Raw genomic sequence first — 56091 nt, 5'->3', positions numbered from 1 at the left:
TGCCGCGCGAGCCAGGATTGCGCCTGCTGGCCGAGGAGCTGGCCACCCGATTCCAGGGCCTGCTGCCCGGCGTGCACCGCCTCGCCTTCGAGCAGGGGCGCGTGCTGCTGACGCTGTACATCGGCGATGCCCAGGCCATGCTGCGGCGCCAGCAGCTCACGGCCGACAGCATCTACCTGGACGGCTTCACGCCGGAACTCAACCCCGATCTGTGGAGCGCCGATACCCTGCGCGCGCTGGCGCGCCATTGCCGGCGCGGTACGCAGCTGTCCACCTGGTGCGTGGCGCGCACGGTGCGCGATGGCCTGGCACAGCACGGCTTTCAGGTGCGCAAGGTCGATGGCGTCCCACCCAAGCGCCACAACCTGCATGCCGTCTTCGACCCGGCCTGGCAACCGCGCGGGCCGCGTGCACAGCCGCAGGAAGCCGTCACCCCACGGCGCTGCATGGTGCTGGGTGCAGGCATTGCCGGTGCGGCCGCCGCCGCCAGCCTGTCGCGCCGTGGCTGGCAGGTCACCGTGCTGGATGCTGCCGACGCGCCTGCAGCGGGCGCCTCGGCCCTGCCCGCGGGCCTGTTCTGCCCCCATGTCTCGCCCGATGACAGCCTGCTGTCCCGCCTGAGCCGCGACGGCGCACGCCTGACCCTGGCGCAGCTGCAAATGCTCTCCGGCCAGGGCCTGCTGCAACCGGGCACGGACTGGTGCGATACCGGCGTGCTGGAGCACGGCGTGGAAGCCGCCCCGCGGCTGCCGCGCGACTGGCAATCCCCCGGCCCGGGCGACCACTGGAGCCGGCCCGCAAGCGCCGATCAACTCTCGGCGGCCGGCCTGCCCGCCGACGCCCCGGCCTGCTGGCATGTGCAGGCCGGCTGGGTGCGCCCGGCGCGGCTGGTGCAGGCGCAGCTGGCGCTGCCCGGCGTGCGCTGGCAGGGCCGCGCCTGCGTGGCGCGTCTTGCACGCACCGACACAGCCGGTGGCGCACCCGTCTGGCAGGCCCTGGATGCACAGGGCAATCTGCTGGCCGAGGCTGAACTGGTCGTTCTCGCCCTGGGCCCCGCCACGAATACGCTGCTGGAGCACAGCCTGGGCGCCCAGGCCGCCTGGCCGCTGCAGCCCATTCGCGGCCAGGTCAGCTGGGATGTTCACACCCCGGCCAGCGCGCAGACCATGCCCCCCTTTCCCGTCAACGGCCACGGCAACCTGGTGCCTGCCATGCCGCTGCCTGGCGATGCAGCCGGGCCAGGCTGGGTCATGGGATCGACCTTCGAGCGCGACCAGACCGCGCTGCCGCCCAGCCCAGAAGACCAGGCCGCCGCCCATGCAGCCAATGGCGCCAAGCTGGCGCAGCTGCTGCCACGTGCCTACCAGGGCCTGCAAGGCTTCTTCGACGCGCCACCGCGCGCCACCTGGGGCGCCGTGCGCGTGGCCTCGCCAGACCGGCTGCCCGTGGTCGGACCGGTGTCCGATCAGGCCCCTGGCCTGTGGGCGCTGACGGCCATGGGCTCGCGCGGGCTCACGCTGTCGCTGCTGTGCGGCGAGCTGCTGGCAGCACGCCTGCACGACGAACCGCTGCCCCTGGATGCCAGGCTGGCGGCTGCCCTGGCCAGCGAGCGCCTGGGCCGCAGGCGCTGAGCCGGCGAACCGCCCGGCCGCTGAACGGCCGGGCATTCACACAACGGCCTGAAAGAAAACCCGAGTCTTCCCGCAGACGGTTTTTTGTCACTCGTTATGTTTGTTAGTGCATATCGATAGAATCCGGAACCTGTTTTCAAAAGGAAACAACCAGCCGCTCCGCGTCCACCCACACAAGAACCTGAAACCGTGACCCGCCAGCCCCGCTCCTGCGCTCCCGCATCCTCACCCGCCCTCTGCATACTCTCGTTCGGCCTTCGCTCAGCACTGAAACACGCCCTGCTGCTCGCAGGCCTGGCCGCCAGCACGCAGGTGCAAGCCCAGGTCAAGGCCCAATCGGGTGCGCCTGCAGCACAGGCTTCACAGACCTTCCAGCTGGGCACGGTCGATGTGCACGGTGCGCGTGATGAGGCACAGGCCATATCCGGCGATGAACAGCGACTGACCGCCGCCGAGATGCGCCAGCGCAATGCCGACACCGTGGCCGACGCCGTGCGCCTGCTGCCGGGCGCCACGCTGTCGCGCAACAATCGCAACGAGGAAATGATCTACCTGCGCGGCTTCGATCCGCGCCAGGTGCCGGTCTTCGTGGACGGCGTGCCGCTGTACGTGCCCTATGACGGCTATGTGGACTTCGGCCGCTTCACCACCTTCGACCTGTCCGAGATCCGCGTGGCCAAGGCCGGCGCCTCGCTGATGTATGGCCCCAATACGCTGGGCGGCGCCATCAACCTGGTCACGCGCAAGCCCGTCAAATCCTTCGAGGGCGATGCACGCATCGGCGCAGGCGCAGGCGGCGAACGCAAGGCCGCCGTGAACCTGGGCGGCAACCTGGGCTCCTGGTACTACCAGCTTGGCGCCTCCTACCTGGACGCGGACAGTTTTCCGCTGCCCAAGGGCTTCAGGGACTTCAAGAAGCAGCCCACCGACACGGGCAACTACCGCGACAACGCCTACCGCACGGACAAGCGGCTGTCGTTCAAGCTGGGCCTCACGCCCAATGCCACGGACGAATACGCGCTGGGCTATGTGCGCCAGGAAGGCGAGAAGGGCAACCCCGTGTATACCGGCAGCGCCACGGGCAAGAACGTCATCCGCTACTGGCGCTGGCCCTATTGGGACAAGGACAGCGTGTACTTTCTGAGCACCACGCGCATCAATGCCGACAACCTGCTCAAGACACGCATCTACCACGACACCTACCAAAACGGCCTGGACATGTACACGGACGCGAGCTACACGCGCCATGACCCCACCAGCAGCTACAAGGACGTGAGCCAGGGCGCCAGCATCGAGTGGGCCAACTACAGTTTCAAGGGCCATGCGCTGCGCCTGGGCGCGCACTACAAGATCGACGAGCACACCGATGCCGCCTCGGCCAAGGACCCCAGCAAGCACTACCGCGACGTGACGCGTTCGCTGGTCGTCGAGGACACGATCTCCCTGGCCGGGCGCTGGAGCCTGAACCTGGCGCTCAGCCACGACCAGCGCGATGCGCGCGAGGTCTACCAGTGGCCCACGGGCTCCGCCAGCGCCACCAATGGCGTGGCCAAGCTCGGCTATGCGCTGGGCGGTGGCAGCGAGGCGTATTTCATCGCCTCGCACAAGACGCGCTTTCCCACCATCAAGGACCGCTACTCGGCACGCATGGGCACGGCCCTGGCCAACCCCGACCTGCAGCCCGAGACGGCCAACCACCTGGAGCTGGGCGTCAGCGGCTCACCCTGGCAGGGCGGCCAGGGCCAGGCCGCGCTGTTCTACAGCCGCGTGCGCAACCAGATCCAGACCGTGGTCGTGGCCTCGGCCGAATGCGGCAGCACCACCTGCAACCAGGCGCAGAACGTGGGGCGCACGCGCAACATCGGCATGGAGCTGTCCCTGGCCCAGCAACTGTCCGCTCAATGGGGCGTGAACGCCGGCTACACCTACCTGAACCGCCGCAACACCAGCGACTCCAGCATCACGCTGACCAACACGCCACGCCACCGCCTGCTGGCCGGTGTCCAGTGGCGGCCGCTGGCGCAGTGGGAATTCAATGCCGAGGTCGAGACCGAGAAGGGCCGCTACGTGCCGCTGTCGGGCAGCGGCCAGTTGCAGACGCTCAAGCTGTCGGGCTACGGCATTGCCAACCTGCGTGCACGCTACAAGCCGCGCAGCGACATCACCGTGGACTTCGGCGTGGCCAATATCGGCGACAAGTGGTACCAGTTCGATGACGGCCTGCCCATGCCTGGCCGCAGCTGGTATGTCAACCTGGGCTATCGCTTCTGAAGCACGGACTGGCCCTGAATCCATGGAACCGCTCTGCCCCGATCGCCGCCGCCTGCTGGGCGCCCTGCCCGCGCTGGCAGCCCTGAGCGGCTGCGCCGCCCAGCCGGCCGAACCTGCCAGCGTGAACGTGGCCGTGGTCGGCGGCCTGTCGCTGTGCGGTGTGTGGCCGCACCTGGCCGACGCGGCGGGCCGCAGCCTGGGCCTGTCCGTGCGCACCGCCGTTGCCGCGCCCAAGGAGGGCGTGATCCCCGCCATGGCCCAGGGCCGCGCCCAGCTGCTGCTCATCCACGCCAGCGATGAAGCCATGTCGCTGGAGGCTGCCGGCCTGGCATCGGCCGCGCGGGTCTGGGGCTGGAACGAGCATGTGTTCGCCGGCCCAGCGCATGATCCGGCCGGGGTGCGCGGCGCGGCCGATGGCGTGGAGGCCATGCGCCGCATCGTTGCCAGCGGCTCGCCCTTCATCGCGCTGCGCGACCCCGGCAGCTATACCGTGGTCCAGCGGCTGTGGCGCCGCGCCGGCATACGGCCGGACGCCCGCTGGCTGCGCGCCGACACCGGGCCGCGCCCCCAGGCCGTGCTGCAGTTGGCGGCCGAGCTCCAGGCCTATGCCGTGGTGGGCCATATCCCGCTGCATTTCGGCAAGATGGGCGCGCCCGGCATCGAGCTGCTGCTGCACGGCGACCCGCTGATGCGCCGGCCCTATGTGCTGCTCACGCCCGGGCCGCGCCATCCGGCCGACGCTGGCCAGCGCCGCAGCGCGCAACGGCTGGCCGAGCATCTGCTGTCCGCACCGGGCCAGCAGGAACTGGCGCTGACCAATGTGGCAGCCGGAGGTCCCTGGATCTTCGGGCGCGACAGCATGCCCCTGGTCAACGACACCGGCGGCGGCCAGGAGTAAAAACCTGCCTGGATTCCACAAGCACCGCATGCCATGAACTCACCTGCCACCCTGCCCCTGGCCGCCCTGGTCCATCCCGACGACGAGCATGCAATGGAGCTGCTGCTCGAACGCGTGGCACGCCGCCTGCAAGGCGCGGGCTGGCGCGTAGGCGGCCTGGTGCATCGCCAGGACCGCTATGCCAACGGCAACAAGCGCATGCAGTTGTTCGACCTGCGCAGTGACCGCCAATTCGAGCTATCCCAGGACCTGGGCTGCGCCTCGCGCGCCTGCAGTCTCAACCCCCAGGCCCTGGCCCAGGCCAGCGCCGTGCTGCGCCAGGCGCTGGACGATGGCGTGGATCTGGTGGTGATCAACCGCTTCGGCATCGTCGAGGCCTCGGGGCAAGGCTTTGCCGCAGAATTCGCGGCCTTTGTCGAGGCCGGCACGCCTGTGCTCACGGCCGTCGCGGCCCGCCATCTTGAAGACTGGCGCAGGTACACCGGCAGCCTGCATGCCGAGCTGGCAGCCGATGAGGTGCAGATCGAGCAATGGTGCCAGGCACAGCTTGAACGCCGTGGCTGCGCCAGCCCCATCCCCTGACTTTCATGACCGATCTTCTGTTCACCCGCCGCCGCTGGCTGGGCCAGGCCATGGCGGCACTGGCCTCATCGGCTCTTGTTCCCGGCCATGCTCAGGCAACCACGATTGCCGCCCGCATGGGACAGATGCCGGACCCTGCCAGGCTGCGGCGCGTATTCGCGGCCGGACCGCCCGCAGGAGTGCTGGTGGCCACGCTGGCACCGCAGAAGCTGCTGGGCTGGCCCCAGCAGCTGGACGATGTCTCGCGCGCCTATCTGGGGCCCACACTGCAGGCACTGCCGCACCTGGGCCGCCTGTCCGGGCGCGGCAGCACCATGCCGCTGGAATCGCTGCTGAAACTGCAGCCCGACCTGGTGCTGGACGCCGGCACGGCCGATGCCACCTATATCTCGGCCACCGAGCGGCTGGCGCGCCAGACCGGTCTGCCCTGCGTGCTGATCCAGGGGTCACTGACCGACCACGCACGCCAGTTGCGCGAGGTCGGCGCCCTGCTGGGCGAGGCTGCGCGTGGCGAAACCCTGGCCCGCCATGCCGATGCCGTGGCAGCACTGGCGCAGCGTGCCACCCAGGGCATGGCACCGGCCGAGCGCCCGCGCGTCTATTTCGCGCGCAGCGCCAATGGGCTGGAAACAGGGCTGGCGGGCTCCATCAATGTGGAAGCCGTCGAGTACGCGGGCGGGCGCAATGTGGCCGCCGATGCAGGGCGCGGCGGACTGACACGCGTGTCCATGGAGCAGATCCTGGCCTGGGACCCGCAGGTCATCGTCACGCAGGAACCCGGCCTTGCCGAGCGCATGCGCCAGGACCCGCTGTGGCGCGGCGTGGCCGCCGTGCGCTCGGGCCGCGTGCACTGCGCGCCGGTCTGGCCCTTCGGCTGGCTGGATGGTCCGCCCGGCGTCAACCGGCTGATCGGTGTGCGCTGGCTGCTGGAAAAGCTCCACCCGCAGGCGCCGGCCCTGCAGGGACTGCCGCCGTTGGAACGCGAGGTGCGCGACTTCTACCGCCTGTTCTACGGCGCCGACCTGTCGCCCGCAGCGCTGGGCAGGCTGATGGAGACTGCGCGTTGATGCCTGCCACAGGCCGCCGCCTGGGGTGGGTGCTCGCGCTGGCCTTGCTGGCCGCCGTGCTGCTGTGGGCACTGGCGGCGGGTCAGTTCTCCATCTCGCTGCAGCAGCTGTGGCAGTCGCTGCTGGCGCGCGCAATGGGCACTGCCTCGCCCTTGTCCGCCAGCGCCGAGACCGTGCTCTGGAACATCCGCCTGCCGCGCATCGCCGCAGGCCTGGCCGTGGGCGCCACGCTGGCGGCGGCGGGTGCGGCCTACCAGGGCATGTTCCGCAACCCGCTGGTCTCGCCCGACATCCTGGGCGTCTCGGCCGGTGCCGGCCTGGGCGCGGTGCTGGGCATCTTCCTGGGCTGGTCCATGGCGGCCGTGCAGGCCCTGGCCTTTGGCGGCGGGCTGGCCGCCGTGGCCGTGGTGGTGGCCATCAGCACCAGCGTGCGCCGCCATGACCCGGTGCTGGTTCTGGTGCTGGCCGGCATTGCGCTGGGCGCGCTGCTGGGCGCGGGCATCGCCCTGGTCAAGACGCTGGCCGACCCCAATACGCAGCTGCCATCCATCACCTTCTGGCTCATGGGCGGCCTGAGCGCCGTGACCCTGCCCGAGCTGGGTGCCACGGCGCCCGTGATGCTGTGCGCCCTGCTGCCCCTGATGCTGCTGCGCTGGCGCATCAACCTGCTGGGCCTGCCCGACGAGGAGGCGCTGGCCCTGGGCGTGCCCGTGGCACGCCTGCGCCTGCTGCTGGTGGCCTGTGCCACGCTGGGCACGGCGGCGGCCGTATCGCTGGCCGGCATCGTCGGCTGGGTGGGGCTGGTGGTGCCGCATGTGGCGCGCCTGCTGGTCGGCCCCAATTTCGTGCGCCTGCTGCCGGCCTCGGCGCTGCTGGGCGCGGGCTTCGTGGTGGCGGCCGACACGCTGGCGCGCAGTGCGGCACGCATCGAGCTGCCACTGGGCATTCTCACAGCCCTGGTCGGCGCGCCCTTCTTTCTCTACCTGCTGTCGCGCACGGGCCGCAATGACTGAGGTGCAGGCCCCACCCGTGCTGCAGACGCTGGCCCTGGCCACAGGCCATGGGCGGCGGCGCGTCAGCCAGGGGCTGGACCTGGCCATTGCCGCAGGCGAGGTGCTGTGCCTGCTGGGCCCCAACGGCTGCGGCAAGACCACGCTGTTCCGCACCGTGCTGGGCCTGCTGGCGCCGCTGGCCGGAGAGGTGCGCGTGCAGGGCCAGCCCGTGCACAGCTGGCCACGCGCCGAGTTTGCGCGGCGCGTGGGCTATGTGCCCCAGGCGCAGGCCGGCGTCTTCGGCTTCGAAGCGCTGGACATGGTGCTCATGGGCCGTGCCGCGCGCCTGCCTGCGCTGGCCCGGCCTTCAAGTGCCGACCGTGCCCTGGCGCTGGGCTGCCTGGAGCAGTTGGGCATCGCCCATCTGGCGCTGCGCCCCTATACCGAGCTGAGCGGCGGCGAGCGCCAGCTGGTGCTGATCGCACGCGCCCTGGCCCAGGAGCCCGCGCTGCTGGTCATGGACGAGCCCACGGCCAGCCTGGACTTCGGCAACCAGATCCGCGTGCTGGACCAGATTGCCGCGCTGCGTGCACGCGGCATGGCCGTGCTGCTGTCCACCCACCAGCCTGAGCATGCGCTGCAGGTGGCCGACCGCATCGCCCTGCTGGGCCGCGGCGGCCTGCAGGCCTGCGGTGCGGCGGCGCAAGTGGCGACACCGGCCGCGCTGGCTGCGCTCTATGGGGTGAGCGAGGCGGCGGTGGCGGCGCGGCTGCCCGCAGACCTGGACAGGCGCAGCGTTGGCATCTAGTGCTTGGGAACGGGCAGCTTCCAGCCAGGCGGGGGCTGCAGCGGGCGACCTGCGTCCTTGAGCATGCGCTCCAGCAGTTGCTGTTCGCTGTGGATGGAGGAATCGGACAACAGCCGGACAAACGGATCGCCACCCGCCTGCATGCTCAGTGGGTTGGACTTGTGCATCAGCCAGTCCAGCTGGCGCCGCCGGGATTGCACTGCAGCGCGCTCGGCCGGGGTTCTGGCAAGCCAGCGCCGTATCGCCAGTCCAAAGGCCTCATCCAGCACGGTGGATGAGCGTTCCGTCATCAGGTGCGCCACATGCAGGCAGTCGGCATCTCGCACCGGGGCATCGCCCCGCTTTTCGGGTTTGCAGGCATCGATCAAGGTCCGGTAGCCGGGCAGTTCAAAGGCCGCCCAGATGCCCATGGCCGTGATGGCAGCGCCTTCCTCGGGGCGGTAGGGCTGCCCACCTCCAAACGCCTGCAACTCCTCGGCCGTGGGCGGGTGTTTCAGCAGCACCGACTGCATCCAGCGCACGCCCTCATACATGTGCAGGTCCGCATAGCGGCTGTCGCGCGCGGCAGTCAGCAACTCCTGCGGCCCCAGCGCCTGCCACATCAGCGCAGTGAGATTGCTGGGTTCCAGCGCCAGCCAGCGACGCGCAGCCTGCAACCGCAACTCGCCTTCACGTTCAGGCGCCCTGGCAGCCAGCAGTTGGTAGGCCAGCACGTCCTGCCCGGCCCGCTCCAAGGCGGCCTGGCGCCATTGCGGGGCTCGGCTGTCGGCATCCTCTTGTAGGAAGGGTGGGACCGACAGATTGATCAGGATGGCCGCAAAGGCCAGATCGCGCCCGCTGCCGGAACCAGCCAACTGCGCCGCCACGCGATGCAGATACGCATCCCAGGCTGATTCCTGTGCGGATTCGTCGGGTTCAGGCGTGTCAGCTGTGTGCGCTGCTGACAACGGAGACGGCGGCTGTGCCGGCTTCTGGGCCTGCGCCTGAGCAGCAGTTGCCAATGCCAAGGCCAGCCCGATGGCGGCACAACGGTTTCGCATTCTGAAATCCTCCCTCTGGCCGGAAAGCATATCGGCCGCTCATGCGTTTGACATGCCCAGCCCCACAAAGCCTGCTGCCATTCACTTATATCCATATCCACATACTTGCAGGACAAAACAATCGTTTGCTTCTATAAGGCCATTGCTTACATTTCCGTCCATGCAGGGTTCTGCGCGCGTTTCCCGCAAGTGCCTCGGTGCCACGCAATGAACCCCTGCACCGCCGCCACTGGCGGCAGTCGAAGACCCCACATCCGAAGCGCCATGTACCAATACACCGAATTCGACAAACAGTTCATCCGCCTGCGCGCCGAGCAGTTCCGTGACCAGCTCGAACGCTGGCAGGCCGGCAAGCTCTCGGAGGATGAGTTCAAGCCCCTGCGCCTGCAAAACGGCTGGTATGTGCAGCGCTACGCGCCCATGCTGCGCGTGGCCGTGCCCTACGGCGAACTGTCCAGCGCCCAGTTGCGCGTGCTGGCCCGCGTGGCCCGCGAGTACGACCAGCCCGACGCCGCCCTGCTGGCCGAGGCCCGCGCCACCCAGGACCGGCTGGGCGACATCCCGCTGCACGACGGCCGCCGCATCGGCTCCGACCTGAAGTTCGGCTACGGCCACTTCACCACGCGCACCAACGTCCAATACAACTGGATTCCGCTGTCCAAGGCCGCCGACGTGATGGACCTGCTGGCCAGCGTGAACCTGCACGGCATCCAGACCAGCGGCAACTGCATCCGCAACATCAACAGCGACGCGCTGGCGGGCATTGCCATCGACGAGATCGCCGACCCCCGCCCCTTCACCGAAATCCTGCGCCAGTGGAGCACGCTGCACCCCGAGTTCAGCTTCCTGCCGCGCAAGTTCAAGGTCTCCATCAGCGGCGCCGAGGAAGACCGCGCCGCGCTGGGCTGGTACGACGTGGGCCTGCAGTTGCTCAAGAACGAGGCTGGCGAGCTGGGCTTCAAGGTGCGCGTGGGCGGCGGCATGGGCCGCACGCCCACCATCAGCCCGGTGCTGCGCGAGTTCCTGCCCTGGAACCAGCTGATGAACTACCTGGAAGCCGTGATCCGCGTCTACAACCGCTACGGCCGCCGCGACAACGCCTGGAAGGCGCGCATCAAGATCCTCGTGAAGTCCGAAGGACAGAATTTCATCGACCAGGTCGATGAGGAATTCCGCCAGATCGTCGAGGTCGAGGGTGGTCCCCACACCATCACGCAAGCCGAGTACGACCGCGTGGCCGCCAATTTCCGCGAGCCCGAACTGGACCTGTCGCCCGCCAATGCCGAGGCCGAGACCCTGGCCCTGCTGCGCACGGCCGCCGAGGAAGACAAGGACTTCGGCCGCTGGCTGATCAGCAACGTGCGCCCGCACCGCCACCCGCAACTGCGCGCCGTGCTGCTGTCGTTCAAGCGCCTGGGCTACGCGCCCGGCGACGCCACGGCCGACCAGATGGATGCCGCCGCCGCGCTGGCCGACCAGTTCTCGGCCGGCGAGATGCGCGTCACCCACGAGCAGAACCTGCTGCTGCCCTGGGTGCGCCGCGACCAGTTGCCCCAGCTGTACAAGGCGGCCAAGGCCCTGGGCCTGGCCAAGCCCAACATCGGCCTGCTGACCGACATGATCGCCTGCCCCGGCGGCGACTTCTGCTCGCTGGCCAATGCGCGCTCCCTGCCCATTGCCGAGGCCATCACCGAGCGCTACCAGGACCTGGACGAGCTGTGGGACCTGGGCGAGATCGACCTGCACATCAGCGGCTGCATCAACAGCTGCGGCCACCACCACAGCGGCCACATCGGCATCCTGGGCGTGGACAAGGACGGCAAGGAGTGGTACCAGATCACGCTGGGCGGCGCCGACGGCTCCCACCTGTCCGGCCCGGCCACGCCCGGCAAGATCATCGGCCCCTCGTTCAGCGCCGCCGAAGTGCCCGGCGTGATCGAAGCCCTGCTGGCCACCTACCGCGAGCAGCGCCAAAGCGAAGGCGGCCGTTTCGAGACCTTCATCGCCACCGTGCGCCGCGTGGGCATCGACCCGTTCAAGGCCGCCGGCAATGCCGCCCGCCACCCCGCCAAGCACACCGAGGAGGCGGCCGCCTGACCCCAGGTGAGAGCCGCAGGAGATCCCCATGAAAATCATCGCCGCCCAAGAGCACCAAAGCCCGGCCGAAGGCCAGCAGACCATCATCGCCCCGGCCAATGACGCCGATCCCTTCACGCTGGACCTGACCGGCGTGCAACGCATCGACCTCAACTTTCCCAAGTTCACCGATGGCCGCGCCTTCAGCCAGGCCCGCCTGCTGCGCAAGCGCCTGGGCTTCCAGGGCGAGATCCGCGCCACCGGCGACGTGCTGATCGACCAGCTGGTGCAGATGCAGCGCTGCGGCTTCGACGTGGCCGTGCTGCGCGAAGGCGTGGACATCGCCGACGCCCAGCGCCAGCTCGACCGCTTCCACGGCTTCTACCAGGGTGATGCCGTCCATCCCGAGCCCCACTTCGTCAAGGCGGCCTGACATGGGTGCGCAAAGCTTTCTGTCGCGACAGGCATCGGCCAAGGCCACCGAGGTCAACGGCCGTGCCAGCAGCGGCTTTGCCGACAAGCTGGCCGCCACCGAGGCCCTGCTGCGCGAGGCTGCGGCGCTGGGCGCCGAGGCCGTGACGCAGGCCTCCAGCCTGGGCGCCGAGGATGTGGTGATCACCGACATCATCCACCGCCTGGGCCTGGACATCCCCGTCTTCGTGCTGGACACCGGCGCGCTGCACACCGAGACCCTGGCCCTGCTGGAGCGCACCCAGTCGCTGCCCGGCCTGAGCGTCAAGGTCTACCGGCCGCAGCTCGAATCGGTGATCCACTTCATCCGCGACAACGGCCAGGACGCCATGTACCGCAGCATCGAGCTGCGCAAGGCCTGCTGCGGCGTGCGCAAGATGGAGCCGCTGGCGCGTGCGCTGGCCGGCAAGAGCGCCTGGATCACGGGCCTGCGCCGCGAGCAGTCCAATGCCCGCGCCGACGTGCCCGCCGTGGACCGCAGCGAGGTCGAGACCAAGGGCCTGACCAAGTTCAACCCGCTGACCGACTGGACCCAGGGCGATGTCTGGCACTACATCGCCAGCCATGGCGTGGACTACAACCCGCTGCACGACCAGTTCTATCCCAGCATCGGCTGCGCACCCTGCACGCGCGCCGTCAGCCTTGGCGAGGACTTCCGCGCCGGCCGCTGGTGGTGGGAGGATGAAGCGGCCAAGGAATGCGGCCTGCATGCCAAGAAGTGAAGCCTGCAGGGTTTGACACCGATTTGATTGGAAACCAAGAAATGAATGCCCGTGTGGACACCTCCGTGCTGAGCCATCTCAGCAACCGCCACCTCGACGCCCTTGAAGAGGAAACCATCTTCGTGCTGCGCGAAGTGGCCGCCGCCTTCGAGCGCCCCACCCTGCTGTTTTCGGGCGGCAAGGATTCGCTGGTCATGCTGCGCTGCGCCGAAAAAGCCTTCGGCAAGGGCCGCATCCCCTACCCGCTGCTGATGATCGACACCGGCCACAACTTCCCGGAAGTGACCGATTTCCGCGACCTGCGCGCCAAGGAGCTCGGCGCCGAACTCATCGTGCGCAGCGTCGAGGACTCCATGGCACGCGGCACCGTGCGCCTGGCCCATCCGGGCGAAAGCCGCAACGTCCACCAGTCGGTAACGCTGCTGGAGGCCATCGATGAATTCCGCTTCGACGCCCTGATCGGCGGCGCGCGCCGCGACGAGGAAAAGGCCCGCGCCAAGGAACGCATCTTCAGCCACCGCGACAGCTTCGGCCAATGGCAGCCCAAGGCCCAGCGCCCCGAGCTGTGGACGTTGTTCAACACGCGTCTGGCCCCCGGCGAGCACTTCCGCGTGTTCCCCATCAGCAACTGGACTGAACTCGATGTCTGGCAATACATCGAGCGCGAGCAGATCGCCCTGCCCAGCATCTACTACACGCACAAGCGCGAAGTGGTGGAGCGCCGCGGCCTGCTGGTGCCAGTGACCGAACTCACACCCCCGCGCGACGGCGAGGAAGTCGTGGTACGCGACGTGCGCTTTCGCACCGTGGGCGACATCACCTGCACCTGCCCCGTGGAAAGCGAAGCCGCCACGGCAGCCGACATCGTGCTCGAAACCCTGGCCGCCGAAGTCAGCGAACGCGGAGCCACGCGCATGGACGACAAGACCAGCGACGCCTCCATGGAAAAGCGCAAGAAGGACGGATATTTCTGATGACCACCGCAAGCATTGCCGCCGACGCAGCCGTCGCGGATTCCACGGCCACGCAGGCCAGCCAGGCCACACAGCAGACCGCCGCCAACGCCTCGGCCTTGCGCTTCATCACCTGCGGCTCCGTCGATGACGGCAAGAGCACGCTGATCGGCCGCCTTCTGGTGGACACGCGCGCCGTGCTGCAGGATCAGCTGGCCGGCGTCACCAAGAGCGGCGAGACCGACCTGGCGCTGCTGACCGACGGCCTGTCGGCCGAGCGCGAGCAGGGCATCACCATCGACGTGGCCTACCGCTACTTCGCCACCGAAAGCCGCAAGTTCATCATCGGCGACGCGCCGGGCCATGAGCAGTACACGCGCAACATGGTCACCGCCGCCAGCAGCGCCGACGCCGCCGTGGTGCTGGTCGATGCCACCAAGCTCGATTGGAAGAACCCGCAGCTCACCCTGCTGCCGCAGACGCGCCGCCACAGCCTGCTGGCCCACCTGCTGCGCGTGCATTCGCTGGTGTTTGCCGTCAACAAGCTCGACGCCGTCGAAGACCCGCAACAGGCCTTCGTCCACATCCGCGGCGCGCTGGAGCGCTTCACGGCCGAGGCCGGCATTGCCTCCGCGGCCACCGTGCCCGTCTCGGCCCTCAAGGGCTTCAACGTGGTCAACGCCGAGCCCGGCTGGGCCGGCTACGACGGCCCCAGCCTGCTGCAGCTGCTGGAGCAGTTGCCCAACACGCCGACCGACACCGGCCTGGCGCTGGCCTTCCCCGTGCAATGGGTGGAGAAATTCTCGTCCTCGGCCGATACCAGCCAGGGCCGCCGCGTGTTCTGGGGCCGCGTGGCCGCAGGCCGCGCACGCGTGGGCGACGCCGTGCAGATTCTGCCCAGCGGCCAGCAGGCCGTGATTGCCCAGGTGCTGGACCATGCCCGCGTTCCCGGCTCCATCGACGCAGGCCTGTCGGCCGGCATCACGCTGGACCGCGAGGTCGATGTCTCGCGCGGCGACTGGCTCGTCGCAGCCCCTGCGGCTGCAGCGGCCGCTGCCGATGACGACTTCGACGCCCCGCAAGCGCAGCCCGCATGGCCCAGCAAGCGCGAGCTGACCGCTACCGTGGCCTGGATGGACGAGCAGCCGCTGGTCCCCGGCCGCACCTACCTGGCGCTGCATGGCCACCGCTGGATCAAGGCCAAGGCCCGCCGCGTGGTGCACCGCCTGAACATCCACACGCTGGCCCAGGAAGAGGCCACCCAGCTGGAGCCCAACGCCATCGGCCGCGTGGAGCTGCTGCTGCAGGAAAGCATTCCCGCAGCGCCCTTCGCCCAGGCCCGCCAGCTGGGTGCGCTGATCCTTGTGGACACTGCCAGCCACGCTACCGCAGGCGCTGCACTGCTGGATTGAGCAACTGGACAGTCCCGCTTCGCGAGCCGGCACATGCCGGCTCGTGGGCTTTCGGAAAACCGCAGCAGTCCGCGCCAGAATCCTTGCCATGTGCGGGACTGGCTCCTGAAAAATTTTAGAATCCCGGGTTGATACCGACATTCACACTGCCATAAAAGACTCCCATGACTCACGTCGTCACCGAAAACTGCATCAAGTGCAAATACACAGATTGTGTGGATGTCTGCCCCGTGGACTGCTTCCGCGAAGGCCCCAACTTCCTCGTGATCGACCCTGACGAGTGCATCGATTGCGCCGTGTGCATTCCCGAATGCCCGGCCAATGCCATCTTTGCCGAGGAAGACGTCCCCGCCGACCAACTGGCCTTCATCAAGCTCAATGCCGAGCTGTCGCTGGAAAAGGGCTGGAAGAGCATCACCAAGCGCAAGGCCTCGCTGCCCGACGCCGACGACTGGAACGGCAAGCCCGGCAAGATCGACCAGCTCGAACGCTGAAGCCGCGCAGCCCATGCAAGACACCTCCGGCACGCAACCGATCCAGACCGATGCCCTCGTCATAGGCGCAGGCCCGGCGGGCCTGTTCCAGGTGTTCCAGCTGGGCCTGCAAGGCATTCGCTGCCATGTCGTCGATGCCCTGCCCCATGTGGGCGGGCAGTGCGCGCAGCTGTACGGCGACAAGCCCATCTACGACATTCCCGGCATTCCGGTATGCACGGGCCATGAACTGGTCCAGCTGCTGCAGCGGCAGGTCGCACCCATGGACGCGCAACTGCACCTTTCCCAGCAGGTCTCCCAGCTGCAGCGCATGGACGATGGCCGCTGGCTGGCGCAGACCTCGCAAGGCCTTGAACTGCACGCGCGCAGCGTCTTCATTGCGGCTGGCGTGGGCGCCTTTGTGCCCAAGGCGCTGAAGGTGCCCGGCGTGGAGCTGCTGGCTGCAGGCCAGCTTCACTACCATCCTGCCGATCTGGAAATGGTGCGAGGCCAGACCGCCATCGTCCACGGCGGAGACGAAGAGGCCGTGGCCGCGGCCATTGCCTGCGCCGACAGGGCCCAGGCCACCTATCTGCTATACCGCCGCGACGCCTTCCAGGCTTCGGCCGCACTGCTGGACCGCCTGCAGGAGCTGCGCGACAGCGGCGCCATCCGCGTGGTGATCGGCCAGATCACGCAACTGCATGCCGATGCAGGCCAACTGCGCGCCGTTCAATGGATGGATGGCGAAGGCCAGGAGCACGAACTGGCGGCGCAGCAACTGGTCGTCTGCCTGGGCGTCTCCCCCCGCCTGGGCCCGGTCGCCGAATGGGGCCTGGCCATGGAACGCAAGCAGCTGCGGGTGAACCCTGCAACCCAGGCCACCGATGCGCCAGGCATCTATGCGATTGGCGACATCGTCAGCTACCCGGGCAAGCACAAGCTGATCCTGTGCGGCTTCCATGAAGCCACCATGGCGGCCTTTGCCGCCGCCGAGTATCTGCAGGGCGAAAAACCGCTGCTGCAGTACACGACGACCAGCGCACGTCTGCACGCCATCCTCGGCGTTTCCCACCCGCAGGCATGATTCCTCGTGGCCGCACCCCGGCGGCCCTACAGTTTGGCGCGGCAGTGTCGATAGAGTTGGCAGCGTCCACTCATGCACATCAAGCCTATGGTTGCCACACTCGAAGCCCCTCCCAGCACCGCCATCGCGCCACCGGCCGATCCGCGCAGCTTCACCTTCCAGATGCCGCTGTTTCGCCCCGGCACGCATGTCACCCAAAACGGCAAGGCCGAGAAGGTCAGCCACGTGATACTGCGCCGCCGCGAACTGATGGTCTACCTGGTCGGCCATGAAGACCCCGTCAGGCCTGAACGGCTGAGCATCACGCCTTCGATGTTCACCACACAGCGGCGCCCTGAAGCCCTGAGCTGGATCCTTTGAAAGAAACCGGGCCTGGGCCCGGTTTCATCGATCATCCATCCAGGCTCAGGCCTCGTTGCGCCCGGCCATCTTCTGGCCCAGGCGCACGGGCGCAGCATGCGTCCACTGCCCGTTGAAGCGAAGCCCTGCCGATGCGGGAAACAGCATGACGACGGTGGAGCCCAGCTGGAAGCGCCCCATTTCCTCGCCCTGGCCCAGGACGATGGACTGGTCGTCATAGCGCCAATCCTGGATGCGTCCGGGACGGGGCGGATTGACGATGCCGTGCCACACCGTTCCCATGCTGCCCACGATGGTGGCGCCCACCAGCACCAGCACCATGGGGCCATGGTCGGTATCGAAAACGCAGACCACGCGCTCGTTGCGCGCAAACAGGCCCGGCACGCCGCGCGCCGTGACCGGGTTGACCGAGAACAGTTCGCCCGGCACATAGATCATGCGCCGCAGCCGGCCTGCACAGGGCATGTGGATGCGGTGGTAGTCGCGCGGGCTCAGGTAAATGGTGGCGAAATGCCCGTTGTCGAACTGCCGCGCCAACTGCGCATCGCCGCCGACCAGTGCCGTGGCGCTGTAGCTGTGCCCCTTGGCCTGGAAGATCTGCTCGCCCTCGATGGCGCCGATCTGGCTGATGGCCCCATCCACCGGACAGACCCAGTCGGCCGAAGCCAGCGGCCGCACACCGGGCTTGAGCGCCCGCGTGAAGAACTCGTTGAAGCTGGCATAGGCCGCAGGATCGGAATCGGCCGCCTCCGACATGTCCACGCCATAGCGTGCAATGAAGCGCCGGATGACTGCCGTGGTCAGGTCGCCAGCACGCGCCTGGGCCAGGCGCCCCATGACGGCAGTCAGCGCCTGCTTGGGCAAAAGATACTGGGAGAGAACGGCAAGTCGATCAGACATCGAGGTTTTGCTATGAAAGTAATAGAAGTTGTGGGCGGATTCTAGCCAACCCACACCCCTCGCCCTCAACTCCTCCCGCCGCTTTCAGCACTTGTCACGCCCGCCTTGAAGCCAAGCGCACGCTTTCCGGAGGCCGCGAATGAAACGCAGATGACAAAGACAGCACCGTTCCAGCAAAAATCCAACCTGTGTTTTGCGTGCGACGGCCGCATTGGGCCGCCCACGCGCGGGAATGCAACGCTGTAGAATTGGGAGGTTTAGCTGTTGCCGGGCTTTGCCTTTGCGACACCATTGTGACCTGGCCTTCCGTTCGGTCTGCGCCTCTTGCGCAGAACATCCACTGCTTTTTCAGCCTCGGCCCACGTACCCCATGTTCTGTGGGCCAGGCAAGGCCTTCGTGGTTCCGACAAGTGAGTGCCGCAACCGACCCAGACCTGAGAGATTGAACACATGGCCAAAGAAGAACTGATTGAAATGCAGGGTTCCGTCACGGAAGTCCTGCCTGACTCTCGCTTTCGTGTGACGCTGGAAAACGGACACCAGCTGATCGCCTACACCGGCGGCAAGATGCGCAAGCACCACATCCGCATTCTGGCTGGCGACAAAGTGTCGCTGGAGATGTCGCCCTACGACCTGACCAAGGGCCGCATCACCTTCCGCCACCTAGCCAACCGCGGCCCTGGACCTGGCTCGCGTTGAGCAAAAAATTCGCCCATGGCGAAAATACCCATTTTTTTGACGCTACAATAGCGTTTTAGTCGGAGCGTAGCGCAGCCTGGTAGCGCATCTGCTTTGGGAGCAGAGGGTCGCGAGTTCGAATCCCGCCGCTCCGACCAAATGATTCAAGCCCCTGGTTCGAAAGAGCCAGGGGCTTTTGTCTGTGCAGATCGCAAGTGTTCAACCGAGCGTCGCCAGCGCAGCGCCCGCAGCACGGGCACAAACCTTTCAAAACCTTGCCGCCAAGACTGGCAACCAGCCAGCAGATCGGCCCATGCGACTTTGGGAAATGGCAGCAGCTTGCGTTGAGCCTGCTCCTACAGCCCCGCAAGCCGCGCCAGGCCAGACTGGGACTCCCAAATCAAGAAGGAGCTCCAATGAATTCCAACAGCCTTCAGCGCCGCACAGCCTTGGCCCTCGTGATGTCCGCAGCACTGCTGGGTGCATGCGCCCAGACCCAGCCGGCGCCCAATGCGCCCGTCACTGCGGTCATGGGAACGGTTGACCTGAGGGAGCCCGCTCCGCTTGCGCCCGATGCCGTGCTGGTTGTCGAATTGCAGGACACCTCGCGCGCCGATGCTCCCGCCCCGGTGATATCCCAGCAGTCCATGCGGCTCGAAGGCCTCAAGCCGCCCTACAGCTTCAAGCTGCCCGTCGAGCCCAGCCGCCTGAATCCTGCCGCGCAATACACGGTCACCTCACGCATTACCCAGGGCAACCAACTCATCTTCATCAATGACACCGTCCACCCGGTCCTGACCCGTGGTGCAGGCTCGAAGGCCGACATGATGCTGGTGCGCGTCGCCCCCTGACCCCACTCCTTGAACAACCAAAGCCCGCAGGAAACCTGGCGGGCTTTGTCACGCAGGGCGCCAGACCGCCATCAAGGCATGCCGTTGGCGCCGTGCAGGCGAAAGCCCGGTCGCTCGCAAAGCCGTTCGTAGTAAGCGCGGACTGCGGGCAATTCAGGGCGCTCCATGGGCGCCGACATCCAGCGGTGCGTGGACAGGCCCAGCACGATATCGGCCAGGCTCAATTGCGCGCCAGCAGCAAAGGCGCCGGTGCGCGACAACTGGTCTTCCAGAATGCGCATGTGGCGATGCCAGTTCGCCATGCTGCCAGCCAGTTGCGCGGGGTCCTGGTGCTCAGGGCTGTTTCTCACCAACCCCATGAAGGCATAGCGCCAGGCATTGTTCAGCTCGGTTGCCTGCCAGTCCATCCACTGCTCGACAAGCGCGCGCTCGGCGGGTGCTGCCGGCAGCAGGTCCTGCCGGTCATGGCGGGACGCCAGGTAGCGGCAGATGGTATTGGACTCCCACAGCACCAGCGGCCCATCAAGCAGCACCGGAACCATCGCATTCGGATTGACCGCCAGAAATCCCGGCTCATGCGTCGATCGATGGCCTGAACCCCATTCCTCCTGATCGAAAGAAATTCCCAACTCCACGCAAAGCCACAGCACCTTGCGCACATTGATGGACGATGACTTGCCCAGAATCCTGATCATTCGCTGCCTTCTTCGGTTTCGGTGATTTGCAGACCTGCATTGTCCCGTGCCATCCGACAAGAAATGCGACCGAACCCCCACCGCTGCCGCATGATGCAGGCATGCCCCTGGAAAAGCCCCCATCACGCCCAAGCGCCTGCGGCCCCGCGCCCTCAGACGCCGACCTCTGGACTGCCTACATCGATGCAAGCGCCGTACCCAACCCCGGACGCATGGCCATGGGCGCCGTCATCACCGCACCCGACGGACGCCGCCACCTTCTGTCCGAGCCCTGCCCCGAGCGAGGCTGCAACAACGAAGCCGAACTGCGCGCCCTGATGGCCGCGCTGCAGGCCCTGCAAGTCCTGCAGGCGCGCCGCCTGAGCATCTTCACGGACAGCAGCATCCTGGTGGAGCAGTTGACTCCATCGCTACGCCCCATCAAGCCCATCGCGCGCCTGGCAGACCTCTTTGATGAGGCCCGCACCATGCTGACCGGGTTCGAGCACGTGCAACTGCGCTGGATACCCCGCCACCGCAACACCGAGGCCGACGCCCTGGCCAGGGAAGCTCTTTTGCAGGCGTGAATCCCGCTCCGCACCCGCACCCGCACCCACACACACCCTTTCGCAGGGTCTCGACTCAGGCCGCCTGCTGCCTGTCCAGGCGCTTGAGGAACACCCCAATCTCCTTTACGACCTGGGCATCCCCCTTCTGCTGCGCGCAGGCCAATCCCGTATTCCACGCCCGCCGCGCTCCAGCAGCGTCGCCCAGCGCCAGCAATGCCCGGCCCAGCAGCTTCCACGCCACCGAATAGCCGGGATCGAGTTCAGTGGCCCGCTCCAGGTGTGAATGAGCCACCTCAGGCGCCTCGTTTTCAAGATAGGTCTTGCCCAAGGTACAGCGCAGCAGGGCCGAGTCCTTGCCGGATGCGAGCAGGCCCTCAAGCCTTTGCGTCATTTCATTCATCTTCAAACCCCTTCAGTGGCAACACAGGCCCGTGGCCCCAGCGGCAAATTCTGCCTCTGCTATAATCCCGTGGTTGTCTGCGCAGGCAATGCTGTATCTCACGCCGGCGCGTCGTGCACTACGACGAAAAAAACAACGGTGACAGCCGCAGAGACGTTCTGCCGTAAAACGATGGTCGCGTAAGAGCCATCGTCCACATTCCCAGAAAAAAGCCCGCTCCACAGCGGGCTTTTTGCATTGCACGGCGCATTTGGCTTGAGGGGGTTGCATCGGAGTACAAAAAAAACAGCTTTACGGCTCAGATGCATGCAACTTCGGCTGCTTTGACCCCATCAAGCACCTTGTTTCAATTTACACTTGACAACCAGGAAGGACCGGAGACGCAGACGCAAGCGCTCTCATTCAAAACCCCTAGCATGTGTCCTTCCTGGATTGATCGCATGGAACGCTCCATTCAGCGCCCCGGCCGCCTCCGCAGCCGGGGCGTTTTTCTTGAGCGGCACCACGTCAGATACCAGTTCAGCAGGCGAAAACCGCAAAACACAAGCTTTTTCTAATTCCAGAGAAAGTTCTGGGTTTATTTGAGAATGATTCTTGTTTGCGTATATCATTCAACCCATGCTGCAGCATTCATGGTGTTGCAGCAGTTCAGTTTCATCGTGGGGCGACTCGTCAGGCCAGTTCAGCCTGCAGTCGTTTTTGCCAGCCAGCGGTATGCCGGTTAGCCAGGCTCTTTTTCAAGCACGATCGTTTCTGGATATCTCTCTCATTCCTTGCACCGAGAAGGCGCCAGCAGCAGCAGACGCGCCACTTTCGCCCCAACCCGGCCATCATCAAGCATCGGCCTGCGGTTGCACACCAAGATCCTCTCCCACCTATCCCTCTTGCACGCAGCCAGGCAAATGCCTGTCCGCAGTTTCCCCTGCCCCAATGCAAAAAGCCCGGCCTGCACGTGGTGCAGACCGGGCTTTTTCACGGCAGCATCAAGGGTTGCGGCGGCGCAGACGGATGGCCAGTCCACCCATCATCAGGCTCAGCAGCGCGACCGCCCACTCGCTCAGTGACGGAATCGCCGCCGGCGTACCGCCACCGACCGCGGCAGGCAGCACCAGGGCCGAAGGGTCTTCCACACGGCCATTGGCCAGCAGATCGTCATCGCCCAGGCCGCCATCGCGCAACACGAAGGAGACGACGCGCCCCTGCAGCGTTGCAGGTATGCGGTACCAGTGCTGCGTGGTGTTATCTGCCGTGCGGCCCCACTTCCAGTATTCAGCACCACTGGGCAAATCGTTCGGATAGGTCAGCCTGACCGTCACGAGCGCGCCCGCATCACAGCCATCGGTATTGAGCTTCAGCAGCCCGTGTGGCACCACCGCCCCAAGACGCGGAGTACCCGGTGCCGCCACGACCTGCGGCGGCTCGGCCAGGCGGCAGTTGGCGCCACCGCCCACGACCTCGCCCGCAACCGCAATCTGGCTTGCTCCGGTGATGTTGAATCGATTGGCCGGGTCCACCGCGCCCGCGGCGGTCGCCATCAGCGGATAGCTGGCCGTCACAGCCGCATGGACGCCATCGCTCACGCTCAGTTGCAGGCTGGCCGGGCCGGCCACCGAAGCCATGTACATGGCGGCGCGCAATTGCTGCGACACCTGTTCGGGGCTGCCGCGCAGTTGTATGCCGGGCTGTGCAGCATCGGCATCCTCCAGGCCCAGCACCTGTCCGCCGCTGGCGACGATGGACAGTGTGACGACGGGGCTGTCGGCATCGGCCACCACCACGTCCGCCAGATCGGCCGCCTGCCCCACCACCACCGCCTGCGCATTGGCAGGCACGCCACTGAACGATGGCGCCTGGCCACCGAAATTCAGGCCCAGGAGAATGGGGTTGTGGTCACTGGAACGATAGGCGGTGGGCGCATAGAAGCTGGCCTGCTGATCCAGCGACTTGAACTCGACGTTGTAGTCGAGCACCTCGGGCTCCTCGGCATTGATGGCCCACTTGACCGCACGCCCCACGCTGGGCTGCAGGCTGGCGCTCACCAGCACATGGTCCAGCGAACCCCACATTCCGTCGAATGCATAGGACAGCCCCTGGGAGACCTTGACATAGCCGCCGGTCTCCAACGTGGTGATGGGGTCTTCCTTCGCATAGGCGTTGAAATCGCCCACCAGCACCACGTGGGGGCTGGTCGCGCCTGTGGGCCGGGTTGCCAGCCAGTTGCTCAGTTGCTGGGCCGTCTTCACGCGCGCCGCGTTGTTGGCGCCCTGGCCGTCGAGCACGTCCGCATTGCCCGCGCCCCCGAGCACGCTGCCCTTGGATTTGAAATGGTTCACCACCAGCGTGAACTGCTCCGTGCTGCCGCCCACGGCAAAGGTCTGCGCAATCGGCACCCGGGCTCCGCCGATGCTTGCGTTGAAGGCATCGTAGGTAGAGACATTGGGTGCCGCTGCGCTGCCCACCGGCGTGACACGGTCGCTGCGATAGACGATGGCCACGGTAATGGCATCCGTGCCCGCACCTGGCACCGTGCCTGCAGCCTCACCGAAGGGAGCCTTGACCACCGAATACACGGCGCCGGCAGGCTTGTCCGCACTCGCGTTCAAGGCGTCGGCCAGATCCTGGATGGCACTGCCCGGGCCAAAGCCATTGTTCTGCACCTCCATCAGGCCGTACACATCGGCGCCCAGCCCCAGCAGATTGGCCACGATCTTGGCGCGCTGCCTGTCCAGCTCGGCAATGCTGTTGGCGCCGCGAATGCCCTGCTGGTTGCCCAGCGGCGTGTTGAACATCACCTGGGAAGAGCCGCTTGTGGCTCCGGTCAGGTTGAAGAAATTGAGAACGTTGGCCGATGCGATCTTGAGCGTGGCCGCTCCCACGGCCTGCTGCAATTCAGCAGTTGAAGGTCGCGCGGCCCCCGTGAACTGCGGCGTCTGCGTGGGCTGCACGCGGTAGCTGGTCAGATAGGGCTCGCTGGCGGCAGCATCAAAGAACTGGTCGAGCACGCCGATGACGCGGTCCACGCCATCGCCAGCCCGCAGCGTGTTGGACGCCGACAGCGGCAAGCCGCCACGACCCGGCACGAACTCGGGATTCTGGGCCCCGGAGCGATCATCGAGAATGATCTGGCTGCGCTGCAGCGTCTGCACGTAGGCTGCATAGCCCGCCACGCTGGGAGCGTTGACTTCGGTGTACTGCGCCAACGGCGCATCGGCAGACAGCGTGACATTGCCGTAGCGGCCCAGCGTGCGGTTGTCGCTCACCACCAGCTTGCCGCCTGCGGTGGCGGATGCCACCTCCACACGCATGCCTTCCAGACACTCCCATTGCCCCATGTCGCTGACAGGCAGTGCGATGCGCACCGGCTCCGGCAAGGCCGCCGCGCCGCGGACCACGAAGTCCGTGATGGCGCTGAGCTGGGTCTGATTGCGGAACTCGCTCACCGAGGCGGAAATCTGCACCAACTTGCCCACCGTGCTCTCATCCACGCCAGGATTGGCGTTGCCGTAGTAGACGAAGATGCCCTCCGAGGTAGCAGCATCGCCATCGGAGTCTGCCGCCTCTTCCTGCACGAAGAAGCCGCTCAGTCCAGGCATATAGGCCGTCACCACGGCACTCACCGTCACCTTCTGCCCCACCAGCGGAGACTGATCGCCAGAGCCCTGGACCGCAGAAATCCTGGTGACCGGCGGCTCGTCTCCTGTCGTGAAGCCCAGCGTCGTGCCGGTCCACACATTGCCCGAGGTATCCAACACCGGCTCGCCCACGGAAACCAGGCTATAGGGCGTATTGACCGCCAGCCGCACACCCGCGTTGAGCGTGATGGTCGAGCCACTGAATTTCACCTGCGCCGCATCGCCAGCCTGCAGCGTTGCCACCACCGTGGCACCCTGGCGCAGTTCAAAACTGCCGCTACCGGGCTTCACCGCCTCATCGAAACTCAGCTTGATTTCGGGATTCAGCGCCACCCCGGTTGCCGCCGCCGCGGGAATGCTTGCCTGCAACGTGGGCGCCGTGGTGTCGGGCAGCGCCAGGGTGATGGAGACGTCATCAATGGCCAGGCCGTGGTCGTTGCCCACATCATTGAGTTCCACCCAACGCAGCCACAGCGTGGCACCTGGCGCCCAGCCCAGGCCGCGCAGATCCCCGCCCACATTGTTCACCCGCCCGGCCACATTGCCGTCCACGGCGGCAGCAGTGCCGGTGGCAACAGGCGATTGCCAATTGAAGTTCGCGCCGGCAGGCAGCCATTCAGGCACGTCGGCAAAGGTGGCTCCCATGCCGTACTCCAGCACCATGGGCTGCGGTTCCGTATTGCCACCATTGCGCCATTGCTCGCCGTTGAATCGCAAGGTGATGCCATCGACCGAGCCACCCGTGTCATTGCGCACCGCCAGCGCAATCCAACCCGCTACAGCGCCCTGGGCCGGGCTGCCAAAGTGGGCACCGCCTGATGCCACGCCCCCCAAGGCGCGGTCCGCGCTCAGCCCCAGGCTGTAGAAGCTGCCGGTGTTGGAAGCACCATTGCCAGCGACGTAAGAGGTGATGGATGCCAGGCTCTTGTTGAAGAGAAACCAGCCCGGCAAGGTGCTGTTATTGGCCCAGGCCAGCCCCGCCCCGGACGCGGCCAGGGTGTCGAAATTCTGCGTGTAGGTGCCGTTGAAGGGAACCTGCGCCCATACCCCGGCAGATGCCGAAAGAAGCAGGCCCGCACCATACAGACGCCAACGATGGCGCTGCAATGGCGCACTCATCGGATTGGCCGGGTTGAAAACAAATGGAATCAGCGTGGCAGCAATGGACATGGATGCGCAATAAAAAAACAATGCGCTCCCCCCCATGGTTGCGCAACTCCCGGTTTATCGCGCATGGAGATGACCAGCCTGTGACTCGGCAGATGCTCCCCCGTCCTACGTGCAGACTCGCCTCTCACCCATCGGCCGGCCTGCGCACGGCAGGCATCATCGCCTTCAGTTTCTGCACCGTTTCATTGCCGGGTCTGGGGCATTTCCTCCTCCCTCCCTCTCATTCCCCCAGGAAGCTTTCAAAAAGCACCGGCTCTTTCTTCCCAGGCCAGCGCAAGCCGCTGGCCTTTTTCTTGGGCGCACCTCGTCGCCCCAACCATCCCCATCACATGTTCTGAACGCGCCACGTCGCTGGTGACCGTTCCTGCATTCGCACACTCTTTTTCTTACCGATAACTTACAAAATATTCATACCCGTGATATACACGCGCATCTCCCACTGAAAATCATCATTGCCATGACATCCGACTACAAGGCCCTGCTGCAACAAAAAGCCGAGCTTGAGAAAAAAATCGACGCACTCATCCAGAATGCGAAAACCGATGCGATCGCTGAAGCAAAGGCGATGGTGCAGCAATATGGTTTGACGAAGGAGGATGTCTTCCCCTCCGCCAAGAGCAAGCCCGGCAAGGCCGGCAAGCGCAGCGTGGGAGAGCCCAAATTCCGCAACCCAGAAACCGGCGCCACCTGGACAGGCCGCGGCAAGCCGCCCAAATGGATAGAAGGCAAGGACCGCGCAAGCCTCGCCATCTGAGAATCGACACCGGGCGCCGGCCATGCCTCCAGTCGGCACCCCCCTATTCCGCCGCAATGCCATACCATGCGATTTCCAACACAAGGAGGAAACGCACATGAGCAAACAGAGCACAGAAACCCTGTTGGCAGCAGAACTGGCTGACCACTTCATAGAAGTCATCCTGTCCAACAAACCAGAGCTGCTGGTCTCGGGCATCGGCGGGGTGGCAGACCTGCACCACATACAGCATGGCGCCAAGGCCCTGGCGCATTTCCGCCTCACGCTGATCCAGGAACTGTCGCAACAGCCCATGCCAGACATGGGCAGCAGCTGAATCAACCCTGGGCCAGCCTCCTTGCCCCGCCCCCGCAGCCCGCGCGAAATCCGTGCGATTCTGACGACACCGCAGGACACTTGAAGGCAAAAAAAACCGCCACACGCTGAGGTCATCAGTGTGTGGCGGTGTCTTGGATGGTGGAGCTGGCGGGAATTGAACCCGCGTCCGCAAGCCTTCGCCGGGCAGATCTACATGTTTAGCGTTCTGTTTTGAGTCTCGCCTCCCAAGTCGCGCAGGCGCACGCTACCCGGGATGCCAGCTTCCTTGGATCTTGCCACGTACTAAGAAGCCCAGCACGCAGCCAGCTGATGTAAATTCCCTTGCAGCCGGGAGGTATTGCTACCCCCTTGCCCAGCCCATCAGCGTGCTGTTGCAAGGCTCACCGGATTTAAGCGGCGAGTGCGAAACGTTCGTCGTTTGCAGTTAGTTTTTTGAATGGAGATTTACGAGCGTCACTCAAGCTCGACATGCACCACACCGGTCCCGAACCCACGTCGAAACCAGGACAGCCCCAAGGCTCCTATCTTAGCCTCTTTCCAGCAGTTTCAAGAGCTCCAGTGGAGAATAGATTTGCGCATCCGCCTGCCACTGCAGCGTATCGCCCGCTGCGCCGAGGTAGCCGTAGCAGGCCGCCACGGTCTTCATGCCTGCGGCCTTGCCTGCAACGATGTCGCGCTCATCATCACCCACATAGACAAAACACTGCGGAGGCAGGCCGATACGCGCGGCAGCTTCCAGCAACGGCGCTGGATGGGGCTTTGCGTGGGGCGTGGTATCACCGCTGACGATGGCACCAGCGCTCGCGAAAAGCGGCATCTGCTGCGTCAGCGGATCGGTGAAACGCATGGATTTGTTGGTGACCACTCCCCAGGGTATGGATGCCGCCTGGAGCTGTGCAATGAGCTCCGGGACACCATCGAACGCATAGGTGCGCTCGGTCATGCACTGCTCGTAGTTGCGGAAAAACTCCTCGCGCATCTCCGGAAACTCCGGCGAGTCAGGCGTGAGCCCGAAGCCCACGCCCAGCATCCCCCGTGCCCCGGCGCCCGCCATGGGCCGATACCGCTCATAGGGAAGCGACTGCAGGCCACGGTCAATGCGCATCCTGTCTGCGGCCGCACCCAGGTCGGGTGCACTGTCGATCAAGGTGCCGTCCAGGTCGAACAGAACAGCTCGGACTTCTTGCCACATGCGGCTCACCCTTCTGCCCGGCGCGTTGCCAGCATGTAATTCACCGACGTGTCCGCGCTGAGCCAGTAGCGCCCGGTGATGGGGTTGTGCTGCAGACCCTTGCTGGCCTGAAGGTCAAGGCCCGCCTGACGGGCAAACATGGCGAGTTCGCTGGGCTGGATCAGCTTGGCGTACTCATGCGTCCCCTTGGGAATCATCTTGAGCAGGTACTCCGCCGCCACAATGGCCAGACCAAAGGCCTTGGCACTGCGGTTGATCGTGGAGAAGAACACCCAGCCTCCGGGCTTGACCAGCTCGGCGCAGGCCGCGACCACGGAAGCGGGATCGGGCACATGCTCGAGCATCTCCATGCAGGTCACCACGTCAAAGGAGCCCGGCTGCTCCTCGGCCAGACGTTCCACGCTGACTTCGTGGTAATGGATGTTCGGAGTACCCGTTTCCAGCGCGTGCAACTGGGCCACACGCAATGCCTTGGTGGCCAAGTCGATGCCCACCACCTCTCTCGCCCCCTTGCGGGCCATGGAATCGGCGAGGATGCCGCCACCGCAGCCGACATCAAGGACCCTGCGGCCCTTCAAGGGAGCTTGCGCATCAATCCAGTCCAGGCGCAACGGATTGATCTGATGCAAAGGTTTGAACTCACTTTCCGGGTCCCACCAGCGATGGGCCAGGCTGGAGAATTTCTCCAGCTCCGCCGGGTCGGCATTGACGTTGATTGCGTTGCTCATGGCTCGATTGTCGGCGATTGCGACGACCGTTCGGCCATAAAAAAAGCCCCGTTGCCGGGGCTTTTGCGGGAAGCAATCGAAAGATTACTGAGCGGCGCGGGTGCCGACCACTTCGATTTCCACGCGACGGTTCTTTGCGCGGCCTTCCTTGGTCTTGTTGTCGGCGATGGGCTGCTTTTCGCCCTTGCCTTCAGTGTAGACGCGGTTCTTTTCGATGCCCTTGGACACCAAGTAAGCCTTCACAGCTTCAGCGCGGCGAACCGACAGCTTCTGGTTGTAGGCGTCAGAGCCAACGGAGTCGGTGTGACCGACGGCGATGACCACTTCCAGGTTGATGCCCTTGACCTTGGAGGCCAGGTCATCCAGCTTGGCCTTGCCTTCGGGCTTCAGAACCGACTTGTCGAAGTCGAAGAAAGCGTCAGCAGAGAAGGTCACCTTGGAAGCCACGGCCGGAGCGGGAGCCGGTGCCGGAGCGGGAGCTGCCGGAGCGGGCGTTGCGGCAGGAGCCACAGCGGCTGCCACAGGCTTCAGAGCACCGTCGCAGTCAGCTGCTGCAGTGGCGGGCGTCCAGTTGGCATCGCGCCAGCACAGTTCGTTCGTGCCGTTCTTCCACACCAGTTCGCTGGTGCCGTTTTGCCAGTTGTCGATGGTCTTGCCACCGTCAGCAGCCTTCACTTGTGCGCCAGCAGCCGTTGCGAGGGCGGCAGAGGCAAACAACATCGCCACTTTGTTCAGTTTCTTCATGGTTCTCCTCTTGGGGAAAAAGCCGCAGCAGGGCTGCGAATCTGTGGACGTTATCAGTGACCATCACCAAAAACGTTGAATTGATTGTGCCATACGTCACAAGCAGACGGACCGCCAAGCGGGCGCCAACAAGTAGGACAGCGGCGGAATTCCAGGGTTATGTTGCTCGGCTGCTACACGTCATTCGACCTAAAATGGGCCTTTTCCCGCCGTCAGAGTATCGCCACACATGACCCAGTTTGCTAAAGAAACCCTGCCCATCAGCCTCGAAGAGGAGATGCGTCGCAGCTATCTCGATTACGCAATGAGCGTGATCGTGGGCCGGGCGCTGCCCGATGCGCGAGATGGTCTCAAGCCTGTGCATCGGCGCGTGCTGTTCGCCATGCACGAGCTCAACAACGACTGGAACCGGCCGTACAAGAAGTCGGCGCGTATCGTCGGCGACGTGATCGGCAAGTACCACCCGCACGGAGACAGTGCGGTGTACGACACCATCGTGCGCATGGCACAGGATTTCTCGCTGCGCCACATGCTGGTCGACGGGCAGGGCAACTTCGGTTCGGTGGACGGGGACAGCGCGGCGGCGATGCGTTACACCGAAATCCGCCTGTCCAAGATCTCCCACGAGATGCTGGGCGACATCGACAAGGAGACGGTGGACTACGGCCCGAACTACGACGGCAGCGAGCGCGAGCCGCTGGTGCTGCCTGCGCGGTTGCCCAACCTGCTGGTCAATGGCTCCTCGGGCATTGCCGTGGGCATGGCCACCAACATTCCTCCGCACAACCTCAACGAGGTGGTGGATGCCTGCCTGCACCTGCTGCAGACGCCTCAGGCCACCATCGACGAGCTGATGGAGATCATTCCCGCGCCAGACTTCCCCACGGCCGGCATCATCTATGGCATCAACGGTGTCAAGGAAGGCTACCGCACGGGTCGCGGACGCGTGGTGATGCGCGCCAAGTGCCACTTCGAGGACATCGATCGCGGCCAGCGCCAGGCCATCATCGTTGACGAGCTGCCCTACCAGGTCAACAAGAAGACGCTGCAGGAGCGCATGGCAGAGCTGGTGCACGAGAAGAAGATCGAAGGCATCAGCCACATCCAGGACGAGTCCGACAAGTCGGGCATGCGCCTGGTGATCGAGCTCAAGCGTGGCGAAGTGCCCGAGGTCGTGCTCAACAACCTGTACAAGCTGACCCAGCTGCAAGACACCTTCGGCATGAACATGGTGGCGCTGGTCGATGGCCAGCCCAAGCTGTGCAATCTGAAGGATCTGGTCGAGGTCTTCCTGCAGCACCGCCGCGAAGTGGTTACGCGCCGCACGGTGTATGAGCTGCGCAAGGCGCGCGAGCGCGGCCATGTGCTGGAAGGCCTGGCGGTCGCGCTGGCCAATATCGACGACTTCATCGCCATCATCCGCAACGCGCCGACGCCGCCTGTGGCCAAGGCCGAGCTGATGACGCGCAACTGGGACAGCAAGCTGGTGCGCGAGATGCTCACGCGCACCCGCACCGATGGCGGCGTGGTCAACGCCGACGACTACCGCCCCGACGGGCTGGAGCGCGAATTCGGCATGCAGTCCGATGGCCTGTACCGCCTGTCCGAAACCCAGGCCCAGGAAATCCTGCAGATGCGCCTGCAGCGACTGACCGGCCTGGAGCAGGACAAGATCGTCGCCGAGTACAAGGACGTGATGTCCGTCATCGAGGACCTGCTGGACATCCTGTCCAAGCCCGAGCGCGTGTCGGCCATCATTGGCGACGAGCTCAAGCAGATCAAGGCCGAGTTCGGCCAGAGCAAGGTCGGCGCCCGCCGCAGCACGGTCGAGTACAGCGCGCAGGACCTGTCCACCGAGGACCTGATCACGCCCACCGACATGGTGGTCACGCTCAGCCACACGGGCTACATCAAGAGCCAGCCGCTGTCCGAGTACCGCTCGCAAAAGCGCGGCGGACGCGGCAAGCAGGCCACGGCCACCAAGGAAGACGACTGGATCGACCAGCTGTTCATCGCCAACACGCACGACTACCTGCTGTGCTTCTCCAACCGCGGCCGCCTGTACTGGCTCAAGGTCTGGGAAGTGCCCGCAGGTTCGCGCGGCTCGCGCGGACGCCCCATCGTCAACATGTTCCCGCTGCAGGATGGCGAGAAGATCAACGTGGTGCTGCCGCTGACGGGCGAGTACCGCAGCTTCCCGGCCGACCACTATGTGTTCATGTCCACCAGCATGGGCACCGTGAAGAAGACGGCGCTGGACGAGTTCTCCAACCCGCGCAAGGCCGGCATCATCGCCGTGGGCCTGGACGAGGGCGACTTCCTGATCGGCGCAGCCCTCACCGACGGCAAGCATGACGTGATGCTGTTCAGCGACGGCGGCAAGGCCGTGCGCTTCGACGAAAACGACGTGCGCCCCATGGGCCGCAACGCGCGTGGCGTCAAGGGCATGAACCTGGAAGAAGGCCAGAGCGTGATCGCCATGCTGGTGGCCGAAGACGAGTCGCAAAGCGTGCTCACGGCCACCGAGAACGGCTACGGCAAGCGCACCTCCATCGTGGAGTACACGCGCCATGGCCGCGGCACCAAGGGCATGATTGCCATCCAGCAATCCGAGCGCAACGGCAAGGTCGTCGCCGCCACCCTGGTGCATGCCGATGACGAAATCATGCTGATCACCGACACTGGCGTGCTGGTGCGCACCCGGGTCTCGGAAATCCGCGAACTGGGCCGCGCCACCCAGGGCGTGACGCTGATCTCCCTGGACGAAGGCGCCAAGCTCGGCGGCCTGCAGCGCATCGTTGAAAACGATGCCAACGAAGTCGAGGACGAGGCCACGGGCGAGGAGGCCGCAGGCGGCGACGAAGCCGCTGCCGAAGGCACGGGCGAGCCCGCCTGATGACCCAGCCGCCGCTGGGGCTGCCTCCCGCACCGGGAGCTCAGTCCCAGCGGCGGCTCAGATTTTTGACAGTTGCAGGCACCGCCCGAACTGGCGCCTGTGCGTGACTTGACAGTGAACTCCATGAACCGCCCTTACAACTTCTCCGCCGGCCCCGCCGCCATTCCCGCCGAAGTGCTGCAGCAGGCAGCCGCCGAAATGCTCGACTGGCACGGGTCCGGCATGAGCGTGATGGAGATGAGCCACCGCGGCAAGGAGTTCATCTCCATCTATGAACAGGCCGAGGCCGACCTGCGCGAGCTGCTGGCCGTACCGCCCGAGTTCAAGATCCTGTTCATGCAGGGTGGCGGCCTGGCCGAGAACGCCATCGTTCCCCTGAACCTCTCGCGCGCAGGCACGGTGGACTTCGTGCTCAGCGGCAGCTGGAGCCAGAAGTCGGCCAAGGAAGCACGCAAGTACGTGGCCGACGCGCACATCGCGGCCAGCGGCGAGGACGGCAAGTTCACCGCCCTGCCCGCCCCCGAGAGCTGGCAACTGAGCCGCGGCGCCAGCTACGTGCACATCTGCAGCAACGAAACCATCCATGGCGTGGAGTTCCAGGAGCTGCCCGACCTGAAGGCGCTGGGCTGCGATGCTCCGCTGGTGGTTGACTTCTCCTCGCACGTGGCCTCGCGCCCCGTCGATTGGAGCCGCGTTGGCCTGGCATTCGGCGGCGCGCAGAAGAACCTGGGCCCTGCCGGCCTGACCCTGGTCATCGTGCGCGAGGATCTGCTGGGCCACGCCTTGCCGGCCTGCCCTTCGGCCTTCGACTACAAGACCGTGGCCGACAACCAGTCGATGTACAACACGCCGCCGACGTGGGGCATCTACATCGCAGGCCTCACGTTCCAATGGATCAAGCGCCAGACCGAAGGCGGCCTGACCGGCGTGGCCGCCCTGGAGGCGCGCAACATCGCCAAGGCCGACCTGTTCTACCAGTACGTGGACCAGTCCTCGTTCTACGTGAACAAGGTCGCTGCCAATTGCCGCTCGCGCATGAACATACCCTTCTTCCTGCGCGACGAATCGCGCAATGACGCCTTCCTGGCCGGAGCCCGGGAACGCGGCCTGCTGCAGCTCAAGGGCCACAAGTCCGTCGGCGGCATGCGTGCCAGCATCTACAACGCCATGCCCATCGCTGGCGTGCAGGCGCTGGTGGAGTACATGCGCGAATTCGAACAGCGCAACGCCTGACCGACCCACACTCCCGCCCATGAGCACCACACCCCAAGCCTCTCCCGATCTGGCGCATCTGCGCGTGCAGATCGACGATATCGACCAGCAACTGCTGGATCTGCTGAACCGACGTGCCCGCGTGGCAGAGCAGGTCGGCGAGGTCAAGAAGCGTGAAGGCACGCCCTTCTTCCGCCCGGACCGCGTGGCCCAGGTCATACAGAAGATCGAGTCCGCCAACCCCGGCCCGCTCAAGAACGGCCATGTCTCGGCCATCTGGCGCGAGATCATGTCGGCCTGCCTGGCGCTGGAGTCGCCCCAGCGCGTGGCCGTGCTGGGCCCGGCGGGCACGTTCTGCGAGGAAGCCGCCATCCAGTACTTCGGCGGCGCGGCCGATTTGATGTACTGCAACAGCTTCGACGAGGTGTTCCACGCCACGGCCGCAGGCAGCGCGCAGTACGGCGTGGTGGGCGTGGAGAACTCCAACGAAGGCGTGGTCACGCGCTCGCTGGACATGTTCCTGCACACGCCCTGCCACGTGGTGGGCGAGGTCAGCCTGCTGGTGCGCCACAACCTGCTTCGCAGCAGCAACACGACCGAGGGCATCGAGGTCGTGGCAGCCCATCCCCAGGCCCTGGCCCAGTGCCAGGGCTGGCTGGCCAAGCACCTGCCGCATGCCGAGCGCCGCCCGGTGTCCAGCAATGCCGAAGGCGCCCGCCTGGCAGCGCTGCATCCCAACATCGCCGGCCTGGCCAGCGAACGCGCAGCCCAGCAATTCGGCCTGCATGTGGTGGCGCATGCCATCCAGGACGATGCCTACAACCGCACGCGCTTCGCCGTCATCTGCCTGCCGCACACGCTGGCCACGCCCTCGCCCAGCGGCCAGGATTGCACCAGCATCATCATCTCCGTGCCCAACCGCCCCGGCGCCGTGCATGACCTGCTGGTGCCGCTCAAGAGGCACGGCGTGTCGATGACGCGCTTCGAGTCGCGCCCCGCGCGCACCGGCCAGTGGGAGTACTACTTCTACATCGACCTCGAAGGCCACCCGGCACAGCCCAACGTGGCCAGCGCGCTGGAAGAGTTGCGCGGCCTGTGCGCCTTCTACAAGGTGCTGGGCACCTACCCGGTATCCAAGTGATGCAGCCCTTTGAACAACTGGGCCTGATCGGCTGCGGCCTCATGGGCGGCTCGTTCGCCCTGGCGCTCAAGCAGGCAGGGCTGGTCAAGCGCGTCGTGGGCTACAGCAAGTCGCCTTCGACGACCGAACGCGCTCGCCAGATGGGCGTCATCGATGTGGAGGCCCCCTCCGCCCTGCTGGCCGCCGCCGGTGCCGACCTGGTGCTGCTGGCCGTGCCCGTGGCGGCGACCGAGGCCACGCTCAAGTCCATCAAGCACTTGGTCACGCCCGAGATGATGATCATGGACGTGGGCTCCACCAAGGTCGATGTGGTGCATGCCGCCCGCTCGGCCCTGCGCGACCAGCTCGGCTCCTTCGTCCCGGCCCACCCCATTGCAGGCAAGGAAGTCTCGGGCGTCGAGCACTCCGACCCCCAGCTGTACAAGGGCGCACAGGTCATCCTGACGCCCACCGAACGCACGCTGACCGACCACCTGCAAAAGGCCCGCTCCCTGTGGGAGCTGCTGGGCTGCCGCGTGCGCGCCATGTCGCCCGAAGCCCACGACAGTGCCTTTGCCACGGTCAGCCACCTGCCGCATCTGCTGGCCTTCGCCATGATGCAAAGCGTGATCACCCAGCCCGACTCCGACGACGTGCTGTCCCTGGCCGGCCCCGGCTTCCGAGACTTCACGCGCATTGCCGCAGGCGATCCCAAGATGTGGCGTGATGTGCTGCTGGCCAACAGCGAGCAGGTTCTGGCACAGTCACGCCAGTTCCAGCAGGCGCTGCAGCAACTCGAATCCCTGATCCAGGCCGGTGACGGACAAGGTCTTGAAGACCACCTGACCCTGGCCAGCGCCGCGCGCGCCCATTGGCGCATGGGCGCTCCGCGCCGCTGACGCGCAACGCAGGGCAAGCGCCAGACGCAAGCCCGGCGCACCCAAAGCGCTCCTGTGCATTGCGGCCGGCGCGGCCGCAATGCCTCCCGACAGCCTGTTTGCATCCGAATTGCCATGTTCAGTACCGCCTTCCTCGATATCCCCCCTCTTTCCCGCGCGCAGGGCACGGTGAGCCTGCCGGGCTCCAAGAGCATCTCGAACCGCGTGCTGCTGCTCGCGGCACTGAGCCAGGGCACGACCGTGGTCCACGACCTGCTCGACTCGGACGACACGCGCGTCATGCTCCGGGCCCTGCAGCAACTGGGCTGCACGGTGGAGCCCACGACCATCACCCTCGGCCAGCCCGTGCGCATCACCGGCCTGGGCGGCGTCCTGCCCTCTGGCGCCAGCGCCGAACTGTTCATGGGCAACGCCGGCACGGCCATGCGGCCGCTGACGGCAGCCCTGTCCGTGCTGGGCGGCGACTTCAAGCTCAGCGGCGTGCCGCGCATGCATGAGCGCCCCATCGGCGATCTGGTCGATGCGCTGCGCCAGCTCGGCTGCCGCATCGACTATCTGGGCAACGAGGGCTTTCCTCCGCTGCACATCCGCCAGCCCGATTTCTCGCAGCTGCCGCACAGCCCCATCCAGGTGCGTGGCGATGTCTCCAGCCAGTTCCTGACCTCGCTGCTGATGGCGCTGCCGCTGCTGGCCAACACACGCGACATCACCATCGAAGTCGTGGGCGAGCTGATCTCCAAGCCCTACATCCACATCACGCTGGAATTGCTGGCCCGCTTCGGCATTGCCGTGCACAACGAGAACTGGCAGCGCTTCACCATCCCGGCCGGCAGCCGCTACAGCTCGCCGGGCGAGATCCATGTCGAGGCAGACGCCTCGTCGGCCAGCTACTTCATCGCACTGGGCGCCATCGCCTCGGACAGCGCCGAAGGCATCCGCATCCTCGGCGTGGGACTGGACTCCATCCAGGGCGATATCCGCTTTGTCGAGGCCGCGCGCGCCATGGGCGCCGAGGTGGAAGGCGGCCCCAACTGGCTGCGCATCCGCCGTGGCGCATGGCCGCTCAAGGCCATCGACCTGGACTGCAACCACATCCCCGATGCCGCCATGACGCTGGCCGTCATGGCCCTGTATGCCGATGGCACGACCACGCTGCGCAATATCGCAAGCTGGCGTGTCAAGGAAACCGACCGCATCGCGGCCATGACCAAGGAGCTGCGCAAGCTGGGCGCCGACGTCGAGGAGGGTGCGGACTACATCCGCATCACGCCGCCCGCGTCCACCGCCGCATGGCGTGCGGCCAGCATCCACACCTATGACGACCACCGCGTGGCCATGTGCTTTTCGCTGGCGGCCTTCAACCCGGCCGCCCTGCCCGTGCGCATCGAAGACCCCAAGTGCGTCGCCAAGACCTTCCCCGACTACTTCGAGGCCCTGTTCTCGGTCTGCGAGACGGCCCGCGCGCGCATTCCCGTGATCTGCATCGATGGCCCCACGGCCTCGGGCAAGGGCACGATTGCCGCCGAGGTCGCCCAGGCTCTTGGCTACCACCTGCTGGACTCGGGCGCGCTGTACCGGCTCACGGGACTGGCCGCATCGCGCGCCGGCCTGGTGCTGGACGAACCGCACGCCCAGCAGATCGCCGTGCTGGCGCGCGAGCTGCCCGTGCGCTTTGACGCCGAGCAGCGCATCTGGCTGGGTGACGAGGATGTCACCCTCATCCTGCGCAGCGAGGAGTCGGGCATGAACGCCTCGCGCGTCTCGGCCCTGCCTGCCGTGCGCGACGCGCTGGTGGACCTGCAGCTGTCCTTCCAGCAGCTTCCGGGGCTGGTTGCCGACGGCCGCGACATGGGCACGGTGATCTTTCCCCATGCTCCCCTCAAGGTCTATTTGTCGGCCTCCGCCGCCTGTCGCGCCGAGCGCCGGCATAAGCAGTTGATTTCCAAAGGAATTGCCGCTAACATAAGCGCCCTTCGGGCTGACCTTGAAGCACGCGATGCGCGGGACATGAACCGCAGCGTCGCACCGCTCAAGCCCGCCCAGGATTCCATGCTGCTTGACAGCTCCGAGCTCTCCATCGAAGAGGTGGCAGAGCAGGTGCTTTCGTGGTGGCAGGAACGCCAGCCGTTCGGCCGCGACTGATTGCCAGTTGCGCCGCACGGTCGGCAAACCCGCCCTCCGGGCCCAGACATGGCGGCACCGCCCCATGTACGGCCCGAGGTCCATAGACTCCAACACCGTGGTTGAACCCACAACACCTCCGCAAACAGTCCTAGAAACGCCTGGCAATAGTGCCGGCGGAAACCTGTTTGCGGGCAAGGAAATACATGTCTGAATCTTTTGCCTCCCTGTTTGAAGAATCGCTGCAACGCACGGAAATGCGTCCTGGCGAGGTCATCACCGCTGAAGTCGTGCGCGTCGAGCACAACTTCGTCGTCGTGAACGCTGGCCTGAAGTCGGAAGCCTACGTGCCAATCGACGAATTCAAGAACGACCAGGGAGAAATCGAAGTCCAGGTGGGCGACTTTGTGTCGGTCGCCATCGGCTCGATCGAAAACGGCTACGGCGACACCATCCTGTCGCGCGACACCGCCAAGCGCCTGGCCTCGTGGCTGGCTCTGGAAAAGGCCCTGGAATCGGGCGAATTCGTGACCGGCACGACCTCCGGCAAGGTCAAGGGCGGCCTGACGGTGCTGGTCAACGGCATCCGCGCCTTCCTGCCCGGTTCGCTGATCGACACCCGTCCGATCAAGGACCTGACTCCGTACGAAAACAAGACGATGGAGTTCAAGGTCATCAAGCTGGACCGCAAGCGCAACAACGTGGTGCTGAGCCGCCGCGCCGTGGTCGAAGCCTCGATGGGCGAAGAGCGCGCCAAGCTGATGGAAACGCTGAAGGAAGGCGCCATCGTTCAAGGCGTGGTCAAGAACATCACCGAATACGGTGCGTTCGTGGACCTGGGCGGCATCGACGGCCTGCTGCACATCACCGACATGGCATGGCGCCGCGTGCGTCATCCCTCGGAAGTCGTGCAGGCTGGCCAGGAAATCACCGCCAAGATCCTCAAGTTCGACACCGAGAAGAACCGTGTCTCGCTGGGTCTGAAGCAAATGGGCGACGACCCGTGGATGGGCGTTTCGCGCCGCTACCCCTCGAGCACCCGTCTGTTCGGCAAGGTCACGAACATTGCCGACTACGGCGCGTTCGTCGAGCTGGAACCCGGCATCGAAGGCCTGGTGCACGTCTCCGAAATGGACTGGACCAACAAGAACATTGCTCCGACCAAGCTCGTTACCCTGGGTGACGAAGTCGAAGTCATGGTGCTGGAGATCGACGAAGACAAGCGTCGCATCTCGCTGGGCATGAAGCAGTGCAAGGCCAACCCCTGGCAAGAGTTCGCGCAGAACACCAAGCGCGGCGACCGCGTCAAGGGCCCGATCAAGTCGATCACCGACTTCGGCGTCTTCGTGGGCCTGGCTGCCGGTATCGACGGCCTGGTGCACCTGTCCGACCTGTCCTGGAACGAGCCCGGCGAAGCTGCCGTGCGCAACTACAAGAAGGGCCAGGAAGTCGAAGCCATCGTGCTGGCCGTGGACGTCGAGCGCGAGCGCATCTCCCTGGGCATCAAGCAGCTGGACAGCGATCCCTTCACGACCTTCGTGACCGTGAACGACAAGGGCCAGATCGTGTCGGGCAAGGTCAAGACGGTGGACGCACGTGGTGCTGAAATCGACCTGGGCGAAGACATCATCGGTTACCTGCGTGCTTCGGAAATCGCCGTGGACCGCGTGGAAGATGCCCGCTCGGTGCTGAAGGAAGGCGACGAGATCACCGCCGTGGTGGTCAATGTGGATCGCAAGACCCGCAACATCCAGCTGTCGATCAAGGCCAAGGACCAGGTCGACCAGCAAGAAGCCATGGCTTCCCTGTCCGCTCAGTCGGCCAAGGAAAACGCCGGCACGACCAGCCTGGGCGCCCTGCTGCGCGCCAAGCTGGACAACTCCGACAAGTAATCAGCAGCCAGTCTGCTGACCGCTGAAGGTCGGATGCGACGGGCGCCTCCGGGCGCCCGTCGCCATTTCAACCCCTGATTCCTATCCTTGATGACCCGATCCGATCTCGTCGAAGAACTCGCCGCCCGCTTTGGCCAACTGAGCCAGCGCGATGCCGAGCAGGCCGTCAAGACGATTCTTGACGCCGTCAGCGATGCCCTGGTGCGAGGCCATCGCATCGAAATCCGCGGCTTTGGCAGTTTCTCGGTCAACCATCGCCCGCCCCGCATGGGCCGCAATCCCCGCAGTGGCGAGGCTGTCCACATTCCGTCCAAGCGCGTGCCGCACTTCAAGCCCGGCAAGGCCCTGCGCGAAGCCGTGGACCTGCGCCCCGGTGCGGCCATCGATACAGACAACACAGGCTCCGGCACAGGCACCGGCCCTGCCGCCTGAAAGCGGGCTGACCAGCTGCGCGCGCCGCAGCCACCCTCTCCGTCAGGCTCTAGAATCGTTCCCGTCACACAAGGGAACACATGAAGTACTTCCTGTGGCTGCTCAAGGCGGCCATTTTTTTTACGCTGTTCGCTTTCGCCCTGAACAACCAGCAGGACGCGACGGTGCACTTCTTCTTCGGCACCTCCTGGACTGCGCCACTGGTACTGGTGGTGCTGGCCGCCTTCGCCCTGGGCCTGATCGTGGGCGTTCTGGGCATGGTGCCGCGCTGGCTCAAGCACCGCAACGCCGCGCGCTCGACCCAGGTCACGGTACCTGCAGCGGCCGATGCACCGGCAGCGGCCACGGTGCCCAAGGCTGCCCCATCCCCCATCCTGCCGGGCGACGTGCATGGAATTTGATCTGAGCTGGATATTGCTGGGCCTGCCCGTCGCCTTCGTGCTGGGCTGGCTGGCCTCGCGCTGGGACCTGAGGCAGATTCGCGCCGAAAACCGCCAGGCGCCCAAGGCCTATTTCAAGGGTCTGAACTTCCTGCTCAACGAGCAGCAGGACAAGGCCATCGACGCCTTCATCGAAGCCGTGCAGAACGACCCCGACACTTCGGAGCTGCACTTCGCGCTGGGCAACCTCTTTCGCCGCCGTGGCGAATACAACCGCGCCGTGCGCGTGCACGAACACCTGCTGTCGCGCGGCGACCTCAGCCGCGTGGACCGCGACCGCGCCCAGCACGCGCTGGCCCAGGACTTTCTGAAGGCAGGCCTGCTCGATCGCGCCGAGGACGCGCTGCGCCGCTTGGAAGGCACGGCCTTCGAGGCCGAAGCCCGCCTGGCCCTGCTGGCCATCTACGAACGCTCGCGCGACTGGACACAGGCCGCCGCCATTGCGCGCCGCATGCAGGAAGCCAACCAGGGCGACTTCAGCGGCCGCCTGGCCCACTACCTCTGCGAAGACGCCCAGGCCCTGTTGACCCAGGGCCAGCAGGCCGAGGCACTACAGCGGCTGCAGCAGGCCATCACCACCGCCCCACAGGCCGCACGCCCGCGCCTGGAGCACGCGCAGCTGCAGCACCGCATGGGGCAATCGGCCCAGGCCCTGCACACGTTGGAAAGCCTGGCCGAGCAGTCCCCAGCCTCGCTGCCGCTGGCGGCTCAGCTGCTGGTGGACATTGCCGCCGCCACGGGCCAGCGCCAGCACATCCACCAACTGCTCAGCCAGCAGTACGAGCAGGCACCCTCGCTGGATCTGCTGCAGGCGCTGGTCGCGCTGGACGCTCAAATTGAAGAACAGAGCAACGATGGTGAAACCAAGGCACCGGGACGCGCACGCCTGGTCCAGCATCTGGACAGGGAGCCCTCACTGGTGGCTGCCGCGCAGTGGCTGGCAGGCGAGAAGCTGGCCGAGGAGCAATACCACCCGGCCGTGCAACGCGCGCTGGACCACGCGGCCAAACCGCTGACCCGCTACCGCTGCGCGGCCTGCGGCTTCGAGGCACGCCAGCATTTCTGGCATTGCCCCGGCTGCCAGAGCTGGGACAGCTATCCGGCCCGGCGCGTCGAGGAGCTGTGATGCGGGGCAGGCGCGAGAAACAGCTCCACCCCCTGCATCGCGTCACCCCCATTGGCAAACACGGCATGGACGGTGTATTTTCAGAGTATTCCTAGAAACCGCCTTGGCAGGCGCATGGCCATTGGCTTTGCACACGTTCGGCCATGCCTGCACGGGCCTGCTGGCCCCCTTCACCGCCTAGCCGCACGCCAAGGCCCTGCATAAGATGCCTCTGGGTCGCAATGTTGCGGCCCTCAACATTTTGGGATCAGGAGGTTTGTATGTTCAGAAAACTGATGGCTGGCTTCATTGCACTGCTGTGGTCCGTGATGGCCCTGGCTGCCGTGGAGGTCAACAAGGCGAATGAAGCCGAACTGACATCCATCAAGGGCATTGGCCCGGCCATGTCGGCGCGCATTCTCGAGGAGCGCAAATCCTCCGCCTTCAAGGACTGGCCCGATTTCATTGCCCGCGTCAAAGGCGTGGGCGAACCGACCGCCGCCAAGTTCTCGGGTGACGGCCTGACGGTCAATGGCACCAGCTACAAGGGCCAGGGAGCCAAGCCCGATGCAAAGGACACGGCGGCCAAGGACACCAAGGACACGGCAGCCAAAGGCGCCAAGCCGACCAAGGACCAGGCCGCCAAACCGGCAACGCCGGCCAAGGCCGGCGCGGCCTCCTGAGTACGCCAACTGTCTCTATTCAACCCGCTTCGGCGGGTTTTTCATGCGTACTACCCTCGGGGTACGCGCGGCCATAGCCTGAAACATGCTCAGGTTTTCATAGCGAAGCAAAAAACCTTGCCCGTAAAATGAACCGCCCATGCCCCTGATCACCCTCATCCTCCTACCCTTCATCGGCAGCCTGATTGCCGCAATGCTGCCCGCCAATGCGCGCAATACGGAGTCAACGCTGGCCGGCGTCATTGCCCTCGGCTGCGCCATCCAGACGGCATTGCTGTTCCCCCAGATCGCCGATGGAGAGGTGCTGCGCCAGGAGATCGAGTGGCTGCCGGCACTGGGGCTGAATCTGGTGATCCGCATGGACGGCTTTGCCTGGATGTTCTGCATGCTGGTGCTGGGCATCGGTTCGCTGGTGGTGCTTTATGCGCGCTACTACATGTCGCCGGCCGATCCCGTGCCGCGCTTTTTCTCGTTTTTTCTGGCCTTCATGGGCGCGATGGCGGGCGTGGTGCTGTCGGGCAACATCATCCAGATTGCCTTCTTCTGGGAGCTGACCAGCCTCTTCTCCTTTCTTCTGATCGGATACTGGCACCATCGCAAGGATGCACGCCGGGGCGCGCGCATGGCGCTGACGGTGACGGGAACGGGCGGCCTGGCCATGCTGGCCGGCATGCTGGTGCTGGGCCACATCGTGGGCAGCTATGACCTGGACAACGTGCTCATCGCCGGCCAGCAGGTGCGCGACCACCAGTTGTACCTGGTCGCCCTGGTGCTGATCCTGCTGGGCGCGCTGACCAAGAGCGCGCAGTTCCCCTTCCACTTCTGGCTGCCGCACGCCATGGCCGCGCCCACGCCGGTGTCGGCCTACCTGCACTCCGCCACCATGGTCAAGGCCGGCGTCTTCCTGCTGGCGCGCATGTGGCCCGTGCTGGGTGACACCGATGCCTGGTTCTGGCTGGTGGGCGGAGCAGGCGCTGCAACGCTGCTCATCGGTGGCTATCTGGCCATGTTTCAGCACGATCTCAAGGGATTGCTGGCCTATTCGACGATTTCCCACCTGGGCCTGATCACGCTGCTGCTGGGCCTCAACAGCAAGCTGGCCGCCGTGGCTGCGGTGTTCCACATCATGAACCACGCGACCTTCAAGGCCTCGCTGTTCATGGCCGCAGGCATCGTTGACCATGAAAGCGGCACGCGCGACATCCGCCGCCTCTCGGGCCTGCGGCACATGATGCCCATCACGGCCACGCTGGCCTGCGTGGCCAGTGCGGCCATGGCGGGCGTGCCGCTGCTCAACGGCTTCCTGTCCAAGGAGATGTTCTTCGCAGAGACCGTCTACCTGGACGCTGCCCCCTGGGTGCGCACGGCCCTGCCCGTGGCCGCCACGGTGGCGGGCATGTTCAGCGTGGCCTATTCGCTGCGCTTCACCATCGACGTCTTCTTCGGCCCCAAGGCCACCGACCTGCCGCACGAGCCGCACGAGCCGCCGCACTGGATGCGCGTGCCCGTCGAATTGCTGGTGCTGGCCTGCCTGGTGGTCGGCATGCTGCCGGCGTGGGCGGTGGGCAGCTTCCTTGCAGCGGCCGCCACGCCCGTGGTCGGCGGCGATCTGCCCGAGTACAGCCTGGCCATCTGGCACGGCTGGAACATGCCCTTGATCATGAGCCTGGTCGCCCTGATTGGCGGCATCCTGCTGTACATGCTGCTGCGCTGGCAGCGCCAGGCCGGCCATATCGATACCGCACCGCTGGTGGGCACGCTCAGCGGCCAGCGCATCTTCGAGAACCTGCTGGCCCGCCTGTCCCTGCTGGGCCGCTGGTCGCGCCGGTGCCTGTCCACAATGCGCCTGCAGTGGCAGATGCTGTGGCTGGTCTGCACCGCCGTGCTGGCGGGCGTTCTGCCGCTGTGGCTGCAGGGCATCAAGCTGGGCGATCGGGGCATGCTGCCGCTGTCGCCCGCCTTCGTGCTGCTGTGGTCGGTGGGCATTCTCTGCGCCCTGGGCACGGCCTGGAAGGCCAAGTACCACCGGCTGACCGCGCTGATCATGCTGGGCGGTGCCGGCCTGTGCACCTGCCTGACCTTCCTGTGGTTCTCGGCGCCCGATCTGGCGCTGACCCAGCTGGTGGTCGAGGTCGCCACCACGGTGCTGATGCTGCTGGGCCTGCGCTGGATGCCCAAGCGCGACAAGAGCCTGCACATTCCCGTGCTGTCCGCCGAGCTGCGTGCCCGCTCGCGCCGCATGCGCGACCTGCTGCTGTCGCTGGTGGCCGGGGGCGGCATGGCCTGGCTGGCCTTCGCCATGATGAGCCGCCCCTTCTATGACGGCGCCTCCACCTTCTTCCTCGAACATGCGCTCAGCGACGGCGGCGGCACCAATGTGGTCAACGTCATGCTGGTGGACTTCCGTGGCTTCGACACCTTCGGCGAAATCGTGGTGCTGGGCATCGTGGCCCTGGTGGTCTATGCCCTGCTGCGGCGCTTCCGCCCAGCCCGCGAGACGCTGGACCTGCCCGAACAGCAGCGCTACGTGCCAGGCGACCTGCAGACCGATCTGTTCAATCCGCGCAATGCCGGCGATACGGCCGTGGGCTACCTGATGGTGCCCGCCGTGCTGGTCCGCCTGCTGCTGCCTTTCGCGGCCCTGGTCTCGGTCTACATCTTCATGCGCGGCCACAACGAACCCGGAGGCGGCTTCGTCGCCGGCCTGGTGTTCTCGGTCGCCTTGCTGATGCAGTACATCATCTCCGGCACGCAGTGGGTCGAGGCCCACTTGCCGATCTTCCCGCGCCGATGGATCGGTGTCGGCCTGCTGTTCGCACTGGGTACCGGCATGGGCTCCATCGTGGCCGGCTATCCCTTCCTCACCAGCCACACCTTCCATATGACCCTGCCAGTCGTCGGCGACGTGCATCTCGCCAGCGCCCTGTTCTTCGACATCGGTGTGTTCTCGCTGGTGGTGGGCGCGACCATGCTCATTCTGACGGCCATCGCCCACCAATCGGTGCGCAGCCACCGCTACCACGCCCGCCTGCTGGAGGAGCAGCAACAACAGGCCGAGGAGGCCGAAGCCGCCGTGCAGCAGGCCACCGCCGCAGCCCTGGCGCGAGGAGGTTTCTGATGGAAGTCGTGCTTGCCATTGCCATCGGCGTACTGACCGGCTCGGGCGTGTGGCTGCTGCTGCGCCCACGGACCTACCAGGTCATCATGGGGCTGGCCCTGCTGTCGTATGCGGTCAACCTGTTCATCTTCAGCATGGGCCGCCAGGGCCTGGCCATTGACAAGGAGCCCGTGCTGCGGGCCGGCGTGCCGCAGGATCTCGCGCACTATGCCGATCCCATGCCCCAGGCGCTGGTGCTCACGGCCATCGTGATCGGCTTTGCCATGACGGCGCTGTTCCTGGTGGTGCTGCTGGCCTCGCGCGGCACCACCGCCACCGACCATGTGGACGGAGCCCATTCCCGCACCGAGCAGGAGATGCCATGAACGAGCTGACCGCCCGTCTCATGCCGCACCTGATGCTGGCGCCCATCGTGCTGCCCATGCTCTCGGCAGCGCTGATGCTGCTGCTGCGCGAGGAGCGCCAGCGCGTGAAGTTCGCCCTTGGCCTGGTGTCCACCGTGCTGGGCCTGGGCGTGGCCGTGCTGCTGATGCTGTGGACCGACCAGGCCGGCGCACCCGTCAACCTGGGCGTCTACATGCCGGGCAACTGGCCCATGCCCTTCGGCATCTCGCTGGCGCTGGACCGCCTGACCGGCATGATGCTGGTGCTGACCTACACGGTGGCCCTGGCCTCGCTGATCTTCTCCAGCGCCCGCTGGCACCGCGCGGGGATGCACTTTCACTCGCTGTTCCAGTTCCAGCTGATGGGCCTGAGCGGCGCCTTCCTCACGGCGGACCTGTTCAACCTGTTCGTGTTCTTCGAGATCATGCTCGCGGCCTCCTACGGCCTGTTGCTGCATGGCTCGGGCCGGGCGCGCATCCAGGCGGGCCTGCACTACATCGCCATCAACCTGGCCGCCTCGTCGCTGTTCCTCATCGGCGTGTCCATGCTCTACGGCCTGACCGGCACGCTGAACATGGCCGACCTGGCGCGCGCCATTCCCCAGATCAGCAGTGCCGACCGCGGGCTGCTGCATTCGGCAGCGGCCATCCTGGGCATCGCCTTCCTGACCAAGGCGGCCATGTGGCCGCTGAACTTCTGGCTGGTGCCGGCCTACAGCGCGGCCACCGCGCCCGTTGGTGCCGTATTTGCGCTCATGACCAAGGTGGGCGTCTACGTGGTGCTGCGGCTGTGGACGCTGCTGTTCAGCTCCGAGGCCGGCTCCTCCGCCCTGTTCGGCAGCACCTGGCTGATCGTCGGCGGCATGCTGACCATGGCCTTCGGGGGCCTGGGCATGCTGGGCTCGCAGCGCCTGACGCATATCGCGGGCTTTGCGGCCATCCTGTCGTCAGGCACCCTGCTGGCTGCCACGGGCTTTGGCCAGAACGCGCTGACGGCGGGGCTGCTGTACTACCTGCCCAGCTCCACCCTGGCCGTGAGCGCGCTCTTCCTGATTGCCGACGTGGTGGACCGCTGGCGCGTGGACGACGACGCGGGCGAGCCCTATGAAGACGACGAGGCGCCCTTCCTCAACGCCGAGCTGCTTCCCACCGAGGGATTCAACCTTGACGAATCCGAAGAGGTGCTGATCGGCCGCGCCATTCCCGCCGCAGCCGCCTTCATCGGCCTGAGCTTCATGCTGGCCACCCTGGTGGTTACCGGCCTGCCGCCGCTGTCGGGCTTCGTGGGCAAGTTCGCCATGCTGTCTGCCCTGCTCAACCCCCTGGGCCTGGGCAACTCCAGCGGCTTCCAGGCCGGCTGGGCCGGCTGGGTGCTGGTGGCGCTGATGATCATCACCGGGCTGCTGGCCCTGCTGTCGCTGGTTCGCGCCGGCATACGCCACTTCTGGGCGACCGAGGAGCAGAACTCCCCCTCGCTGCGCGTGGTCGAAGGCCTGCCCATCGCCTTGCTGCTGGCCTGCTGCGTGGCACTGACGATGCGCGGCGGCGAGCTGATGGGCTACACCCAGCGCGCAGCCGATGCGCTGCTGGCACCCGATGTCTATGTGCGCTCCGTCATGGGCACGCAGCCGGAGCCCAGCCCGGCAGAAAAGAAGGCCCGCCTGGAAGCCGGCCCTGAAGGCGCGGCACGCGCCGCGGCCCAGGCCAGTGGCGCGCCCATACCCGCAGGCATAGGCGATGCAGGCACGACGGCGGGCAAGGAGGATTCCCGATGATGAAAACCCTGCTGCCCGCGCCGCTGCTGTCGGTGGCGCTGTTCCTGCTGTGGCTGCTGCTCAACCGTTCGTTCAGCAGTGGACAGATCCTGCTCGGCGCATTGCTGGGCCTGCTGCTGCCGCTGCTGCTGCGCGGCCTGCGCCCCTTGCCCGTGCGGGTGCGCCATCCGCTGACCATCCTGCGCCTGGCGCTGCGCGTGGTCTGGGACACCTCGGTGTCCAACTTCAACGTCGTGCGGTTCATGCTGTTTCCGGGCATGCGCAAGCACCCGGCCAACTTCGTGCGCATCCCGCTGGAACTGCGCGACCCCAACGGCCTGGCCGTGCTCGCCATGATCGTGTGCATCACGCCCGGCACGGCCTGGGCCGAGATCTCGCGCGACCGCTCTCAGCTCATGCTGCATGTGCTGGAGGTCGATGATCCCGAGGAGATCGTCCAGCACGTCAAGCGTTGCTACGAGCGCCCCCTGATGGAGATTTTCGAATGATGCCCTGGTTCCACTGGACTTTGATGTTCGCGCTGGGCCTGCTGGTCGCGGCCATGGGCTGCGCCGTGCTGCGCCTGCTCAAGGGCCCGCACGCCCAGGACCGCGTGCTGGCGCTGGACTGCATGTACCTCAACGGCATGCTGGCCATGCTGCTCATGGGCATCATCTACGACAGCACAAGCTACTTCGAGGCGGCCTTGCTGGTCGCGCTGTTCGGCTGCGTGGGCTCCACCGCCATGGCCAAGTTCCTGCTGCGCGGCGAGGTGATCGAATGACGCCGGAGACCACACTGCCGCTGTGGTGCCAGATCCTGGTTGCCGCGCTGGCGCTGGGCGGCGCCATCATCGCCTTCCTGGGCTCCATGGGACTGTGGCGGCTGGGCAGCTATTTCGAGCGCGTGCATGCGCCCTCCATCATCGCCACCATGGGCTGCTGGCTGATCATGCATGCCACCTGGATCTACTTTTCCGTCAGTGGCCAGAGCCTGGCCGTGCATGCGCTGCTGATTGCGGTCTTCATTTCGGTGACCGTGCCCATCACCACCATCTTCCTGATGCGCGCAGCCCTGTTCCGCGCGCGCCGTGCGGGCCAGGACGTGCCGCCGCCGCTGAGCACCGTCGTGCGCAACGAACCGGCCGAGCACCCGGACGTCTGAAATCGCTTGCGGCGCCTGCAAATGCCCGCCCATTGCCGGTGGCGGGCCCCAGGCCAAGGCCCTGCCCAACTGCTCAGCATACGAATCTGCCACCGGCCCCGTCAATGCGCAAAGCAACGGATACGCGAGCCCCGCGGCTATGAGTTTGTGAGCGTATAGTGCAGTCATCATCTGCGCTGGCAACGCATTTGATGGAACGGCCACAGGCGTGGCCGCCCTGGGTTTTTCTGTGTACGAGGGTTCATGCAAATCTCTTCCCCCCTGACCGATACCGATCTGGCCAACGGCTGGTCGGCCCTTCACAACCAGGCGCACAACGGCATGGCATTGCAGCAGAATTCCAATCGCCTCGCCTTCGCGGACCCGGAATTCATGTTCCGCCGCGAGACCCGCGGCATCCGCATGCAGCTGGAGCTGCTCAAGCCCGACCTGGCGCAGATCGAACGCGGCATAGAAAACACCGTCGTGGTCTATGGCAGCGCGCGCTTCGTGGACCTGGAGCAGGCCGAGCAGCAACTGGCCGACGCGCAGGCCAGCGGCGATGCACAGCGCATTGCAGTGGCCGAGCGCGCCGTGCGCAACGCCCACCGCTACGAGCAGGCCCGCGCCTTCACGCGCATCGTGGCCGCCGACAGCCTGAACCAGCCGCCCGAGGAGCGCCTCTATATCTGCACCGGCGGCGGCCCCGGCATCATGGAGGCGGCCAACCGTGGCGCCCATGATGTGGGCGCACCCAGCATCGGCCTGAACATCGAGCTGCCGCACGAGCAAAACGGCAACCGCTTCATCTCGCCGGACCTGAGCTTCAAGTTCCACTACTTCGCCTTGCGCAAGATGCATTTCATGATGCGCGCCAAGGCCCTGGTGGCCTTCCCCGGCGGCTTCGGCACGCTGGACGAGCTGTTCGAGGTGCTGACCCTGATGCAGACCGGCAAGACGCATTCCGTGCCCGTGATCCTGTTCGGCACCGAGTTCTGGAAGCGGCTGCTCAACATCGACCTGATGATCGAGGAAGGCACGATCTCGCCCAAGGACCTGCAGCTGTTCCGCTATACCGATGATCCGGTGGAGGCCTGGGCGCTGATCAAGCAGTTCCACGCTGGCGGCTGGTAAGCCGCAGCGGCCGGCAGGCCGCCACCGCATCGCAAGGCGATCTGCGCACCAAGGCGCAGGTCGCCTTTTTCATTCCGGCTTGCGCGGCGGCAGCCCCATGAACCAGGCCGTGCGGATGCCCGAGGCCACGGCCGCGCCCACCACCCAGAACAGCGCAGACACGCCGATCAGCGCCCCCGCCGAGCCGAACAGCACGGGCATGGCCACGCTGGAGGCATTGATGGCCATGAGCCGCAGGCCCAGCGCCTCGCCATGGCGGTGCTCGGGCGTGATCTGGTGCAGCATGCTCATGACCATGGGCTGCACCGAGCCCAGCGAAAAGCCCAGCAGCACCGAGCACACGCCCATGGTCAGTGCCGAGTCCATGAAGGGGTACAGCGCAAAGACGAAGGCGGTGATGGCCATGGCGCCGGAGATCACGGCGCCTTCGCGCAGGCGCTCGGCCACCAGCGGCATGGCCAGGCGGATGGCGGCGGCCGCCACGGCAAAAATGCCCAGCAGCGTGCCGATGACCGAGGCGCTCAGCCCCTTCTCATGGCCCAGCAGCGGCAGCACAAAGGTGTGCACATCCCAGCACGCCGACTGCAGCCAGTTGACCAGCAGCAGGTTGCGGAAGTTGCGGTCGCGCAGCAGGTCCCAGGCATGCTGCTTGGGGCCGCCGATGGGCGCGCGCACGGGCGGCAGCTCCTGCGTGTGGCGCACCCAGCTCCAGGCCAGCACGGGCACCAGGGCCAGCAGGCCGAAGGCGACGCGGTAGCCCATGGTGCTGCCCTCGCCGCCAAAATTCGCGTGATCGATCAGCAGCCCCGTGCTGAAGGGCCCGATGAAATTGGAGATGGCCGGACCTATGGCCAGCCAGCTGAACACCTTCTTGAGCGCCAACGCATCGTGGGTGACCCGCCCCGCATGGCGCTGCACGGCAATCACCACCGCGCCGCTGGCACCGCCCGTCAGCAGCGCCACCAGGCACAGCACGGGATAGACCGGAAACGCCAGCGCCAGCGCGCAGCCGCCGCTGGCCGCCAGCATGGACAGGAAAAACGGCTTGCGAAAACCATGCTTGTCCGCAAAGCGCCCAGCCGGCAGCGCCAGGAACACCTGGGTCAGCGCAAACAGCGCCAGCAAGATCCCCACGGCCGCCGCGCTGTAGCCCTGCTGCAGCGCCAGCAAAGGCGCGGCCAGCCGCATGCCGGCCATAGTGGCGTGCACGCTGACCTGGGCCATGATGACTTTGAACAGCGCCAGATTCATCTCAGTCCTGCTCCGACCCTGGCTCCAGGCCTGCCGCCGTGTCCTTGTCGTCCGGCAGACCGGGCAGCCCTGCGCTCGAGGCCGGCGCGGGCAGCTCCTGCACATCGCGCAATTGCCGCTGGATGGCGCGCGTGCGCACACCCACCTGCTCGAAGCGCTTGGCGGCGGCATCGATGGATTTGCGCGTGGCATCCACCACCTCGCCGAACTTGGCGAACTCGGTCTTGACCTGGCCCAGCACGGCCCAGACCTCGGAGGAGCGCTTTTCGATGGCCAGCGTCTTGAAGCCCATCTGCAGGCTGCTGAGCATGGCAGCCAGGTTGGCCGGGCCGGTGACCATCACGCGGCAGCCGTTTTGCACGGCCTCGACCAGGCCGGGGCGGCGCATGACCTCGGCAAACAGGCCTTCCGTGGGCAGGTAGAGCACGGCAAAGTCCGTGGTGTGGGGCGGGCTCACGTACTTGCCATGGATCTTGCGGGCCTCGAACTTGATCGATGCCTCGAAGGCATTGCCGGCCGAGGCAATTGCGGCCTTGTCCGCCGCATCCTGGGCATCCAGCAGGCGCTGGTACTGCTCTACCGGGTACTTGGCATCGATGGGCAGCCAGACCGGCGTCTCGTCGCTGCGCCCGGGCAGGCGGATGGCGAACTCCACCATGTCGTCGCTGCCGGGCACGGTCTTGACGTTGCGCGCGTATTGCTCGGGCGTGAGCACGTTCTCGATGATGGCGCCCAGCTGCAGCTCGCCCCAGGTGCCGCGCGTCTTCACATTGGTCATCACGCGCTTGAGATCGCCCACGCTGCCGGCCAGTGTCTGCATCTCTCCCAGGCCCTTGTGCACCTGCTCCAGCCGGTCGCTGACCAGCTTGAACGATTCGCCCAGGCGCTGCTCCAGCGTGGCATGCAGCTTCTCGTCCACCGTGCGCCGCATCTCTTCCAGCCGCGCCGCGTTGTCCGACTGGATGGTGGCCAGGCGCTCATTGAGCGTGCCGCGCAGCTGTTCGGCATGGACCTGGCTGGACTGCGCCAGCCCGCCCAGCTGCTGCTGGATGTCGTTCTTGAGGGAGTCCAGCGTGCTGCGCGTGGTCTGCGCCAGCGCCTCGAAACGCTCCTGCACATGGGCGTTGAAGCGCTGCGTGCTTTCGTCCTGGGCCTCGCGGGCCTGGGCGCTGTCGGCGGCCAGGCGCACCGTGAGCCGGCCCAGTTCCATGCGAAAGGCTGCCAGCGCCTCGCCCTGCTCGCGCCGCGCGGCCTGTGCATCGAGCTGGGCCTGGGCCAGATGGGCCTGCAGTTGCTGCGACACGCGGTCCAGACCGCCGTCGCTCTTGGCCACGGCCATCTGCGTGGCCTGGGCGCCGCGCTCGAGCTGCTGCAGCCGCACATCCAGCATCTGCAGCGCCTGCAGCAACTGCTGCGGCGCCACCCCGTCATCGCGCTGCGCCGAGCGCCTGCACAGCAGCCAGATCACGGCCGCCTGCCCCAACAGCAGCACGGCCCATGCCGCCCACCACACTCCGGATATCTGGGTCAAGATCTTGCTTCAGCTCCATGCAGCGGGAAGCGGCCAGGGCCTGCCTTCCCGCGATTGTCGGAATACGGCACTCAGGCCTTGGCGCGCGCGCCTGCGGCCGCCGCCTCGGGCTGGTTGACGGGCGTGCGCGGGCCCTTGCCGCTCAGAAAGTCGATCAGGTTGTCGGCTGCCAGCTCGGCCATGGCGCTGCGCGTGCCCATGGTGGCGCTGGCGATGTGCGGGGTCAGCACGACATTGGGCACGGTCAGCAGGTCGGGATGGACCGAGGGCTCGCCCTCGAACACGTCCAGGCCGGCGGCGGCAATGGTCCTGTCGCGCAGCGCCCTGGCCAGCGCCGCGTCATCGACGATGCCGCCGCGCGCGATGTTGATCAGCGTGGCCGTGGGCTTCATCCTGGCGATCTCGGCCGCGCCTATGGTGTGGTGGTTTTCCTTGGTGTAGGGCAGCACCAGCACCACATGGTCGGCCATGGCCAGCAGTTCGTCCTTGCCCACGTAGCCGGCCTTGCATTCGGCTTCCAGCTCGGGCGACAGGCGCGAGCGGTTGTGATAGACCACCTTCATGCCGAAGCCATGCGCACCGCGCCGGGCAATGCCCTGGCCGATGCGGCCCATGCCGATGATGCCCAGCGTGCTGCCGTGCACTTCCGAGCCGGCGAACAGGTCGTAGCGCCAGGAGTTCCACTTTCCGGCGCGCAGGTAGTGCTCGCTCTCGGTCACGCGGCGGGCCGTGGCCATGAGCAGGGCAAAGCCGAAGTCGGCCGTGGTCTCGGTCAGCACGTCGGGCGCGTTCGTGCCCTGCACGCCCGCAGCCGTCATCGCAGGCACGTCGAAGTTGTTGTAGCCCACGGCCATGTTGGCCACGACCTTCAGCCGCGGGCAGGCCGCCAGCAGTGCCGCATCGATGGTCTGCGAGCCTGTGGTCAGCACGCCGTCCTTGTCCTGCAGATGCGCGGCCAGCTCCTGCGGACTCCAGACCACGTCGTCCTGGTTGGACTCGACCTCGAAGTGCTGCTCCAGCTTGCGCACCACCTCGGGCGGGATGGCGCGGGCGATCAGGATGCGGGGTTTGCTTGCCATGTCTGTCTCTTTCCTTGTCTTGGCGGGAGGCGGTTCTTCAGCGGAACCAGATGAAGCTCATCAATACGAACAGTGGCACCAGAATGCCCAGCGACCAGGCCATGTAGCCGAAGAAGCTGGGCATCTTCACGCCGCGCTCCTCGGCAATGGCCTTGACCATCAGGTTGGGCGCGTTGCCGATATAGGTGTTGGCACCCATGAACACCGCGCCCGCGGAGATGGCCGCCAGCGTGGAGGCCATCGTGGTCATCAGCTGCGCGGCGTCGCCCCCTGCGGTGTTGAAGAACACCAGGTAGGTCGGCGCGTTGTCGAGGAAGGAGGACAGCAGGCCCGTGGCCCAGAAGTACATCAGCGGATCGGGCGTGCCGTCGGCGCGCGTGACGGCGCCCACGATGGCGCCGAACGGCCCGCCCGTGCCCGCCTTGAGCATGGCGATCACGGGGATGATGGTCAGGAAGATGCCCGCGAACAGCTTGGCCACTTCCTGCATGGGCCCCCAGCCGAATTCGTTGGCCTGGTGCACGCTGCGCGGCGTGAGCCGCAGGGACAGCAGCGCCACCACGATCAGGCCCGCATCGCGCACCAGCCCCGGCAGGCCCACATGCGTGCCGGCCAGCACCAGCCCCGCATCGGTGCGCCACAGGCCGCTCATCAGCACCAGGGCCACCACGGCCAGCAGCAGCGCGAAGTTCACGCTGCCATCGAAGCCCAGGCGGCTGGCGCGGCCCGAGGCGTCGATGCTGGGCGTGGGATCGGGCAGGTCCGCCTCGCCGGCCTTGCGCAGCAGCCAGGTGTCGATCGCGTAGAACAGCGCCAGCAGCACGCCGACCAGGAACAGGGTCTCGGTGAAGATGTGGCGCACCGTCCAGAAGAAGTCCACGCCCTTAAGAAAGCCCAGGAACAGCGGCGGGTCGCCCAGCGGCGTCAGCGAGCCCCCGGCATTGGAGACGATGAAGATGAAGAACACCACCACATGCACCTGGTGCCTGCGGTTGTCGTTGGCGCGCAGCAGCGGCCGGATCAGCAGCATCGATGCGCCCGTGGTTCCCATGAAGCTGGCCAGCACGGCGCCGATCGCCAGGATGGCCGTGTTCAGCCCCGGCGAGCCCTTGAGATTGCCGCGCACAAAGATGCCGCCCGACACCGTGTACAGCGCCGTCAGCAGGATCACGAAGGGCAGGTACTCGGCCAGCAGCGCATGCACCAGGTTGGCCAGGGCCGCACCCGCACCGAACACCGCTGCAAAGGGCAGCAGGAAGGCCAGCGCCCAGGCCGCCGTCAACTTGCCGAAATGCCGGTGCCAGAAATGCGGCGCCGCCAGCGGCACCAGGGCGATGGACAACAGCATGCCCGCAAAGGGCACGCCCCAGAGCACCGACAGCTGGCCGCCATCGATCTCGGCCGCCAGGGCCCAGGAGGGCACGCAGGCGACGAGCAGCACCAACAATCCACGCAAGGCCTTCATGGTCCCGTCTCCTCTTTGTTCTGTATTCACTGTCCCCTCCTGGCAGCGGGCCGCGCAGCGATCAAGTCTGTGCCGCGGGCGCCGCGATCTCGAACACCTGGCGCAGATAGGCCAGGTATTTCTCGTCGTCGCACATGCTCTTGCCCGGCGTGTCCGAGAGCTTGGCCACGGGCTGGCCGTTGCAGCGCGTCATCTTGATGACGATCTGCAGCGGCACATGGTCGGGCGCGTCGCCCAGGTCATTGGTCAGGTTGGTGCCGATGCCAAAGGCCAGCTGGCAGCGCCCGTGGAAGCGCTGGAACAGCTCGATGGTGCGCGGCACCGTCAGGCCGTCGCTGAAGATCAGCGTCTTGGTCAGCGGGTCGATGCGATTGGCACGGTAGTGGGCCAGCAGCCGCTCGCCCCACTCGAACGGATCCCCGCTGTCATGGCGCGCGCCATCGAAGAGCTTGCAGAAGTACAGGTCGAAATCGCGCAGGAAGGCCGACATGCCGTAGACATCCGACAGCGCAATGCCCAGGTCGCCCCGGTACTCGCGCGCCCATGACTCGAAGCCGAAGATCTGGCTGTCGCGCAGGCGCGGGCCCAGGGACTGGCAGGCCTGCAGGTATTCATGGGCCAGCGTGCCCAGGGGCCGCACGCCCAGCTTCATGGCATACAGCACGTTGCTGGTGCCCGCGAACTGCCCCTCGGACTCCGCGGATGCGCCGGGCCGGCCCAGGCGTGCGCACAGCACGCGCAGCACCTCTTCATGCCAGGCCCGCGAAAAGCGGCGGCGCGTGCCGTAGTCGGCAATCTTGAGCTGCTCCAGGCCCGGCTGTTGCAGCAGCGCGATCTTGGCATCCAGCCGGCGCCGGCCCTCGGGAAAATCGGGCACCGGCTGGGTATTGCGGAAGTACACCTCGTTGACGATGGCCAGCACGGGAATCTCGAACAAGATGGTGTGCAGCCAGGGCCCGCGGATGGTGATGTCGATCTCG

At 66.1% G+C, this 56091-nt stretch carries 51 protein-coding genes, 1 tRNA gene and 1 other RNA gene (2 of these 53 cut by a window edge); 38 read left to right on the top strand and 15 right to left on the bottom strand.

Annotation, left to right across the window (positions count from 1 at the left end):
- The 7 genes from mnmC to KDK82_RS05555 form a co-directional block, all read left to right on the top strand.
- Positions 1-1631 carry the 3' portion of an FAD-dependent 5-carboxymethylaminomethyl-2-thiouridine(34) oxidoreductase MnmC gene (gene mnmC, locus KDK82_RS05585; RefSeq protein WP_088164220.1) on the top strand. Its footprint begins 301 nt before the window's first position, so the window shows 1631 of its 1932 coding nt (coding positions 302-1932); the start codon falls outside the window, past its left edge; its stop codon occupies positions 1629-1631.
- A gap of 189 nt (positions 1632-1820) precedes the next feature.
- Positions 1821-3902 (top strand): TonB-dependent siderophore receptor, encoded by a 2082-nt coding sequence (locus tag KDK82_RS05580; RefSeq protein ID WP_088164219.1) that lies wholly within the window; start codon positions 1821-1823, stop codon positions 3900-3902.
- A 22-nt stretch (positions 3903-3924) separates the two neighbouring features.
- On the top strand, positions 3925-4800 hold the full coding sequence (locus KDK82_RS05575) for a tungsten ABC transporter permease (RefSeq protein ID WP_088164218.1): 876 nt from the start codon (positions 3925-3927) through the stop codon (positions 4798-4800).
- Between the two features lie 33 nt (positions 4801-4833).
- Entirely contained in the window at positions 4834-5382 is a 549-nt protein-coding gene (locus KDK82_RS05570; RefSeq protein WP_034395316.1) for a DUF2478 domain-containing protein, read from the top strand.
- 5 nt (positions 5383-5387) lie between these two features.
- Positions 5388-6449, top strand: coding sequence for an iron ABC transporter substrate-binding protein (locus tag KDK82_RS05565; RefSeq protein ID WP_088164217.1), 1062 nt, complete (start codon positions 5388-5390; stop codon positions 6447-6449).
- Positions 6449-7462, top strand: a complete 1014-nt coding sequence (locus tag KDK82_RS05560; RefSeq protein ID WP_088164216.1) for an iron ABC transporter permease — start codon at positions 6449-6451, stop codon at positions 7460-7462. Before KDK82_RS05565 ends, KDK82_RS05560 begins: the two co-directional genes overlap by 1 nt.
- Entirely contained in the window at positions 7455-8249 is a 795-nt protein-coding gene (locus KDK82_RS05555; RefSeq protein WP_088164215.1) for an ABC transporter ATP-binding protein, read from the top strand. Before KDK82_RS05560 ends, KDK82_RS05555 begins: the two co-directional genes overlap by 8 nt.
- On the opposite strand, the gene KDK82_RS05550 is transcribed toward KDK82_RS05555, so the two are convergent.
- The gene (locus KDK82_RS05550) at positions 8246-9289 is read right to left on the bottom strand and encodes a hypothetical protein (protein WP_088164214.1); all 1044 of its coding nucleotides are present in this window, start codon (positions 9287-9289) and stop codon (positions 8246-8248) included. The genes KDK82_RS05555 and KDK82_RS05550 overlap by 4 nt on opposite strands.
- Before the next feature lie 264 nt (positions 9290-9553).
- Between KDK82_RS05550 and KDK82_RS05545 the strand changes: the two genes are divergently transcribed.
- From KDK82_RS05545 to KDK82_RS05510, 8 genes are all read left to right on the top strand, one after another.
- Complete coding sequence (locus tag KDK82_RS05545) at positions 9554-11386, top strand: nitrite/sulfite reductase (protein ID WP_013801649.1); 1833 nt, start codon at positions 9554-9556, stop codon at positions 11384-11386.
- Between the two features lie 28 nt (positions 11387-11414).
- A complete protein-coding gene (locus KDK82_RS05540; protein ID WP_012206452.1) occupies positions 11415-11798 on the top strand; it encodes a DUF934 domain-containing protein in 384 nt (127 codons plus the stop codon).
- Position 11799: 1 nt separating this feature from the next.
- Positions 11800-12558 carry a phosphoadenylyl-sulfate reductase gene (locus tag KDK82_RS05535; RefSeq protein WP_013801647.1) on the top strand — a complete coding sequence of 253 codons (759 nt, stop codon included), beginning with the start codon at positions 11800-11802 and terminating at the stop codon, positions 12556-12558.
- 41 nt (positions 12559-12599) lie between these two features.
- Positions 12600-13532, top strand: a complete 933-nt coding sequence (gene cysD, locus KDK82_RS05530; RefSeq protein WP_013801646.1) for a sulfate adenylyltransferase subunit CysD — start codon at positions 12600-12602, stop codon at positions 13530-13532.
- On the top strand, positions 13532-14923 hold the full coding sequence (locus KDK82_RS05525) for a sulfate adenylyltransferase subunit 1 (RefSeq protein WP_012206455.1): 1392 nt from the start codon (positions 13532-13534) through the stop codon (positions 14921-14923). Before cysD ends, KDK82_RS05525 begins: the two co-directional genes overlap by 1 nt.
- Positions 14924-15087: 164 nt before the next feature.
- A complete protein-coding gene (gene fdxA, locus KDK82_RS05520) occupies positions 15088-15417 on the top strand; it encodes a ferredoxin FdxA (protein WP_013801644.1) in 330 nt (109 codons plus the stop codon).
- Positions 15418-15430: 13 nt separating this feature from the next.
- Positions 15431-16483, top strand: a complete 1053-nt coding sequence (locus tag KDK82_RS05515; RefSeq protein ID WP_088164213.1) for an NAD(P)/FAD-dependent oxidoreductase — start codon at positions 15431-15433, stop codon at positions 16481-16483.
- An 87-nt stretch (positions 16484-16570) separates the two neighbouring features.
- Positions 16571-16843, top strand: coding sequence for a hypothetical protein (locus KDK82_RS05510; protein ID WP_224986237.1), 273 nt, complete (start codon positions 16571-16573; stop codon positions 16841-16843).
- Between the two features lie 45 nt (positions 16844-16888).
- Here KDK82_RS05510 and asd read toward each other — a convergent pair whose 3' ends face one another.
- Entirely contained in the window at positions 16889-17743 is an 855-nt protein-coding gene (asd, locus tag KDK82_RS05505) for an archaetidylserine decarboxylase (protein ID WP_012206459.1), read from the bottom strand.
- Positions 17744-18193: 450 nt separating this feature from the next.
- Here asd and infA point away from each other — a divergent pair, with 450 nt between their 5' ends.
- From infA to KDK82_RS05490, 3 genes are all read left to right on the top strand, one after another.
- Complete coding sequence (gene infA / locus KDK82_RS05500; protein ID WP_012206460.1) at positions 18194-18442, top strand: translation initiation factor IF-1; 249 nt, start codon at positions 18194-18196, stop codon at positions 18440-18442.
- A 60-nt stretch (positions 18443-18502) separates the two neighbouring features.
- Positions 18503-18579, top strand: a tRNA-Pro gene (locus KDK82_RS05495).
- A gap of 258 nt (positions 18580-18837) precedes the next feature.
- A complete protein-coding gene (locus tag KDK82_RS05490) occupies positions 18838-19272 on the top strand; it encodes a YbaY family lipoprotein (protein WP_012206508.1) in 435 nt (144 codons plus the stop codon).
- A 71-nt stretch (positions 19273-19343) separates the two neighbouring features.
- Here KDK82_RS05490 and KDK82_RS05485 read toward each other — a convergent pair whose 3' ends face one another.
- On the bottom strand, positions 19344-19967 hold the full coding sequence (locus tag KDK82_RS05485) for a glutathione S-transferase family protein (RefSeq protein ID WP_088164212.1): 624 nt from the start codon (positions 19965-19967) through the stop codon (positions 19344-19346).
- 101 nt (positions 19968-20068) lie between these two features.
- Between KDK82_RS05485 and KDK82_RS05480 the strand changes: the two genes are divergently transcribed.
- Positions 20069-20533: a ribonuclease HI family protein gene (locus KDK82_RS05480; protein WP_088164211.1), complete on the top strand. Its 465-nt coding sequence runs from the start codon at positions 20069-20071 to the stop codon at positions 20531-20533.
- 55 nt (positions 20534-20588) lie between these two features.
- On the opposite strand, the gene KDK82_RS05475 is transcribed toward KDK82_RS05480, so the two are convergent.
- The 3 genes from KDK82_RS05475 to KDK82_RS05470 all read right to left on the bottom strand — a co-directional run bounded on the left by KDK82_RS05475 (position 20589) and on the right by KDK82_RS05470 (position 25717).
- Positions 20589-20915 (bottom strand): tetratricopeptide repeat protein, encoded by a 327-nt coding sequence (locus KDK82_RS05475; protein WP_063325771.1) that lies wholly within the window; start codon positions 20913-20915, stop codon positions 20589-20591.
- A gap of 398 nt (positions 20916-21313) precedes the next feature.
- Complete coding sequence (locus tag KDK82_RS31755) at positions 21314-21526, bottom strand: hypothetical protein (protein ID WP_141836278.1); 213 nt, start codon at positions 21524-21526, stop codon at positions 21314-21316.
- A 372-nt stretch (positions 21527-21898) separates the two neighbouring features.
- Positions 21899-25717, bottom strand: a complete 3819-nt coding sequence (locus KDK82_RS05470) for an ExeM/NucH family extracellular endonuclease (protein WP_088164210.1) — start codon at positions 25715-25717, stop codon at positions 21899-21901.
- Between the two features lie 457 nt (positions 25718-26174).
- Here KDK82_RS05470 and KDK82_RS05465 point away from each other — a divergent pair, with 457 nt between their 5' ends.
- On the top strand, positions 26175-26471 hold the full coding sequence (locus tag KDK82_RS05465) for an H-NS histone family protein (RefSeq protein ID WP_088164209.1): 297 nt from the start codon (positions 26175-26177) through the stop codon (positions 26469-26471).
- Positions 26472-26568: 97 nt separating this feature from the next.
- Entirely contained in the window at positions 26569-26787 is a 219-nt protein-coding gene (locus tag KDK82_RS05460) for a hypothetical protein (RefSeq protein ID WP_013801634.1), read from the top strand.
- A 138-nt stretch (positions 26788-26925) separates the two neighbouring features.
- On the opposite strand, the gene ssrA is transcribed toward KDK82_RS05460, so the two are convergent.
- From ssrA to ompA, 4 genes are all read right to left on the bottom strand, one after another.
- Positions 26926-27303, bottom strand: a transfer-messenger RNA (tmRNA) gene (ssrA, locus tag KDK82_RS05455).
- A 12-nt stretch (positions 27304-27315) separates the two neighbouring features.
- A complete protein-coding gene (locus tag KDK82_RS05450; RefSeq protein ID WP_088164208.1) occupies positions 27316-27981 on the bottom strand; it encodes an HAD family hydrolase in 666 nt (221 codons plus the stop codon).
- Positions 27982-27986: 5 nt separating this feature from the next.
- Complete coding sequence (gene ubiG, locus KDK82_RS05445; RefSeq protein WP_012206516.1) at positions 27987-28709, bottom strand: bifunctional 2-polyprenyl-6-hydroxyphenol methylase/3-demethylubiquinol 3-O-methyltransferase UbiG; 723 nt, start codon at positions 28707-28709, stop codon at positions 27987-27989.
- 84 nt (positions 28710-28793) lie between these two features.
- The gene (gene ompA, locus KDK82_RS05440; RefSeq protein WP_012206517.1) at positions 28794-29453 is read right to left on the bottom strand and encodes an outer membrane protein OmpA; all 660 of its coding nucleotides are present in this window, start codon (positions 29451-29453) and stop codon (positions 28794-28796) included.
- 229 nt (positions 29454-29682) lie between these two features.
- Here ompA and gyrA point away from each other — a divergent pair, with 229 nt between their 5' ends.
- The 17 genes from gyrA to KDK82_RS05355 all read left to right on the top strand — a co-directional run bounded on the left by gyrA (position 29683) and on the right by KDK82_RS05355 (position 49785).
- Positions 29683-32349: a DNA gyrase subunit A gene (gene gyrA / locus KDK82_RS05435; RefSeq protein ID WP_088164207.1), complete on the top strand. Its 2667-nt coding sequence runs from the start codon at positions 29683-29685 to the stop codon at positions 32347-32349.
- Between the two features lie 123 nt (positions 32350-32472).
- Entirely contained in the window at positions 32473-33582 is a 1110-nt protein-coding gene (gene serC, locus KDK82_RS05430) for a 3-phosphoserine/phosphohydroxythreonine transaminase (protein ID WP_012206519.1), read from the top strand.
- Between the two features lie 19 nt (positions 33583-33601).
- Positions 33602-34702 carry a prephenate dehydratase gene (gene pheA, locus KDK82_RS05425; RefSeq protein ID WP_013801628.1) on the top strand — a complete coding sequence of 367 codons (1101 nt, stop codon included), beginning with the start codon at positions 33602-33604 and terminating at the stop codon, positions 34700-34702.
- Positions 34702-35580 (top strand): prephenate dehydrogenase/arogenate dehydrogenase family protein, encoded by an 879-nt coding sequence (locus KDK82_RS05420; protein ID WP_088164206.1) that lies wholly within the window; start codon positions 34702-34704, stop codon positions 35578-35580. Before pheA ends, KDK82_RS05420 begins: the two co-directional genes overlap by 1 nt.
- 114 nt (positions 35581-35694) lie before the next feature.
- A complete protein-coding gene (locus KDK82_RS05415) occupies positions 35695-37722 on the top strand; it encodes a bifunctional 3-phosphoshikimate 1-carboxyvinyltransferase/cytidylate kinase (protein ID WP_043820624.1) in 2028 nt (675 codons plus the stop codon).
- A 167-nt stretch (positions 37723-37889) separates the two neighbouring features.
- Positions 37890-39593, top strand: a complete 1704-nt coding sequence (gene rpsA, locus KDK82_RS05410) for a 30S ribosomal protein S1 (protein WP_288124655.1) — start codon at positions 37890-37892, stop codon at positions 39591-39593.
- Between the two features lie 90 nt (positions 39594-39683).
- Positions 39684-40025: an integration host factor subunit beta gene (locus tag KDK82_RS05405; protein WP_013801626.1), complete on the top strand. Its 342-nt coding sequence runs from the start codon at positions 39684-39686 to the stop codon at positions 40023-40025.
- 80 nt (positions 40026-40105) lie between these two features.
- Positions 40106-40426 carry a lipopolysaccharide assembly LapA domain-containing protein gene (locus tag KDK82_RS05400; RefSeq protein ID WP_088164205.1) on the top strand — a complete coding sequence of 107 codons (321 nt, stop codon included), beginning with the start codon at positions 40106-40108 and terminating at the stop codon, positions 40424-40426.
- Complete coding sequence (lapB, locus tag KDK82_RS05395) at positions 40416-41591, top strand: lipopolysaccharide assembly protein LapB (protein ID WP_034395011.1); 1176 nt, start codon at positions 40416-40418, stop codon at positions 41589-41591. The genes KDK82_RS05400 and lapB overlap by 11 nt, the downstream gene beginning before the upstream one ends.
- Positions 41592-41851: 260 nt before the next feature.
- Entirely contained in the window at positions 41852-42253 is a 402-nt protein-coding gene (locus KDK82_RS05390; RefSeq protein WP_088164204.1) for a helix-hairpin-helix domain-containing protein, read from the top strand.
- A 139-nt stretch (positions 42254-42392) separates the two neighbouring features.
- Positions 42393-45371 (top strand): monovalent cation/H+ antiporter subunit A, encoded by a 2979-nt coding sequence (locus KDK82_RS05385; protein WP_088164203.1) that lies wholly within the window; start codon positions 42393-42395, stop codon positions 45369-45371.
- Positions 45371-45736, top strand: a complete 366-nt coding sequence (locus tag KDK82_RS05380; protein ID WP_012206529.1) for a Na+/H+ antiporter subunit C — start codon at positions 45371-45373, stop codon at positions 45734-45736. The genes KDK82_RS05385 and KDK82_RS05380 overlap by 1 nt, the downstream gene beginning before the upstream one ends.
- A complete protein-coding gene (locus KDK82_RS05375) occupies positions 45733-47529 on the top strand; it encodes a monovalent cation/H+ antiporter subunit D (RefSeq protein ID WP_012206530.1) in 1797 nt (598 codons plus the stop codon). The genes KDK82_RS05380 and KDK82_RS05375 overlap by 4 nt, the downstream gene beginning before the upstream one ends.
- Positions 47526-48017, top strand: a complete 492-nt coding sequence (locus KDK82_RS05370; RefSeq protein WP_012206531.1) for a Na+/H+ antiporter subunit E — start codon at positions 47526-47528, stop codon at positions 48015-48017. The genes KDK82_RS05375 and KDK82_RS05370 overlap by 4 nt, the downstream gene beginning before the upstream one ends.
- A complete protein-coding gene (locus tag KDK82_RS05365) occupies positions 48014-48292 on the top strand; it encodes a K+/H+ antiporter subunit F (RefSeq protein ID WP_012206532.1) in 279 nt (92 codons plus the stop codon). The genes KDK82_RS05370 and KDK82_RS05365 overlap by 4 nt, the downstream gene beginning before the upstream one ends.
- Complete coding sequence (locus tag KDK82_RS05360; protein ID WP_012206533.1) at positions 48289-48672, top strand: monovalent cation/H(+) antiporter subunit G; 384 nt, start codon at positions 48289-48291, stop codon at positions 48670-48672. Before KDK82_RS05365 ends, KDK82_RS05360 begins: the two co-directional genes overlap by 4 nt.
- 243 nt (positions 48673-48915) lie before the next feature.
- Positions 48916-49785: an LOG family protein gene (locus KDK82_RS05355; RefSeq protein WP_013801619.1), complete on the top strand. Its 870-nt coding sequence runs from the start codon at positions 48916-48918 to the stop codon at positions 49783-49785.
- A gap of 69 nt (positions 49786-49854) precedes the next feature.
- On the opposite strand, the gene KDK82_RS05350 is transcribed toward KDK82_RS05355, so the two are convergent.
- The 5 genes from KDK82_RS05350 to pncB all read right to left on the bottom strand — a co-directional run.
- The gene (locus tag KDK82_RS05350) at positions 49855-51036 is read right to left on the bottom strand and encodes an MFS transporter (protein WP_013801618.1); all 1182 of its coding nucleotides are present in this window, start codon (positions 51034-51036) and stop codon (positions 49855-49857) included.
- Between the two features lies 1 nt (position 51037).
- Entirely contained in the window at positions 51038-52528 is a 1491-nt protein-coding gene (locus KDK82_RS05345) for a DNA recombination protein RmuC (protein ID WP_088165434.1), read from the bottom strand.
- Between the two features lie 110 nt (positions 52529-52638).
- The gene (locus tag KDK82_RS05340; RefSeq protein WP_034394999.1) at positions 52639-53646 is read right to left on the bottom strand and encodes a D-glycerate dehydrogenase; all 1008 of its coding nucleotides are present in this window, start codon (positions 53644-53646) and stop codon (positions 52639-52641) included.
- Positions 53647-53683: 37 nt separating this feature from the next.
- The gene (locus KDK82_RS05335) at positions 53684-55111 is read right to left on the bottom strand and encodes a sodium:proton antiporter (protein WP_088164202.1); all 1428 of its coding nucleotides are present in this window, start codon (positions 55109-55111) and stop codon (positions 53684-53686) included.
- A gap of 61 nt (positions 55112-55172) precedes the next feature.
- Positions 55173-56091: the 3' portion of a nicotinate phosphoribosyltransferase gene (gene pncB, locus KDK82_RS05330; protein WP_012206539.1), read on the bottom strand. It continues 302 nt past the right edge of the window; 919 of the gene's 1221 nt are visible here — the last part of the coding sequence; the start codon falls outside the window, past its right edge; it ends in the stop codon at positions 55173-55175.

Origin of the sequence: Delftia sp. K82 (assembly GCF_002193035.1) — a bacterium.
Taxonomy (GTDB): Bacteria; Pseudomonadota; Gammaproteobacteria; order Burkholderiales; family Burkholderiaceae_C; genus Comamonas; species Comamonas acidovorans.
Note: the sequence above shows the minus strand (reverse complement) of the source record. Positions and strands in the feature narration are given on the sequence as shown.

Bases quoted from the DNA above. Each gene is read 5' to 3' on its own strand.
- KDK82_RS05335 (WP_088164202.1), bottom strand. From the start codon at position 55,111: ATGAAGGCCTTGCGTGGATTGTTGGTGCTGCTCGTCGCCTGCGTGCCC.
- KDK82_RS05470 (WP_088164210.1), bottom strand. From the start codon at position 25,717: ATGTCCATTGCTGCCACGCTGATTCCATTTGTTTTCAACCCGGCCAAT.
- lapB (WP_034395011.1), top strand. From the start codon at position 40,416: ATGGAATTTGATCTGAGCTGGATATTGCTGGGCCTGCCCGTCGCCTTC.
- KDK82_RS05380 (WP_012206529.1), top strand. From the start codon at position 45,371: ATGGAAGTCGTGCTTGCCATTGCCATCGGCGTACTGACCGGCTCGGGC.
- KDK82_RS05420 (WP_088164206.1), top strand. From the start codon at position 34,702: ATGCAGCCCTTTGAACAACTGGGCCTGATCGGCTGCGGCCTCATGGGC.
- KDK82_RS05415 (WP_043820624.1), top strand. From the start codon at position 35,695: ATGTTCAGTACCGCCTTCCTCGATATCCCCCCTCTTTCCCGCGCGCAG.
- serC (WP_012206519.1), top strand. From the start codon at position 32,473: ATGAACCGCCCTTACAACTTCTCCGCCGGCCCCGCCGCCATTCCCGCC.
- ompA (WP_012206517.1), bottom strand. From the start codon at position 29,453: ATGAAGAAACTGAACAAAGTGGCGATGTTGTTTGCCTCTGCCGCCCTC.
- KDK82_RS05575 (WP_088164218.1), top strand. From the start codon at position 3,925: ATGGAACCGCTCTGCCCCGATCGCCGCCGCCTGCTGGGCGCCCTGCCC.
- KDK82_RS05340 (WP_034394999.1), bottom strand. From the start codon at position 53,646: ATGGCAAGCAAACCCCGCATCCTGATCGCCCGCGCCATCCCGCCCGAG.
- KDK82_RS05545 (WP_013801649.1), top strand. From the start codon at position 9,554: ATGTACCAATACACCGAATTCGACAAACAGTTCATCCGCCTGCGCGCC.
- KDK82_RS05490 (WP_012206508.1), top strand. From the start codon at position 18,838: ATGAATTCCAACAGCCTTCAGCGCCGCACAGCCTTGGCCCTCGTGATG.
- KDK82_RS05350 (WP_013801618.1), bottom strand. From the start codon at position 51,036: ATGAATCTGGCGCTGTTCAAAGTCATCATGGCCCAGGTCAGCGTGCAC.
- KDK82_RS05485 (WP_088164212.1), bottom strand. From the start codon at position 19,967: ATGATCAGGATTCTGGGCAAGTCATCGTCCATCAATGTGCGCAAGGTG.
- KDK82_RS05480 (WP_088164211.1), top strand. From the start codon at position 20,069: ATGCCCCTGGAAAAGCCCCCATCACGCCCAAGCGCCTGCGGCCCCGCG.
- KDK82_RS31755 (WP_141836278.1), bottom strand. From the start codon at position 21,526: ATGATATACGCAAACAAGAATCATTCTCAAATAAACCCAGAACTTTCT.
- KDK82_RS05535 (WP_013801647.1), top strand. From the start codon at position 11,800: ATGGGTGCGCAAAGCTTTCTGTCGCGACAGGCATCGGCCAAGGCCACC.
- KDK82_RS05360 (WP_012206533.1), top strand. From the start codon at position 48,289: ATGACGCCGGAGACCACACTGCCGCTGTGGTGCCAGATCCTGGTTGCC.
- KDK82_RS05450 (WP_088164208.1), bottom strand. From the start codon at position 27,981: ATGTGGCAAGAAGTCCGAGCTGTTCTGTTCGACCTGGACGGCACCTTG.
- KDK82_RS05390 (WP_088164204.1), top strand. From the start codon at position 41,852: ATGTTCAGAAAACTGATGGCTGGCTTCATTGCACTGCTGTGGTCCGTG.
- KDK82_RS05375 (WP_012206530.1), top strand. From the start codon at position 45,733: ATGAACGAGCTGACCGCCCGTCTCATGCCGCACCTGATGCTGGCGCCC.
- asd (WP_012206459.1), bottom strand. From the start codon at position 17,743: ATGTCTGATCGACTTGCCGTTCTCTCCCAGTATCTTTTGCCCAAGCAG.
- KDK82_RS05510 (WP_224986237.1), top strand. From the start codon at position 16,571: ATGGTTGCCACACTCGAAGCCCCTCCCAGCACCGCCATCGCGCCACCG.
- KDK82_RS05565 (WP_088164217.1), top strand. From the start codon at position 5,388: ATGACCGATCTTCTGTTCACCCGCCGCCGCTGGCTGGGCCAGGCCATG.
- KDK82_RS05555 (WP_088164215.1), top strand. From the start codon at position 7,455: ATGACTGAGGTGCAGGCCCCACCCGTGCTGCAGACGCTGGCCCTGGCC.
- KDK82_RS05570 (WP_034395316.1), top strand. From the start codon at position 4,834: ATGAACTCACCTGCCACCCTGCCCCTGGCCGCCCTGGTCCATCCCGAC.
- KDK82_RS05465 (WP_088164209.1), top strand. From the start codon at position 26,175: ATGACATCCGACTACAAGGCCCTGCTGCAACAAAAAGCCGAGCTTGAG.
- gyrA (WP_088164207.1), top strand. From the start codon at position 29,683: ATGACCCAGTTTGCTAAAGAAACCCTGCCCATCAGCCTCGAAGAGGAG.
- cysD (WP_013801646.1), top strand. From the start codon at position 12,600: ATGAATGCCCGTGTGGACACCTCCGTGCTGAGCCATCTCAGCAACCGC.
- KDK82_RS05405 (WP_013801626.1), top strand. From the start codon at position 39,684: ATGACCCGATCCGATCTCGTCGAAGAACTCGCCGCCCGCTTTGGCCAA.
- KDK82_RS05525 (WP_012206455.1), top strand. From the start codon at position 13,532: ATGACCACCGCAAGCATTGCCGCCGACGCAGCCGTCGCGGATTCCACG.
- KDK82_RS05515 (WP_088164213.1), top strand. From the start codon at position 15,431: ATGCAAGACACCTCCGGCACGCAACCGATCCAGACCGATGCCCTCGTC.
- KDK82_RS05540 (WP_012206452.1), top strand. From the start codon at position 11,415: ATGAAAATCATCGCCGCCCAAGAGCACCAAAGCCCGGCCGAAGGCCAG.
- KDK82_RS05370 (WP_012206531.1), top strand. From the start codon at position 47,526: ATGATGAAAACCCTGCTGCCCGCGCCGCTGCTGTCGGTGGCGCTGTTC.
- KDK82_RS05560 (WP_088164216.1), top strand. From the start codon at position 6,449: ATGCCTGCCACAGGCCGCCGCCTGGGGTGGGTGCTCGCGCTGGCCTTG.
- pheA (WP_013801628.1), top strand. From the start codon at position 33,602: ATGAGCACCACACCCCAAGCCTCTCCCGATCTGGCGCATCTGCGCGTG.
- KDK82_RS05400 (WP_088164205.1), top strand. From the start codon at position 40,106: ATGAAGTACTTCCTGTGGCTGCTCAAGGCGGCCATTTTTTTTACGCTG.
- fdxA (WP_013801644.1), top strand. From the start codon at position 15,088: ATGACTCACGTCGTCACCGAAAACTGCATCAAGTGCAAATACACAGAT.
- KDK82_RS05365 (WP_012206532.1), top strand. From the start codon at position 48,014: ATGATGCCCTGGTTCCACTGGACTTTGATGTTCGCGCTGGGCCTGCTG.
- infA (WP_012206460.1), top strand. From the start codon at position 18,194: ATGGCCAAAGAAGAACTGATTGAAATGCAGGGTTCCGTCACGGAAGTC.
- KDK82_RS05475 (WP_063325771.1), bottom strand. From the start codon at position 20,915: ATGAATGAAATGACGCAAAGGCTTGAGGGCCTGCTCGCATCCGGCAAG.
- ubiG (WP_012206516.1), bottom strand. From the start codon at position 28,709: ATGAGCAACGCAATCAACGTCAATGCCGACCCGGCGGAGCTGGAGAAA.
- KDK82_RS05385 (WP_088164203.1), top strand. From the start codon at position 42,393: ATGCCCCTGATCACCCTCATCCTCCTACCCTTCATCGGCAGCCTGATT.
- KDK82_RS05550 (WP_088164214.1), bottom strand. From the start codon at position 9,289: ATGCGAAACCGTTGTGCCGCCATCGGGCTGGCCTTGGCATTGGCAACT.
- KDK82_RS05460 (WP_013801634.1), top strand. From the start codon at position 26,569: ATGAGCAAACAGAGCACAGAAACCCTGTTGGCAGCAGAACTGGCTGAC.
- KDK82_RS05355 (WP_013801619.1), top strand. From the start codon at position 48,916: ATGCAAATCTCTTCCCCCCTGACCGATACCGATCTGGCCAACGGCTGG.